We start from the raw sequence: 57,671 nt of genomic DNA on the forward strand, positions 1-57,671 counted from the left end.
GGCGAGGAGGGTGCGCGCGGCCCCCTTGGGGGCGGGCAGGGTGTCGTGGGCGAGCGCGTCGGGGGCGAGGTCCGCGGGCTCCGGGGGCTCCGGGGCGGGCCGTGGCCGGGGGCCGGGGCGGTCCTCGGGGTTGTCGGACGGGCGGCCGGTCGTGGTGGTGGTCATCGGGCGCCCTCTCCGTCGCCGGACATCAGCGTGGCGTACTCGGGGTGGTCCCTGAGCAGTGCGTGGTGGGTGCCGACGGCGGTGATCCGGCCGCCGGAGAGCAGGGCCACCCGGTCGGCGAGCAGGACCGTGGACGGTCGGTGGGCGACGACGAGGGCCGTGGTGGTCGCCAGGACCTGCCGCAGGGCCGCCTCCACCAGCGCCTCGGTGTGCACATCGAGGGCGGACAGCGGATCGTCGAGGATCAGGAAGCGCGGCCGGCCGACCACGGCACGGGCCAGGGCGAGCCGTTGCCGCTGCCCACCGGACAGGCTCAGGCCCTGCTCACCGACCTGGGTGGCCGCGCCCTCGGGGAGGGCATCGACGAAGCCATCGGCCTGCGCCACCTCCAACGCCCGCCGGAGATCGCTCCCCTGGGCGCCCTCCCCACCCATCAGGACGTTCTCCGCGGCGGTCGCCGAGAAGAGCGTCGGCTCCTCGAAGGCCATCGCGACCAGCGCACGGACCTCGTCCCGGCCGAGGGTCGCCAGATCGCGCCCGTCGAGGCTGATCCGGCCCGCTGTGGGGTCGTACAGCCGCGGCACCAGCGCCGTGAGCGTGGTCTTTCCGCTGCCGGTCGCCCCGACCAGCGCCATCGTCTCGCCGGGGTGGATGTGCAGGGTGATGTCCTTGAGCAGCGGCGGGGAGTCGGGCGGCGCGTCCGGGTAGCGGAACTGCACGCCGGAGAAGACCAGGCCACCGGTGCCGACGGGCTCCGAGGCGTGCCGTACCGGTGCGTCCGCAGCCGGTGCGTCCCGTGCCGGTGCGTCCCGGGCCGACGCATCGCCGGCCGCTGCGCCCCCTGCCGCTTCGTCCACCGCCGGCACGTCCAGCACCTCGAAGTACCGGTCGGTGGCCGCCGCCGCCTCGTTGCTCATGGCCAGCAGGAAGCCGATCGACTCCACCGGCCAGCGCAGCGCCAGGGCGGTGGACAGGAAGGCGACGAGGGTGCCCGCGGACAGGACGCCGTCGGCCACCTGGAGGGTGCCGAGCACCAGCGCCCCGCCGATCGCGATCTCCGGCAGGGTGGTGTTGCACCCCCAGATCCACGCCAGCAGCCGCGCCTTGCGGAGCTCGGACGTACGGAGCGCACGGGTCAGCTTCCGGAAGGCCTCGGTCTGGCTGCGATGGCGCCCGAAGCCCTTGATGATGCGGATGCCGAGCACCGACTCCTCGACCACCGTGGTCAGATCGCCGAGCTGGTCCTGGGTCCGGCGTGCCGCGCGACCGTACTTCGCCTCGAAGACCGAGCACAGCACCATCAGCGGCAGCACCGGCCCCAGCAGCACCAGCCCCAGCGACCACCGCTGGGCCAGCAGAAGCACCGCGCCCACCAGGATGGTGACGCCGTTGACCAGCAGAAAGGTCAGCGGGAAGGCGAGGAACAACCGCAGCGTCTGGAGATCGGTCGTGCCGCGTGACAACAACTGGCCCGAGGACCAGCGGTCGTGGAAGGCGACCGGAAGGCGCTGGAGATGTCGGTAGAGCGCCTCGCGCATCGCCGCCTCGACCCCGGCCAGCGGACGCGCCACCAGCCAGCGCCGCAGCCCGAACAGCAGCGCCTCCGCGAGCCCGAGCAGCAGCAGGATGCCGCCGCCGAGCCATGTCCCGCCGGGATCGCGCTCCGCCACCGGCCCGTCCACCAGCCACTTGAGCACCAGCGGAATGACCAGGCTGACGCAGGAGGCGAGCACCGCCACGAAGGCGGCCGTGAACAGCCGCGCCCGCACGGGCCGGGCGAACGGCCACAGCCGCACCAGCGAGCGCACGGCGGAGCGCCGGGGTAAGTCGGTCGGATCGGTCCGGTTCGTCGTCTGCGCGGTATCAGCCATCCTCGCGAGCGTAAGGCGCGGCACTGACAACGCTCACCCGGATTTCGGCCGACGGTCCGCCCCGCGCCGCCGCGCCGTATGCCTCAGTCCGGCACCGCCCGGAACAACAGCACCGACCGCCCGGCGAGCGTGATCGGCGCGCCCGCCGCGTACGGCGCCTCCGCCGCCCCCGGCTGGTCCTCCCGTGCGGTGTCGACGAGGAGTTCGTAACGGCCGGCCCAGGGCGGCCCGGGGAGGGTGAACGGGCGCGGCCGGTCACCGGCGTGCAGCACGGCGAGGAAGCTGTCGTCGACGATCCGGAGGCCCCGGTCGTCGCGCTGGGAGATGTCGTTCCCGGAGAGGTACATGCCGAGCGTGGCGCCCGGGGTGTACCAGTCCTGTTCGGTCATCTCCGTCCCGTCCGCGGTGAACCAGGCGAGGTCGCGCAGACCCCCCTGCTGATGCGGCCGGCCGGAGAAGAACGCCCGGCGGCGCAGGACGGGATGGGCGCGCCGCAGGGCGATGAGCCGGGCGACGAGACCGGCCAGCGGGCGCCACTCCGGGTCCGCCGGCAGCGACCAGTCGAGCCAACTGGTCGTGTTGTCCTGGCAGTAGGCGTTGTTGTTGCCGTGCTGGGTGCGGCCCATCTCGTCACCGGCGACCAGCATCGGCACGCCCGTCGACAGCAGGAGCGTGGTCAGGAGGTTGCGCAGCTGGCGGCGGCGGAGCGCGCGGACCTCTTGGTCGTCGGTCTCGCCCTCGGCGCCGCAGTTCCAGGAGCGGTTGTCGTGGGTGCCGTCGCGGTTGCCCTCGCCGTTGTCCGCGTTGCGCTTGTGCTCGTAGCTGACCAGGTCGCGCAGGGTGAAGCCGTCGTGTGCGGTGATGAAGTTGACCGAGGCGTACGGGCGGCGGCCGCCCCAGGCGTAGAGGTCGCTCGATCCGGAGAGCCGGTACCCCAGATCGCGGACATCGTGCTGGGCGCCGCGCCAGAAGTCCCGGACGGTGTCGCGGTAGCGGTCGTTCCACTCCGTCCACAACGGCGGGAAGGCGCCCACCTGATAGCCGCCGTTTCCCACGTCCCAGGGCTCGGCGATCAGCTTGACCCGGCGCAGCACCGGGTCCTGGGCGATCACGGCGAGGAACGGGGAGAGCATGTCGACGTCGTGCATGGAGCGGGCCAGCGCGGCCGCCAGATCGAAGCGGAAGCCGTCCACACCCATTTCGGTGACCCAGTAGCGCAGCGAATCGGTGATCAGCCGCAGTACCTGGGGCTGGACGACATGCAGGGTGTTGCCGCAGCCGGTGTAGTCGGCGTAGCGGCGGGCGTCGCCCGCCAGACGGTAGTAGCCGCGGTTGTCGATGCCCCGGAGGGAGAGCGTCGGGCCCAGTTCACCGGCCTCCGCGGTGTGGTTGTAGACGACGTCGAGGATCACCTCGATACCGGCGTCGTGCAGCGCCCGCACCATCCGCTTGAACTCGCCGACCTGCTGCCCCCGGGTACCGGTGGCGGCGTATCCGGCGTGTGGCGCGAAGTAGCCGATGGAGTTGTAGCCCCAGTAGTTGCGCAGCCCCCGGCGCACCAGGTGGTCCTCGTGCGCGAACTGGTGCACCGGCAGCAGTTCGACGGCGGTGACCCCGAGCCGGACCAGGTGCTCCAGCGCCGCGGGGTGCGCCAGCCCGGCGTAGGTGCCGCGCAGCCGCTCCGGGATACCGGGGTGACGCATCGTGAAACCGCGCACATGCAGTTCGTAGAGCACCGAATCCGGCCAGGGCGTCTTGGGCCGGCGGTCGTCCCGCCATTCGTCGGCACCGCCCTCGCCCCCGGTGTCGTCGCCGACCACGACGCCCTTGGGGACGTACGGCGCCGAGTCCCGGTCGTCGCGTACGGTGTCGGCGACCTGCTGCTGCGGCCAGTCGCGGACATGCCCGTACAGCTGCGCGGGCAGCGCGGCCCCCGTGCCGGACCCTTCCGTACGGGTGCCGAAGTCGCCGTCCACGGCTCTGGCGTACGGGTCGAGCAGCAGCTTCGCCGGATTCCAGCGGGCGCCGGACCAGGGGTCCCAGCGGCCGTGCACCCGGTAGCCGTAGCGCTGCCCGGGGCGGACACCGGGCAGGAAGCCGTGCCAGATCTCATGGGTGAGTTCGGTCAGCGCATGGCGGGTCTCGCGCTCCGCGTCGTCGAAGAGACACAGCTCGACCGCCTCGGCGCCGCCCGCCCACAGGGCGAAGTTGGTGCCGGCGATGCCATCGGGGCCGGTGCGGTACCGGGCCCCCAGGGGAGTGGGGCTGCCGGGACGGATGTCCGCGGGTGGGGCGAGTGGTTCGTCCGCCACTGCCTCCTGCTCGGGTGCGCTCGACACGTGCCCGCCTCCTGCGGCTCATGGCTCGGTCGGGCGGTGGGTCCCGGCATGGAGGTGGTGCCCACCAGCGTGCGCTGGGAGCCCCGGCCGTGCAGGTTTCCGCCCTCCCCGTTGTTCTTCCCGCAACCGGGCGTTGCCTCACGCTTCCCGTGGGAGGCTCGTCGCGCCGCTCCGTTCTGCCGATGACATCCCGTTACGCGGCATACGTACCAACCCAGGCATCATCCAGCACAATGCGGTATATGACCGCCCATCAGCAGGACCGCGCAGGGGACCGAGCGAAGCGCCGCGGCGGCGCCCGGGTGCGGGACCGGCTGCCGGACCGGGCGGGGCGCCGGGCGGCCGGTGGCGCGGCGGTGCGGGCGGCCCGCCGCACCCGTCTCGCCCTCGTCGTCCTGGCCGGGCTCACCGGGGCCGCCGCCCTGGCCGGCTGCGGGGACCCGGAGGTCTTCACCGGCGGCAAACCGCCCTCCCCGGAGGGCACGATCACGGTCGTCCCGCACAACGGTGCGCACGGTGTACGGGCCGACGGGCGGTTCGAGGTCCGGGTGCCGGCCGGGCGGCTGGAGCGGGTGGCGGTCAGCCGGACCGGTGACGCCGGCCGACGGCCCGTCACCGGGCGGATCTCGCCGGACGGCCTGACCTGGCGGCCCGCCCCCGGGCGCCTGCGGCTCGGCGCGAAGTACACCGTCGACGCGGTGGCGCTGGACGGTGCGGGCCACCGCATCGCCCGCCACACCAGCTTCACCACCGCCGCCCCCGTCCGCCGCTTCGTCGGCCACTTCTCACCCCAGCGCGATGCCACCGTAGGCACCGGCCTGATCTTCTCGATGGTCTTCAGCCGGCCGATCGCCGACCGCGCGGCCGTCGAACGCGCCGTCCGGGTCAGCGCCCGGCCCGGCGTCGAGATCGCCGCCCACTGGTTCGGCCGCCGGCGGCTGGACTTCCGGCCCCGCGACCGCTGGCGCCCGGGCACCGAGATCACCGTGCAACTGCGGCTGCGCGGGGTGAAGGCCGCCCCGGGCGCCTACGGGACCCAGCGCCGCACCGTCCGCTACCGGGTGGGCCGGGACCAGGTCAGCGCCATCGACGCCGCCCGGCACACCATGACCGTGCGGCAGGACGGCCGGGTCGTGGCGGTGCTGCCGGTCACCGCGGGCGACGACGAGAACCCCACGTACAACGGGCGGATGGTGATCCTGGAGCGCCATTCGATGACGCGGATGGACGGTGACACCGTCGGCTTCGGCGGCGAGTACGACATCCCGGACGTGCCGCACGCCATGCGCCTCACCAGGTCGGGGACCTTCCTGCACGGCAACTACTGGGCGCCGCCCGAGGTCTTCGGCGGCGTCAACACCAGCCATGGCTGCGTCGGGCTGAAGGACATCAAGGGCGGCGGCCCGAACACCCCGGCCGGCTGGTTCTTCGGCCACTCGATCGTCGGCGACACCGTGGAGGTGCACAACTCCCCGGAGCGCACGGTCGCGCCGGACAACGGCCTCGGTGGCTGGAACATGCCGTGGGAGTTGTGGCGGGCCGGATCCGCGCTGCACTGAACGGGAGTCGGTCCGCCGGGACAAGTCCCCCGCACCACCCCCGCACTTGGGACTAAACAGTGACATTCACGGGGAGTTCACTGTCACCGCGGTGTGGTTATCTAACGGCAAGCACGCGGCTGTCCGCATCCGCGTGCGGGGGACCGCGGGCCGTGCGAGGGGAAAAGGGGCCAGTCGTGAACGTCCAGCCGAATTCGGGGGTGCCGGCTCGCCGGCGTCGGTGGCCAGACAAGGGCGGGGGCCCGCTCGCCGTGCTGCTCGCCGCCGTGCTGCTGCTCGTGGCGGGGTGTGGTGGCGATGACGGTGACGGCAAGAAGGCCGGCAAGGCGGGCGGGGAGAAGGACGCCTCGCAGGCCGCCGTGACGATAGCGCCCAAGGACGGCGCGGACGACGTCGCCACCAGCGGCGCGCTGAAGGTGACCGCCCAGAAGGGCCGGCTCAAGTCCGTCAAGGTCAAGGACGGCAAGGGCAATGAGGTCGACGGGAAGATATCGGGCGACGGCGCCGTGTGGAAGCCGAGCGGCCACCTGGGCGCCTCGACGAAGTACACCGTCGACGCGATAGCGGTGGACGGCCGGGGCCGGGAGGCCGCCGAGCACTCCGGCTTCACCACCCTCGTCCCCAAGAACACCTTCATCGGCCAGTACAGCCCCGAGAACGGCCAGCGGGTCGGTGTCGGGATGCCGGTCTCGATCCGCTTCACCCGCGGCATCACGGACCCCGGGGCCGTCGAGGACGCCATCAAGGTCAGCGCCAAGCCGTCGGTCCCGATCGAGGGCCACTGGTTCGGCAACGACCGGCTCGACTTCCGCCCCGAGAAGTACTGGGCGCCCGGCACCAAGGTCACCCTCAAGCTCAACCTCAACGGCGTCGAGGGCCGGCCCGGTGTCTACGGAACCCAGGCCAAGGAGGTCTCGTTCACCGTCGGCCGCAGCCAGGTCAGCACGGTCGACGCCAAGTCGAAGCAGATGACCGTGGTCCGCGACGGTAAGACCGTCAAGACCATCCCGATCACCTCGGGCGCGCCGGGAACCGAGACGTACAACGGCAAGATGGTGATCAGCGAGAAGCACCTCGTGACGCGGATGAACGGGGACACCGTCGGCTTCGGCGGGGAGTACGACATCAAGGACGTACCGCACGCGATGCGGCTGAGCACGTCCGGCACCTTCATCCACGGCAACTACTGGTCGGGCCGCGCGGCGTTCGGCACCCGCAACGCCAGCCACGGCTGTGTGGGCCTGTTCGACCAGCGCGGCGGCGGTGACGGTTCCACCCCGGCGGCGTGGTTCTTCCGCAACTCCGTCATCGGCGATGTGGTCGTCGTCAAGAACTCGCACGATGAAACGATCCAGCCGGACAACGGCTTCAGCGACTGGAACCTCTCCTGGGAGAAGTGGAAGGCCGAGCAGTAGGGGAGTAGGGGACACCTCCAGGACGGCCGGAAGGCGACCGGGCCCGCTGCACTGTGACCGAGTGCACCGGGCCCGGCGTCGTTAACGCGTACTAACCTTCCGGCATGACTGTGAATCTTGAGGTCGCCGACGGCGTCGGCACCATCCGCCTGGACCGTCCGCCGATGAACGCACTCGACATCGCCACCCAGGACCGGCTGCGCGAGCTGGCCGAGGAGGCCACCCGCCGCGACGATGTCCGCGCGGTCGTCATCTGGGGCGGGGAGAAGGTGTTCGCGGCCGGCGCGGACATCAAGGAAATGCAGGTCATGGATCACGCGGCGATGGTCGTGCGGTCCAAGGCGCTACAGGACTCCTTCACCGCCGTGGCCCGGATCCCCAAGCCGGTGGTCGCCGCGATCACCGGCTATGCGCTGGGTGGCGGCTGTGAGCTGGCGCTCTGTGCCGACGTCCGGATCGCGGCCGACAACGCCAAGCTGGGCCAGCCGGAGATCCTGCTGGGGCTCATCCCGGGCGCCGGCGGCACCCAGCGGCTGGCGCGGCTGGTGGGCCCGTCCAAGGCCAAGGACCTGATCTTCACCGGCCGTCAGGTGAAGGCCGACGAGGCGCTCACCCTCGGGCTGGTCGACCGGGTGGTGCCGGCCGCCGAGGTCTACGAGCAGGCGCACGCCTGGGCCGCGCGGCTGGCGGCCGGCCCCGCGCTGGCGCTGCGGGCCGCGAAGGAGTCCGTCGACGCGGGCCTGGAGACCGACATCGACACCGGCCTCACCATTGAACGCAACTGGTTCGCGGGGCTGTTCGCGACCGAGGACCGGGAGACCGGCATGCGCAGCTTCGTCGAGGAAGGTCCGGGCAAGGCCAAGTTCCGCTGAAACAGCTGGTGTTGACGGGACATCTGAGGTTTGGCCGGGACGTGATGCCCCTTGTGGGGGAATGATGCAAAACTTAATTGCGCCTTAAGCCAACCTTGTTGAGGCTTTCCGCCCGCCCTCTGGATGCCGAGTGTCATCGCAGGTCAGCTGGTGCGACCCGGAACCTTAACTGCCTTTGGCATATGTCTCGGCGAGGGGATGGAACCGGCGATTCCGGACAGCGGATTCCGTCGGTTCCATCCCCGTGACCGTCAAGTAACGGCCATGATGGGGGGCATGGCGGGCCTCGAAGGAATGGAGCAGCCGCGGCCGCGGAGCGATCCGGCCGCCGCAGGATGGGGCATCCCCGGCGCGGACCGGGACCGGACCCCGGCTCCCCGCAGACCGGCGTCCGCGGCACCCGAACCGGCCGGCGATCCGACGCTCGGCGAGGTCCGGCTCCCCTCCCGTCCTCAGTCCGCGGGAATCGCCCGCCGGCTCACCGCCGCCGTCCTCCTCAAGCAGTGGTCCCTGACGCCCCAGCTCACCGAGCACGCCGTGCTGCTGGTCTCCGAGCTCGTCGGAAACGCCGTACGGCACACCGGCGCCCGCACCTTCGGGCTGCGGATGCTGCGCCGTCGTGGCTGGATCCGCATCGAGGTACGCGACCCGTCCCGCGGCCTGCCGTGTCTCATGCCGGTCCAGGAGATGGACCTCAGCGGCCGCGGTCTCTTCCTCGTCGACAAGCTCTCCGAACGCTGGGGCGTGGATCTGCTGCCCCGCGGCAAGACCACCTGGTTCGAGATGCGGATCGCCGACCGCTGAACGCCGGTTCCCCGGCCCCGGTCCGGCCGGACGGCCCGCGACAGGCGCCGGGGTCCGGCGGTGCTCCGCTCGTGCGGCGACGGTCCGTAGGATGGTTGTTCATGCTCGCGCGAGGTACGGAGAGGGAGGGACATGCGCCCTGTGCGCCGGTCGGCCGCGCTGACGCTGCTGCTCCTCCTCACCGTCACCTTCGGGCCGCTGCTGTGCCGGATCGGCGGCGACCAGGCCTGGCTGGCGGGCCGGGCGGCGACGGCCGCGGCGGACTGGCGGGCGGGTGACGCGACGCCCGCGGCCGCCCTGGACGCCACGGGCCCCGCGGACGGGACCGCCGCCGCGCGACCGGCCACCGAGCGACCGGCCACTGAGCGACCGGCCACTGAGCGACCGGCCGCCGCGCACCACGGCCCGCGGCTCGACCCCGCCGCCCCCCTCGCCGTCACCCAGGCGCCCAAGAGGTGCTCGGACCGGCATGCGCCGGGGCCCGAGGAGACCGCCCCGCTGCCCGCACCGCACCGCGGTGAGCCCCTCGCCCCCGCCACCATCGGCCCGGGGCCGCTCGCCGTGGATCTGCCCGTGCAGTGCGCGCTCGCCCGGCCACCGACGGGCAGCGCATCCGTCATCGACCACACCGCGCTCCTCCCCGTACTGCGGATATAGGCCGCCGCCCCGACGCACACGGCCCGAATTCCCCCTCCGTACGTCTGGAGCTTCCGCATGCCCGTTTCCGCCTATCCCACCCGCAAACTGGCCGCCGTCGGCGCGGTCGTCGCCCTCGTCGTCGCCCTGATCGCCATCGCCATCGCGGTCGGCTCGTCCGTCGAGGGCGACCGCGACACCGGCCGCGGCGACGCACCCGAGGCCGCCGCCTCCACCGATCCCCAGGAGGACCCCGCCCAGCAGAAGATGTTCGACGACCTCGCCGAGCGGACCAGCCGGCGCGCGGACGGCGACCCGCTGGCCATCGGCAAGAAGGACGCCCCGGTGGTCCTCGTCGAATACGCCGACTACCAGTGCTCGTTCTGCGGCCGCTTCACCCGGGAAACCCAGCCCGGCCTGATCAAGAAGTTCGTCGACAAGGGCACCCTGCGCATCGAATTCCGCAACTTCACCGTCTTCGGCGCGCACTCCGAGCGGGCCGCCCGTGCCTCCTGGGCCGCCGGGCAGCAGGGCAAGTTCTGGCAGCTGCACGACGAGCTGTACGCCAAGACCCGTAAGGGCGCGGCGCTCGCCGAGGACAAGCTCGTCGACCTGGCCCGTAAGAGCGGCGTGGACGACCTCGACAAGTTCCGTACGGACATGAACAGCGCGGAGGCCGAGCGGGCGCTGAAGAAGGATCAGGACGAGGGCTACCAGCTCGGGGTGCAGTCCACGCCGTCCTTCCTGGTCAACGGCCGGCCGGTGGCCGGGGCCCAGCCCCAGGAGGTCTTCGCCCAGGCCATCGAGGAGGCGGCGGCCCGGGCGAAGCACGGTGCGGCGGCCAAGGGAGCCGGCAAATGACCGACATCGGCTATCTCGCGGCGTTCCTGGGCGGTGCGCTCGCCCTGCTCAGCCCGTGCAGCGCACTGCTGCTGCCGGCGTTCTTCGCGTACTCCCTGTCCACGCCCGGCCGGCTGGTCGCCCGTACCGGCGTGTTCTATCTGGGACTGGCCACCACACTGGTGCCGCTCGGCGCGGCCAGTACGGCGGCCAGCCGGCTCTTCAACGGCCACCGTGATCTGCTGATCGCCGTCGGCGGCTGGGTCGTCATCGCGATGGGCCTCGCCCAGATCCTCGGCCTGGGCTTCGCCTCCCGGCGCGCCCAGGCCGCCGCCGCGCGGATCACCCCGCGGTCGGCCGTCTCCACCTTCCTGCTCGGCTGTGTCTACGGCCTGGCCGGATTCTGCGCGGGGCCGATCCTCGGCGCGGTGCTGACGGTGACGGCGGTCAGCGGCTCACCGGTGTACGGCGCCTCCATGCTCGCCGTCTACGCGCTGGGCATGGCGCTGCCGCTGTTCGTACTGGCGCTGCTGTGGGACCGCTGCAAGCTCGGCACCCGGGGCTGGCTGCGGGGCCGTGAATTCACCCTCGGCAGGCTGCGGTTGCACACCACCTCGCTGCTGTCCGGGGTGTTCTTCATCGGTATCGGTGTGCTGTTCCTGTGCTTCAACGGGACCAGCGCGCTGCCCGGCATCCTCGACGCGGACAGCGAATTCCGGGCCGAGGAGTGGGCGACGCGGATCGGGAACGGCGTCCCGGACGCCGTGCTGATCGCGGTCGCCGCGCTGGTCGTCGCCGGGGTGCTCGGCCGGTTCGCGCTACGGCCGGAGAAGAAGCGGGACGGCGGCGAGTAGCCGGGGCGGAGCGGGCCGTCGGGGGACGGGCCATTGGGGCACGGGCCGGCGAGGCCCGGCATACGGGAGGGCGGGGCAGCGCACGCCCCGCCCTCCCGCCCGTTGGTCCCGGCTCCTCGCCTCCCCGGCCTCCGGACGGTTCACCGGCCTCAAAGCCACACGTTGTCGTTGACCGAGCCCAGGCCCGTGCCGGACAGCCGCCGGTGGAGGGCCAGTGCCTGATCCTCGGTCAGCGAGGCGACATGGTCCGCGGCGGCCCGCAGCCGGTCGCCGTGCAGCGCCAGCTCCTCGGCGCGGTCCGGCGGCAGCAGCTCGGGCGCGTCATGGCTCCAGCGCAGCAGCTCGCTCACCACCCGCCGCTTGCCGTGCTGCTGGGTGGCCAGCGCCGGCCGGTCGATGACGTAGCACCACACCAGCTCCTTGAGCAGATCGCAGGCGGCCCGCCGGTCCGCCGGGATCACCAGCTGCGCCCCGTAGCGGATCGCCGCCGCGCCGCCCACCTCCAGCTCGATGCCCCGGGTGAAGTACGAGATCAGATCCGCGGTGCGGCGGTTGACCGCCACCGCGTCCTCGTGGCTGCCGCTGTACGGGGCGGGCACCGCCAGCCGCTTGCCGATGTCCTCCATCATCACCAGCGCGGCCGCCCGGTCGAAGTCCTCGCCCGCCCGCGCCCGTTTGGCCTGCACATAGTCCAGGAAGCGGCGGGTCTCCCGCTCGGTGTCGCTGCCCGCGGCGCCGTCCGGCGGGAACAGCGCGGCCAGCGGGATCAGGCCCGTGCGGTAGAAGTCCTCGACGTCATGGCAGGCGTAGGTGACATCGTCCGCCCAGTCCATGACCTGTTCCTCGACCGGTACGGCGGTGTCCGTACGGCCGGCCCGCACCCAGGAGAACGCCTCCCGGTCGGCGACGTACACGCCCCACTTCACATGCCGTGCCGGGTCCTGGTCGACGGGCGCCCGCTCCCACGGGTATTTCGTGGCGGCGTCCAGACAGGCGCGGGTCAGATGCAGCCCGCGGTGGCCCGGGTATTTGTGGGCGGCGAGGAAGGTCAGTACCCGCAGGGTCTGTGCATTGCCCTCGAAGCTGTCGAGGACACCGTCCGCGAAGTGCAGTTCGTCCATCGTGGCCCGCAGCGCCAGCTCACCCGCGTGCCCGAAGGGCGGATGGCCGATGTCATGCGCCATGCACGCCGCCTCGACGAGCGCCGGATTCGGCCCGCCGTACTGCCGCTCCAGCCGCTCCGCCATCCGCCGGCCGAGCTGTGCCACCTTCATCGAGTGCGTCAGCCGGGTGTGGTACGCGCCCAGCTCGGCGCTCGCCACCACCTGGCTCTTGCCGGCCAGCGCCCGCCACTGCGTCGAGTACAGGATCCGGTCGACGTCATGCTCGAACCCGGACCGCTGCCCGTCGTCGGGCACCCGTCGCCGGAGGGAGTGCTGCTCTAGATCCTCATCGCTGTATGTGGCAGGTCGCATGCGCGGATGGTAGTCCTGCCCCGCCCACCGGGGCCCCTTCCGGGCCCACAGCATCCACCGGCTCTAGGCGCTGAGGCGCCGCCGCCAGCGAGGATGCGGTCGGGCGTACGGGCGGGTGTGCGGAGGGTGGGCGTCCGCCCGGCGCCGGCGGTCGTTGCAGAGCAGGCACTTCCCGTAGCCCGGCGGAAGGGGATCTTCCGGGTCGCCGTACAACGGGTCGACCGCACCGTGCGGATGCAGGGCGCAGCCGGTCGGGCCGGTCTCGGCACCCAGCGAGCTGGCGGCGGTCAGTGCTTGGCGGAGGACGTCGACGAGCTGGTCCGCGTCACGCCGGGTGGGCGCGGACTGCAAGGCCGAGGCAAGGTCGGAGGCGGTGGTCAGCGCGGTCTGGAGTTCGCGCAGGTTTGCGTAACCCATGTCCCGGAGCGTAGGCGGCCCCACTGACAGTTGATCTTCCGATCGCACTTCGCGGCTTCCCATGGCCGGATGCATGCCCGCTCACACCCACGATTTAGCACCGGGATGATGACGGTCCCCTAGCCGGGCCATGACATGCGGGGGCGGGGATGGGTTCGGGGCGGGGCGGGGGCGGGGTGGGACAGGGCCGGACAAGGCCGGACAGGGCGGGCCGGTGAGGTGCCGCTGCCGCGGCTCTGCTCCCCCCCCACCCCCGAACCCACCCCCCGCCCCCTCCCCCGAAGGGGGAGAGGGGGAGGGGGCGGGGGAGAGCTCCGGGCCCCGCGCGGAGCGGGTTTCCGCGGCCGTGCGAGCGGGACCTCCGAGGCCGTGCGGGCGAGGCCTCCGGCGCCGCGCGGACCTCCGCGGCCGCGCAAGCGGGGCCTCCGACGCCGCGCCCAAGCAGCTCCACGAGCCCGCCGACCCCGCCCGCCCCCGCCCCCCCCCCGGGAAGCGACCCCTCAAGGCGCGATCGGCAGCGCCCGCTTGTGCTCTGTGAGGTGGTAGCGGCGGACGATCGCCTGGGCGGCTGCGTCGTCGACCGGCTTGCCCTCCAGGAAGTCGTCGATCTGGTCGTAGCTCACGCCGAGCGCGTCCTCGTCCGGCTTGCCCGGGTCGAGGGTCTCCAGGTCGGCCGTGGGCACCTTCTGGACCAGCTCCTTCGGGGCGCCCAGTGCCGCCGATACGGCGCGCACCCGGCGCTTGGTGAGCCCGGTGAGCGGTACGACATCGGCCGCGCCGTCGCCGAACTTGGTGAAGAAGCCGGAGACCGCCTCGGCCGCGTGGTCGGTGCCGACGACCAGGCCGTCGTGCGCACCGGCGACCGCGTACTGCGCGATCATGCGCTGCCGGGCCTTGATGTTGCCCTGGACGAAGTCCTGGTGGTGGGCGTCGCGGAAGGTGAGCCCGCCGTCCAGCGCGGCCTGGAGCGCCGCATCGCTCGCCGGGCGGATGTCGACGGTCAGCTCCCGGTCGGCGCGGATGAACTCCAGCGCCCGCTGGGCGTCCTTCTCGTCCGCCTGGACGCCGTACGGCAGCCGCATCGCGTAGAACGTCGCCTCGTGCCCGGCGGCGCGGGCCCGCTCGACAGCGAGCTGGCAGAGCCGGCCCGTGGTCGTGGAGTCGACGCCGCCGCTGATGCCCAGGACCAGCGAGCGCAGGCCCGTGGAGGTCAGCCGCTCCGTGAGGAAGGTCACCCGGCGCTCGATTTCCTGCTCGGCGTCGAAGGACGCGGTCACCTGGAGATCCCGGGCGATCTCCTGTTGCAGGGCCTTGGACGCCGGGTCGGTCACGGGCTGCTCCTCTTGTCTCGTGCTGCGTCGCGCGGTGGTCGTGACGCGCTGTTCCTGTGGCCCGTACGCAGCGTTTATCCGCCGCCCGCGTGCGGTGCCTGGCGACGCGAATCAGCGTGCCGGTAGGAAACCTTATGCCGGGTGCGCCCACTTCTTGAGGGCGGCCTTGGTGGAGAAGTCCGCGACGTCCTTGTCCAGCGGGTGGTCGGTGTACTGATGGATGCGCCACTTCGCCTTGATCCGCGGGTGCCCGGCGGTGACGTAGTCGGCGATCCACAGGCCGTCGGCCGCGTAGGACGTGGTGTCGTGGTGGAGCCAGAAGTCGCGGTTGCAGTAGAGCATCACCCGGTGCGTGGGCCGCAGCCTTTTCACCTCGCGCAGGAACTGGTCCTTCTGTGCATTGCTCGCATAGGTCCCCTCGCCGGTGCGTTCCCAGTCGCAGGCCAGAATGTCGCCCTGGACCGAGACACACTTCTCGACGAAGTATTTCGCCTGGGCGGCGATATTTCCCGGCCACAGAAAGTGGTAGAAACCGACCACACAGCCCGCTTTACGGGCCTTTGACGCCTGCGCCGACTGGTGCGGGTTGATGTAGGAGCGGCCTTCTGTGGCCTTGACGAAAACGAAATCCAGCCCCGCGGTGGAATACGAGGTGTTGTAGGAGCTGACATCGACACCATGCAGCATGAGCGGCCTCCTGCCCTCGGACCTGCGGATTCGAAGCGTCAACTGCTCGAAGCGCCAACTGCGTTGCCGTGTTCCGGGCGTTCCGTGATCGGCAATTCGGTGATCCGGTGGTGATCCGGTGCTGTGATCCAGCGATTCTGCGTTCCGTGCGATTTCCGTTTCGTTTCCAGCAGTTCAGCATGTTCGCTACCGGGGACGCCAGGCAAGAGGCGGGAAGTTCCTTGTGGCGCGGTCAAGTTGAGGCGGGGCCGGTCCCGCCGACCGGACCGGCCCCGCCGTCCGTGGGCGGCCGGTTCAGCGCCGCAGGGCGCGTCGCAAAAGCCGTCGTGCGCGGGCGCGGATCCGCGCCATGGCCCGCTCCCGGGCCCGCCGGCCACGCGTCGCCCGCAGTTCCTCGAAGAGGAGTTGATAGCGCTCGGCGATCGGCTCCGGGTCGTAGCGGTGCGAGCTCTCCCGCGCGTTCCCGGCCATCGTGCGCCGCCGCTCGGGGTCCTCGATGAGGGTGAGCAGGGCATCGGTCAGCGCCGGGCCGTCGCCGCGCGGCACCAGCAGCCCGTTCGTGCCGTCGTGAATGATCTCGGCCGGGCCCAGCGGGCAGTCGGTGCTGACGACGGGCACCCCGCAGCGCATCGCCTCCACGAGGGTCATGCCGAACGATTCGGCGTCCGAGGCCGAGGCGACGATCGACGCCTTGGCGAACTCCGCCTCGATCGGTGAGCGCGGCCCGGTCAGCTCCGCCTGCCCGCCCAGCCCGAGCCCGTCGATCAGGCCCTGGAGCTGCGTCCGCTCGGCGCCGCCGCCGTGTATCCGCAGCCGCCAGTCGGGGTGCTTGGCGGCGACCCCGGAGAACGCCTCTATCAGCAGGTCGAAGCGCTTGCCGCGGACCAGCCGGCCGGCCGCAGCGATCACCTTCGAGGTGCCCTCCGACGGCGGACCGGCCGGCGCGGGCACGATGTTCGGCACCGCCAGCACCCGTACGCCGGGCAGCGGCATCCGCGCGCGGTAGACGGCGGCATCCGCCTCGGTGGTGGTGACCACGGCGTCCAACGTCCGGTAATGGCGGGCGAGTTCGGCGCGCAGCCGCTTGCTGTGCGCGTCGTGCCGGAGGTGCTCCTGGGCGATCCGCAGCGCCCGGCGGGGGCCGAACAGGGCCAGGTAGACATTGATGCCGGGCCGGGTGCCGATCAGTACGTCCGCGTCGGTGGTCCGCAGCAGCTCCGCGGCGCGGACATCGACCAGCCGGCTGTACTGGTGGTGCCGTTTCTCGGTGAGCGGGAAGTCCCGCGCGGGCTCACCGAACAGCGGGTCGGCCATGTCCTCGCTGCCGACCCGGGTGTCCACCAGCGGGATCAGCCGCACCCGGGGGTCCACGGTGAACCGCGGGACCTCGCGGTGCCGCAGCATCGAGACGATCTCGACCTCGTGCCGGTCGGCCAGCGCGGCGGCGAGGTTGAGGGTGGTGCGGACCGTGCCGCCGATGGCATAGGCGTTGTGCAACAGGAGGGTGATCTTCATGCGGTGTGGTGTCTTCCCCGAGGTGTGCCGAATCATTCCGACCGGCCGGTACCTGCGCGGCGGGCCGCCGCGACCGGCCCGTCCGGCACGTGGTCACCGTGTCGCCACGGGGTAAGCCGATGGCGTGGCCGGGGTGAGAGCCCGGTAAGAACCAGGGGTGAGAGCCGGGTAAGAAAGCCGCCTCCCCACCGGCCGCCTGTCTTCGCACCGCCGGGCCCTTGGCAGACTTGCCGGGTGACCCATTCCGTACTGCTCGCCGAGGACGACCGCCCCATCCGGACCGCGCTGGAGCGTGCGCTGACCCTGGAGGGATACCAGGTCACCGCCGTCGCCGACGGCATCCAGGCGCTGGCCGCAGCCCACCGCGAGCGCCCGGACGTGATCCTGCTGGACGTGATGATGCCGGGCATCGACGGGCTTCAGGTGTGCCAGGTGCTGCGGGCCGAGCAGGACCGCACCCCGATCCTGATGCTGACCGCCCGGGTCGAGACCGCGGACCGGATCGCCGGCCTGGACGCCGGGGCGGACGACTATGTGGTCAAGCCGTTCGAGGTCGAGGAGGTCTTCGCCCGGCTGCGGGCGCTGCTGCGGCGCACGACGGCCGGCGCTGCCGGGGCGGAGGACGGCGAGGGGCCGGGGACCGGTCCGGACGCTGCCGAGGAGCCCGGCGAGACGGGCGGGGGCGCGGAATCGGGCGGAGCGTACGAGGCCCGGGTGGCGGACAGCGGTGTCGTCGAGGCCGCGGACCTGCGGATCGACGGCCCCTCGCGCCGTGCCTGGCGCGGCGAGCGGGAGCTGGAACTGACCCGGACCGAGTTCGAGCTGCTGGAGCTGCTGGCCCGCAACGCCGGGATCGTGCTGGACCATTCGACGATCTACGACCGGATCTGGGGCTACGACTTCGGGCCGGGCTCGAAGAACCTCGCGGTGTACGTGGGCTACCTGCGGCGCAAGGTCGATGTCCCGGGCAGCCGCCCGCTGATCCACACGGTGCGTGGCGTCGGTTACGTGCTGCGGGAGGACTGAGATGTCCGGGCCCCGTGACCGCACCGGGAGCGGTACCCGCGCCGGCCGCCGCCGGCTGTGGGTCCGGCTGTGCGCACGGCTGCGGTCCTGGCGGCGCGGCGGATCGGCGGCCTGGGTGCGCACCCGCCGGCCCGCCAGTCTGCGCACCGCCTTCGCGGTGGCGTTCGCCGCCGGGGCCGCGGCGGTGACCGTCCTCGTCGGATTCCTCAGCTACGACGCGGCGGCCCGGCTGGTACGGGTCGATGAGAAGTCGGTGTTCTCGCAGGTCGTACGGGATCTGCGGACCCAGGTCCAGGAGAAGCCGTTCTGGCCCGCCGACTACGCGACCGCCGACCCCGACCACGACGGGCCGCGCGACGACCTCACCCGGCCCAGCCGGACCGAGGTGCAGATCCTGGGCGCCGGCGGCCAGATCGTGGAGCGGGGGCGCCCGGCGCTTCCGGCCGGTGCCGCGGAGCGCCGGATCGCCGTCGACGACCGGGCGGGCCTGCACGCGGAGCGGGAGGCGGACATCGGCGACGAGGAGTACCACGTCGCGACCGTCGCGCTCGGCGGCGGCCGCGGGGCGGTCCAGGTCGCCCAGAAGTTCAGCGAGACCGAGGATCTGCTCTCCGCGCTCCAGCAGCGCACCGCCCTGCTGGCCGCCGCGGTCATCACGCTGGCCGGAGCGGGCGGCTGGTGGCTGGCGCGGCGGATCACCGGCCGGCTGGTGCGGCTGACCGCGGTCGCCGAGAGCGTGGCGGAGCACGGCCGGCTGGACGTCCCGGTCCCGGTGGCCGGGCGCGACGAGGTCGCCCGGCTCGGCCGGGCCTTCGACGACATGCTCGGCCGGCTGGCCAGCGCCGTACAGGACCAGCAGCGCCTCGTCCAGGACGCCGGCCATGAGCTGCGCACCCCGCTGACCTCGCTCCGTACCAACATCTCGCTGCTGAAGCGGTTCGAGGAACTGCCGCCGGACGCCCGCGAGGAGCTGCTGGCCGACCTCGCGGGGGAGGCCAGGGAACTCAGCGATCTGGTCAATGAGCTGGTGGATCTGGCCGCCGGACAGCGGGATGACGACCCGCTCGCCGAGGTGAGTCTGGCCGAGGTCGCGGAGAAGGCGGCCGCCTCGGCCCGCCGCCGCACCGGCCGCGAGATCACCGTACGGACCGTGCGCCCGGCGGTGGTCGAGGGCCGGCCCGCCGCGCTGCACCGTGCGCTCACCAACCTGCTGGAGAACGCCGCCAAGTTCGATGCGGGCGGCACCGCGCCGATCGAGGTCGTGGTGACGGGCGCCCGCGCAGAGGTCCTCGACCGCGGTCCCGGGATCGAGGACGCCGACCTCACCCGGGTCTTCGACCGCTTCTACCGCGCCGCGGCCGCCCGCGGCCTGCCCGGCTCCGGCCTCGGCCTCGCCATCGTCCGCGAGATCGCCACCGCCCATGGCGGCCACGCCTTCGCCACCCACCGCCCGGGAGGGGGCGCCACCCTGGGCTTCACGGTCGGCACGGGGACGGGGACGGGGACGGGGTCCGGCGGCGGAGCCCATGCGGAGACCGGGGGGACGGGTTCCTAGTGTCCTGCGTCGGAGATTCGTCGTCGGTTCGGTAGGAGTCGTCCAGGTCCGAAGATTCCGCCGTTGTCGCCGGCCGGTGCCCAACGGGCTGTACGGGACGGCCGGTTGTGTCGTCGTGCGACCGCCCAGGCCCTGGCTCAGCGGTCGCGGATCGTGCTGGAGTGCGCCGAGGGGCGCCCTGGTGGCATGGAAGAAGATCGCCCACTTGCGCGCACAGCAGGGCCCGTACCGTTCCCGGATCGCGCCGCGCGAGCCCCCCATCCGCACCCGACGCTTCTGCCGCCGCCGGCTGCCGGTGCCGCCCGAGGCGCTGGTGCAGGGGCCGCCCCCACTGCCGCCGGCTTTCCGCAACTGATGCGTGCAGTCCCGGGGGAGGGTTGTCACCACCGGCCGCTACGGTGGCCCGCATGACCGATACCAAGTACTGGACTTCTGCCCCGGACCGGATAGTTCGCGGCTCGATGGGCCTGTGTCATCTCACCGTGGCTCAGCCGCCGTTCACCATCGACGCTCGCAGCCTCCCGGCCAACGACTCCGATCAGGCCCGCCTGTTCGTCGAGTCGTTCGGCGGCATCGAGGAGGTCCTGGAGGATCTCGGTCCGCGCTCCGTGCAGACGCCGCTGCCCTCGTCGGTGCGTTCCGATCTGGACATCGTTCATGCCGCCGTGTGGGGCGGCATGCGGGCCATTTCGACCCCTGCCTTCGCCGACGACGGCAACGGGAACCCGCTGTTGGCCGAAGCCGAACGGATGCGGGAGCGCTTCCCCGCAGCGCGGATCGTGGGCCACGTCACCTACTACGGCGGAATGGAGCACACCGAAACCGTCGTGATACTCCCCGACGGCGCCATGTTCCATGCCTCCGGCTGGCCCGACGACGAACCGTTCGTCGTCCTGGGCGACCCCCACGCCGTCACCGCCAGCCTCGGCCTGAGCAGTTGGATGCTCACCGCCGCCGATATCGACCTGGACCAGCCCCACCACGAGATCGAATGGGCCTCCCTGGCCGGCCTGGCACTGGGGCACTCGGACCCCTGGGGATGGGAGGAGATGCAGACCACCGCCTTCCGAGTACAACACAGCGATCTGTCCGTCTGCTCGATGGAGGGCCTGTACTTCATCTGAGGCGCAAGGAAGCGGCGCCCGCTGTCTGGAGGGGCCGCGGATAGCCATGTCGACACTCCATTAACTCGGCTTTATCTGGGTGCAGTTGGGGCTATGGTGTCCGGGCGGCGCGTACACGTCACGGGGGCCCACGTGCCGCCCACGACCCCTCAGGCCCCACCCGAGGGAAAGACGAGCTCTTGAACAAACTGCTCCGCATACCGTCCCGGTGGCGGTTAGCGGCCCGTTTCACGGCCGCCTTCGGCCTGACTGCGGCCGTCACCGTGACCGGGCTGCCGGCCGTGCACGCCGCGCCGCCGAAGCTGCCGCCGGTCTCGGCGAAGATGAAACCCGGCTCCGGCCAGCGCTGCGACGTCCGCAACAAGCTCCCGGCCGCCGCGAAGACCCCAGCGAACTCCGGGTTCCCCAACGACCTGACCGGGAACCTCTACAAGGACACCGCCCTCCCGCGGAAGTTTGAGTACGACCTTCCCGGCCAGGCGTACGACGGCCTGAAGACGCCGACGGCCGACGAGAAGACGCGGGCGCTGTCGAAGGTCCCCGGCGACCTGGAGAAGAACGTGGCGGCCTGGAAGAAGGCCGCCGACATCTCCAAGAAGCCCGAGGACCGGGCCATGGAGATCTACGCCCGGTACTTCGCGAACAAGGAGGGCCTCGGGTTCAAGCACTGGTTCGACAAGCGGTACATCCGCAACCAGATCAACAACCACAAGGGCTCCGGCTTCGAGCGGCAGCTCGTCAAGGACTACCGCCTGGTCGGCCCGGACTGGCTGTGTGAGGTCACCGTCGAGCTGTTCGACAAGAACGGCGACAAGGTCGGCGAGCGCCGCTACGACGCCTACAACCAGAAGACCAAAGAGTTCAACGAGTTCAAATCCAACAGCAAGCTGACCGCCAAGCAGCTCGCGAAAGACCGGGTCGTCGCCAAGTCGATGCCCAAGCACACCTTCCGCTTCATCGGCGCGAAGAAGTTCACCAAGGGCCAGGTCAAGCACATCAACGACCTGGAACGCGACGTCCGCGCCATGCGAAACGGCAAGACTGGGCAGGTCCGCGGTAACCAGCGGTTCTACAACCCGGTGCCCAAGACCACTCCGATCCGCGGATTCTCCGACCACCAGCGGTGGTTCGCCCCCGCCTGCCAGACCGGCGGCGGTACGCGGACGCAGCTCCTGGCGGCCGGCGCCAACAACTGCGGCACCCGCGGCCCCGCCAACCAGCGAGCCATCTCCTCCGGGAAGACCCTGGAAGAGGCCAAGCGCTTCCAGAGGGATGCCAACCGCCTCGACCCCAGGGGCACCCTCCCCAGGGGCGGCCCTGGCGGCGTCGACTTCACCACCATGGAGCTCCGCTACGTCGGTGGCCTCGGCAAGGGCAAGGGCATGCAGTACTCCATGCGTGCCGACCAGATGCCCGACCCGGACAACAACCCCGGCTTCGGCGGCGAGAAGCGGATGCAGCTTTCCTCTGACGCCCTGTTCACCTGGCTCGCGCTGACCCCTGAGAAGTTCTGGGTCAACTTGAACCCGGACCAGCCGGCCAAGGTCATGGACGCGAAATTCGGTAAGACCGACGCCGGCCGTGTCCTCCTCGACGCGGATCTGCTCATGAAGTACGACTTCTCCGAGGCGCTGAACCCGAACAAGCACGTGGAGGGTAAGCGCTACTGGGACTCCGCGCCGCGCCGCAACGGCATGCCGTGCTTCCCCGGTACCCGGTTCTGGATCGAGCCCGACGAGGCGAAGGTCCGTGAGCAGGACGGCGGGATCTACATCCTCGACTCGCCGATGGATGTCTCCGCCGAGTGGCTGGACGTCGACTACACCGTCCCCGGCTCCACCGAGTGCACTGACCTCTCGGACGCCGAAAAGAAGCGGATCGAGGCGTCGGTCAACGCCAACATCGTCCCGATCATCCAGGAACGGGTGAACAAGGACCCCAAGTACGCCGAGCTGCGCGCCGTCTACAACGCTCGCGTCGCCGCCGAGTACATCCGCCAGACCGACGCCAAGTCCCCGACGGACTTCCACCAGATCATCAACTCCAATGATGTGTCCGCATGGCCGATCCGAGCCCCGCACCAGGACTGGACCCGCGAGAAGGTCTGGGACAAGTACATGAAGTCGTACAAGGAAGGCATCGAGTGGTTCGAGCTGGAGTACGGCGGCAAGATCTACAAGCAGGGCGTCGGCGGTGTCGACTTCTCCAGGCAGCCCAAGCGCAACATCAGTAAGACGCGCTTCAACCTGGAGAACCGGGACTTGGACAACACCACCCGCAACTCCCGCGAATCCGATGACACCTCCTACCGGGACACCGACACCCTCTACCTCGGCGCCGGACCCAGCGGCGACGAAAGCGGCGAGGACCCGGGCGGCGACCCCACCCCCACCCCGACACCCACCCCGTCGCACACCGGCAAGCCGACCCCGTCAGGCCAACCCTCCACGCCGGGCACGCCGGATCCGACGCACAGCAGCGGCGGACAGCCCCCGGCCGCATCGGACCCAGGCGACCCTGACGGCGATCTTGCCGACACCGGCAGCAACACCCCCATCGGCCTGATCGCAGGCATCGCTGCGGTGCTCGCGGCGGCCGGCGGTGGCCTCATGTGGTGGATGCGCCGACACCGCACCGCCCAGGAGTAGCCCGGCCGGGCAGTACACCTCACAGGAAGGGTTCCACCCGCGACCCGGGTGGAACCCTTCCCTTTCCCACCAGGGGGCGAAGCTCTGGTCATGGGGTGCGGACCGTGTCCGGGGTGATCCGCAGCCGACGGGAGACCTCCATGATCGAGCGCCCGTCGGCGCACTCCAGAGGGCCCGCGCCGGACGGCACCCCCTACGGGCCTGGATCAGGAAGCGTCGTCCCCGGCACCGGGCTGCGGCCCCCGGGGCGCCCCGCCCCCCGCCCCTCCGAGCAGATTCCGCAGCAACTCCTCGTCCTCGCTGGGCAGTTGGGAGACGAAGCGGGCGAGCGCGGCGCCGCGGTCGGGCTGCTTGTCGAGTTCCTTGCGCATCCGCCGGGCGGTCAGCCCCGCGGAGTCCTGGAGGGGCGAGTACGTGAAGCCCCGGCCGACCCGTGAGCGGGACACCGCCCCCTTGTCATGCAGCCGGGTGAGGATCGTGGTGACGGTGGTGCGCGCGAGCCGTCCGCCCAGGGCGCTCTGCACCTCGGCGGGGCTCAGCGGGCCCTCGGCCGCCCAGAGCGCCGCGAGCACGCCCGCCTCCAGCTCGCCGGGCGGGCGCCGCCGCACAGGTGGTGTCTCCGCCATGGCACGCCCTCCACCTGTTCGTCGTCTACAGTGCCGTGGACCGTCTACGTGACGGTAGTCGGTCGGGCCGGTCGCACGGCAGGCCCGCAACCCATTATCGGAGGGGCCGCCGACATGGCCGTAGCCGCCGCCTTTCCGCGGGTGAGAAGGGCTGCCCAGGCCGTGAACGGGTGCGACGCCGGCTCCCTGCCCACGCGGTCCGGAGCGCTCGGCATCGCCGTCGCCTCGTATGCCGGGACCGTCCTCCGGGCCACCCGCCCGTACCCCCTGGCGGCCGCGCGGTGACCGCCTCGGGACCGGAGCCGGGACCGGCGGCGGAAGAGCCACGGCCGGCGCCGCCCCCGCGCCGCGATACCGCCGCCCTCCTCGCCGTCGCCGCGGCCTGCGCGGCGCTCTTCGCCGCCACGGCCGTGGCGGTGTCCGTACGGCACGGCGTCCCGCTCGCCGCCGAACAGGCCGCCGTCCGCTGGTCCGCCGCGCACCGCGGGGAGCCCGCGCGCTCCATGGCCGGCGCGCTGACCGCCACCGGCAGTGGCCCGGTCCCGTATCTGATGGCGGTGCTCGCCGGTCTGCTGGCCGGCCGGCGGGCGCGCGGCCGGCTGCGCGCGGTGTGCTGTGCCGTCGTCGTCCTCGCCGCCGGCCAGGCGATCCGCTACGGCCTGATGGAGCTGCTCGCCCGCCCCCGCCCGCCGGCCGCCGACTGGACCGGTCCCGCCTCCGGATACGCGTTCCCCTCCGGCCACGCCACCACCTCGGCGCTGGCGGCCGGAATCCTGGCCTGGGGCATCGCCCGGCGCGCCCGCCCCGCCGTGGCCCGCACCTGGTGCGCGGTGCTCGCCCTCTGGGCCGCCGGAGTCGGCCTCACCCGCGTCTACCTGGGCGTCCACTGGCCCGGCGATGTCCTCGGCGGCTGGTTCCTGGCGGCCGGACTGCTCGCCCTCGCGCTGCTTCTGGAGCCGTTCGCCCTCCGTCGGCCCGACCGCGCCTGACCGGCCCGGTACGCGCCGCCGCGCCTCCACGGCCCGGCGTCGGCCGCCCCACGGCACCCATTCCCATGAACAGCTGACGATCGGACCAGGTCTTCCCCAAGGCGGCATGGACGTGTCCCGCGCCGAGCAGCACTGTCCTGGGCGCCGGGACGGCGAAGCGATCCGGCCACGGCGCCGCTCACGGCACGTACCACCGCACCACCAGGGGGAACGCACCGATGAACCAGCCACTCGACACCCCGCCGCCGTGGCGCACCGCGTCCCACGGGCGCTGCCCGGCCGCCGCCGCCAAGGACCCCACGCCGTGCGAGGGACCGCGGGACGCGGCCACCATCGTCGACCGCCACGGCCGCGAGTCCGCCGGCTGTGTCCACCACTGCGCCCGCCTGCTGGCCGGCCTCGAAGGCGCCCGGGTCCACCCCTTCGTCCCCGCGCCACAGGCCCTGGACGTCTACTCCCGGGCCCGCGAACTCCCGCCCTTCGCCTGGGAGATCGGCAGATAGCCCCCGGTCACCGCCCTGGCCGCCGCCGGCCCCGGCCACCCCCGCTCCCGGTCAAGTCCCACGCCTCGGGGCGCCGTGTCCGCATCCGCACGGCGCCCCGATCCCGAGTGCCGGGCCACGACGCGGTCATCGACGACGCGCGGCCGGGCCCGGCACCCCCTCAGCACTCGATGATGTTGACGGCCAGCCCGCCCCGCGCCGTCTCCTTGTACTTGACGCTCATGTCGGCGCCGGTGTCCTTCATGGTCTTGATGACCTTGTCGAGGGACACGTGGTGGCGGCCGTCGCCGCGCAGCGCCATCCGGGCGGCGGTGACGGCCTTGACGGCGGCCATGCCGTTGCGCTCGATGCACGGGATCTGGACCAGGCCGCCGACGGGGTCGCAGGTCAGGCCGAGGTTGTGCTCCATGCCGATCTCGGCGGCGTTCTCGACCTGTTCGGGAGATCCGCCGAGGACCTCGGCGAGGCCGCCGGCGGCCATCGAGCAGGCCGAGCCGACCTCGCCCTGGCAGCCGACCTCGGCGCCGGAGATGGAGGCGTTCTCCTTGAAGAGCATGCCGATGGCGCCGGCCGCGAGCAGGAAGCGGACGACACCGTCCTCGTCGGCGCCGGGCACGAAGTTGATGTAGTAGTGCAGGACGGCGGGGATGATGCCGGCCGCGCCGTTGGTGGGGGCGGTCACGACCCGGCCGCCGGCCGCGTTCTCCTCGTTCACGGCCATCGCGTAGAGCGTGGTCCACTCCATCGCGCGGGCGGTGGGGTCGCCTTCCGAGCGCAGCTGGCGGGCGGAGTGGGCGGCGCGGCGTCGGACCTTCAGCCCGCCGGGCAGGATGCCCTCGCGGCTCGTACCGCGGGTCACACAGGCCTGCATGACCTGCCAGATCTCCAGCAGCCCGGCGCGGATCTCGTCCTCGGTGCGCCAGGCCTTCTCGTTCTCCAGCATGAGGGCGGAGATCGACAGACCGGTGTCCTGGGCCAGCCGCAGCAGCTCGTCGCCGGTGCGGAAGGGGTGGGTCAGGACGGTGTCGTCGGGCACGATCGGGTTCTCACCGGCGACGGCGTCCTCGTCGACGACGAAGCCGCCACCCACCGAGTAGTACGTCTTCTCCAGCAGGGGGGCGTCCGCCGCGTCGTAGGCGAAGAGCGTCATGCCGTTCGCGTGGTACGGCAGCGCGCGGCGGCGGTGCAGGATCAGCTCGGCCGATTCATCGAAGTCGATTTCGTGGGCGCTGCCTATTTCGGCGCCCAGCAGCCGCAGCCGCTTGGTGGTGCGGATGCGCTCGACCTCGGCGTCGGCGGATTCGACATCGACGGTGCGGGGGGAGTGGCCTTCGAGGCCGAGGAGGACGGCCTTGGGGGTGCCGTGGCCGTGGCCGGTGGCGCCGAGCGAGCCGAAGAGCTCGGCGCGGACGCGGACCGTCTGGGAGAGCAGGCCGTCCTTCTTGAGGCGTCCGACGAACATCCGGGCGGCGCGCATCGGGCCGACGGTGTGGGAGCTGGAGGGGCCGATGCCGATGGAGAAAAGGTCGAAGACGGAGATGGCCACGGGGGCGGACTCCCTTGTCTGCTCGTGGTGGACGGTGGAGCAATGGGGCAGGAGGGGGTGTTTCTGCGCCGTTTGTCGAGCGTAACGCGGACGCGGTGCAGCGCCGTCGGACGGAAACCCGCGGGCGCCCGTCGTCAGGGGTAACAGTTGGTGTCGGGGTGGATACGGAACCGGAAGCCGGCCGTGTGGGGGCCGGGCCGTCGAGGGCCCGGTGGCCGCGTGGGCGGGGCCCGGCGTACGGAATCGAGTGCGGGCCGGGGCCCGCTGGACCGGTCCTGTGACGGGGCTGTCGCCGTCCGCCGTGCCGGCACGGTGTGCCGCAGGTCTCACGGGAAACCGCCGGGACCTGCGGGAGGGGAGGAGCAGGGCCGGTGGCCGTGAGCCCGGGGCGGTCGGCCCCGGGCTCACGCTCCGTGGCCCGTCGCCCGCCGGATGGCGGCGGGGCGGGGGTTCAGCGGAGGTGACGCGTCACAGCGACGGGTAGAGCGGGAACTTGTCCGCGAGCGCGGTGACCCGGGCCTTGAGGGCGTCGGCGTCGTAGCTGGGCTTGAGGGCCTCGGCGATGATGTCGGCGACCTCGCGGAAGTCCTCGGCCTGGAAGCCACGGGTGGCCAGGGCCGGGGTGCCGATGCGCAGGCCGGAGGTGACCATCGGCGGGCGGGGGTCGTTCGGGATGGCGTTGCGGTTGACCGTGATGCCGACCTCGTGGAGGCGGTCCTCGGCCTGCTGGCCGTCCAGCTCGGAGTCGCGCAGGTCGACCAGGACGAGGTGGACGTCGGTGCCGCCGGACAGGACCGAGACGCCGTGCTGCTTGACGTCGTCCTGTACCAGGCGCTCGGCCAGGATGCGGGCGCCGTCCAGGGTGCGCTGCTGGCGCTCCTTGAAGTCGTCGGAGGCGGCGACCTTGAAGGAGACGGCCTTGGCGGCGATCACGTGCTCCAGGGGCCCGCCCTGCTGGCCCGGGAAGACCGCGGAGTTGATCTTCTTGGCGAGCTCCTGGGTGGAGAGGATCACACCGCCGCGGGGGCCGCCGAGGGTCTTGTGGGTGGTGGTGGTGACCACGTGGGCGTGCGGCACGGGGGAGGGGTGCAGGCCCGCCGCCACCAGACCGGCGAAGTGCGCCATGTCGACCATCAGGTAGGCGCCGACCTCGTCCGCGATCCGGCGGAAGGCGGCGAAGTCGAGCTGGCGGGGGTAGGCGGACCAGCCGGCGACGATCAGCTTGGGGCGGTGCTCCTTGGCGAGGCGCTCGACCTCCTCCATGTCGACCAGGTTGGTCTTCTCGTCGACGTGGTAGGGCACCACGTTGTAGAGCTTGCCGCTGAAGTTGATCTTCATGCCGTGGGTCAGGTGCCCGCCGTGGGCGAGGTTCAGACCCAGGATGGTGTCGCCCGGCTTGATCAGCGCGAACATGGCCGCGGCGTTGGCCTGGGCGCCGGAGTGCGGCTGGACGTTGGCGGCCTCGGCACCGAAGAGCGCCTTGATGCGGTCGATGGCGATCTGCTCGACCACGTCGACGTGCTCACAGCCGCCGTAGTAGCGGCGGCCGGGGTAGCCCTCGGCGTACTTGTTGGTGAGGACGGAGCCCTGGGCCTCCATGACGGCGACCGGAGCGAAGTTCTCCGACGCGATCATTTCGAGGGTGGACTGCTGGCGGTGGAGCTCGGCGTCGACGGCGGCGGCGACGTCGGGGTCGAGCTCATGGAGGGAGCTGTTGAGAAGCGACATGAGTTTTCCTGGGGAGTCAGGGGCGCGAGGGGCCTCTCCGGACGGGTCCGGGGGAGCTTCCGCGCGGGCGGTGGCGGTCGGGGCTCCCGTCCGGGCGGGCCCGGGAGCGGGGGAGAGCCGGGGCTCAGCTCTGGATGAAGGCGGCGTACTCGTCGGCCGAGAGCAGGTCGCCCGGCTCGCCGCTGATCTTCACCTTGAACAGCCAACCACCCTCGAACGGGGCGGAGTTCACCAGCGAGGGGTCGTTGACGACATCCTCGTTGATCTCGGCGATCTCACCGTCGACGGGCGAGTAGAGGTCGCTGACCGACTTGGTCGACTCCAGCTCACCGCAGGTCTCGCCCGCCGCGACCGTGGAGCCGACCTCAGGGAGCTGTACGTAGACGACGTCGCCGAGCGCGTTGGCCGCGTGCTCGGTGATGCCGACCGTCGAGACGCCGTCCTCGGCGCCCGACAGCCACTCGTGCTCCTTGCTGTAGCGCAGCTGCTGGGGGTTGCTCATGGCTCGATTCTCCTGTACGCGAGGGTGTGATCGTGAAGGGGGGCACCTCCGGACGAAGTCCGGGGGCACGTCTTGCGCAGTGAGACGCGCGGGCGCGCGCCGCCGCCTGCCGTGGATGAACGGTTACTTCTGCCGCTTGTAGAACGGCAGCGCAGTGACCTCGTACGGCTCATGGCTTCCACGAATGTCCACGCAGACACCCTCCGTGCCCGCCGTGGCGTAGGCCGCGTCGACATAGGCGATGGCGATCGGCTTGCCGAGCGTGGGGGACGGGGCCCCGGAGGTGACCTCGCCGATGACCGTGCCGTCGGCCGTGACGACCGGGTATCCGGCCCGCGGCACCCGGCGGCCCTGGGCGATCAGCCCGACCAGCTTGCGCGGCGGCCGGGTCTCGGCGCGCTCGGCGGCCTCGGCCAGGGCGTCGCGGCCCACGAAGTCCCCGCCGTTGGTGGTCTTCTCGAATTTCACGACCCGGCCCAGGCCCGCGTCGAACGGCGTCGTCGCGGTGGTCAGCTCATGCCCGTAGAGCGGCATGCCCGCCTCCAGGCGCAGGGTGTCCCGGCAGGACAGCCCGCAGGGCACCAGACCGGCGTCCTTGCCCGCCTCGGTCAGCGCCTCCCAGAGGGCGACCGCGTCGGCCGGCCGGACGAACAGCTCGAAGCCGTCCTCACCGGTGTAGCCGGTACGGGCGATCAGCGCCTGCACCCCGGCGACCGTGCCGGGCAGCCCCGCGTAGTACTTCAGACCGTCCAGATCGGCGTCCGTCAGCTTCTTGAGGATGCCGGGGGACTCCGGGCCCTGCACCGCGAGCAGTGCGTAGGCGTCCCGGTCGTCGCGGATCGCGGCGTCGAAGCCGCCCGCCCGAGCGGTCAGCGCGTCCAGCACCACCTGGGCGTTGGAGGCGTTGGCGACGACCATGTACTCCTGGTCGGCGAGGCGGTAGACGATCAGGTCGTCGAGGATGCCGCCCTTTTCCTCACAGATCATGGTGTAGCGGGCGCGGCCCGTCTTGACGCCGCCGATGTTGCCGACCAGCGCGTAGTCGAGCAGGTCGGCGGCCTGCGGCCCGGTGACGGTGATCTCACCCATGTGGGAGAGGTCGAAGAGTCCGGCGCGGGTACGGACGGCGACATGCTCGTCCCGCTCGCTGCTGTAGCGCAGCGGCATGTCCCAGCCGGCGAAGTCGGTCATGGTCGCGCCGAGCGCGCGATGGGTGGCATCCAGCGCGGTACGGCGGGGGGCATCAGTCATGGTTCTGGGCTCCCAGGCAGGGGTGACAAGACGTTCTCCCCATCTGTCATCGGAACCTGAGAGGTTCACCGGTATCCCGCGAAAGGACCCGGTTTGCACCTTGGGTGGAGCCGCCCCGTCAGCCGGGCGGCGGCTCGCTTTTCAGATCTGCCTCGCCCGTGCGGTATAGGGGCCTGAGAGATTCAAGGGAGGACTTGCTCCTTCGGCGCCCCGCCGTGGCGGCCGGGGACTCTCCCGCGCGGGTTCAAGCGGCCGGTATGCAGTTGGCGGTGCACGGGTGAGCTGTGATGTGCACGTGGCGGCCACATCATTGCACGGGAACGCCGGATAAAGGAGCCCCCGCCGCCGCCCCGCCCACGACGTGGGCAGATCGGACAATCGCCTTGATGGGCATTACCTTTTCTTGACACTCTGCGGGTAGGGGACGGACTCGAACCGGACCAGAACGGGCGGGGAGGGCGATCACGGTGCACAGCGAAGCGGCATTCGGGGCGACTTCAGGGGTCGTGCCCCCGGACGCCGTGCCGACGGCGCCGTCCGCCGCCATGTCGCGGCCCGGCCGTGCGCGGCGGGCCGTCATCCGGCCCGGACGCCGCACCGCGGTCGTGGACCTGCGGGGCGAGCGGCGCCCGCCCGGCGCCACCGAGCTGCGGTTCCCGGCCGGCGACCTGGTGGTGGTCTCCGGGCTGCCGGGCAGCGGCAAGAGCACCCTGATGCACCGGGTCGTGCCGTCGCTGGACGGGCACGGCGCCGTCGTGCACCGCATCGATTCCCAGGACGTCCGCGAGCGCTGGGAGCACGGCAGGCTGCGCCGGCTGCCGTACGGGCTCTACCGCCCGCTGGTCCGGGCCGCCCACTATCTGACCCTGGGCCGTGCGCTGCGCTCCGGCGCCAGTGTGGTGGTGCACGACTGCGGGACGCTGGCGTGGGTGCGCCGCTGGATCGCGCGCGCGGCGCGGCGCGGCGGCCGCGGGGCGCATCTGGTGCTGCTCGATGTGGCGCCCGAGGTGGCGCTTTCCGGCCAGGAGTCACGGGGTCGCGGGGTGTCGGGGTACGCCTTCGCCCGGCACCGCGGGGCGGTGGGCCGGCTGGTCGGCGCCGCGGAATCGGCCCGGCTGCCGAAGGGCTTCTGCTCTGCCGTCCTCCTCGACCGGCGGGCGGCGAGCGCCCTGGAGACCGTCACCTTCCACTGAGTCGCCGGACGCGCCCCCGCACACCACACCGCGCGCCTTCTCGTCTAGGGTCTTTGGCCAGATGGCGCGGTTTGGAACGGGTGGGACGAATGACATTTCCGGAGCAGGGGATACCGCAGCTGGCATGGCCGGCGAACGAGCTCGAAGAGGTGCTGTCCGCGTCCGTCGGACACCCGGGCGCCGGTGGCCGGATCGTCGAGGTCCTGGGCCGTAGCCGGCTGTGGGTGCCGCTGCCCGAAGGCGGCGGCCCGGAGAGCGCGGGTCCCGGCGCCCGCGGCCTCGATCTGCCCACCGTCGAGCTCGACGGTGCGCACTACGTCCCGGTCTACAGCTCCGAGCAGGAATTCCTGCGGGTGATCGGCTCGCATATGTCCTTCACCGTCGCCCCGGCCCGGGAGTTCGCCCGCGGCCTGCCGCCGCAGATCGGCATCGCGGTCAACCCCGACGGCACGGTCGGCGTCCCGCTGCCGCCGCCCGCGGTGGCCGAACTGTGCCGGGACCGGGGGCTGGGGCAGCCGGAGTTCGAGGGGCTGCCGAGCGGCGGCCGGGTACGGCTCTTCGAGCCGGACTGGCAGGACGAGCCGGTGGACTTCCTGGCCTCGGCCGGGCTGGAGTTCTCGGGCGCCGGAATTGTCCTGACTGCCCGGCGTGCCCTGGCAAGCGTCGAGGGCGACACGCCCGCGCTGTTCGTCGGTGTTCAGGTCGCGGCGGATGCCACCGCGCTGCACGACGGCACGGCCCGCGAGGCGGTACTGTCAGCCCTCGGACGTGCGCTCGGCGCGGTACCGCTGCCCTGGCCCGTACAACTCGTCATGCTCGACCTCGCCCAGGGTGACCCGGTCGCCGACTGGATACTGGAGCGCGTGCGGCCCTTCTACAGTCGTGACCACTCGTAAGGGCTTGCCCGATGGGCCGGGGCCGGGCCCGCGACGGAGCGAGCGCGGCGAGTGCAGTGCACCGGACACCGCGGCCTTCCGGCCCTGGCCCATCGGCAAGCCCTAAGCTGGTTGGATGACAGGCGGGCGCACCCTCACGTGCCCTGCTGAGAGAAGGGACGGACCACGTGAGCGCGGGTGCGCATCAGGGGCCGGCGGCGGCCGGACAGCTGGAGCAGCTGCTCCAGCAGGTCTCGCCCGGCCGTTACGACGCCTATGAGGCACTGCTGCACGCGCTCGCCGCGGGCCAGGTCTGGATGCTGCTCTGGCAGGGCCGGGCCGGTACGCCCGATGCGCAGTACGGAAACATGGAGGTCGAGGGCCTCGGCTATGCGCCGTGTGTGACCTCGGCACCCGAACTCGCCGCCTCCGGCTGGAACCGTGACCACGAGGTGGTCACCGGTACCGAAATCGCCGCCGCGCTCTTCCCCGACCGCTGGGGCCTGTGGCTGAATCCGCATGCTCCCGGTGGCGGCGTCGGCATCCCCTGGCTGGATCTGCGCCGTATCTCCGGCGGCCTCGACCGGCTGCCCGCCGGTCCGCTGCGGATCTCGGAGCCGGTCATCGACATCCCGCAGTTCTACGCGCTCCTGGCCCAGAACGCGCACCGGACGCCCGCCGTCCGGTCGCTGCGCCGGGCGTGGGTGCAGCCCGCGCTGGGTGCCCCGTATCTGGCGATCGGTCTGGATCTGTACGACACCGGCCAACCAGCGGTGGATTCGGTGCGGTTGATGATCCAGCAGTCGATCGGCGCGGTTCCGGACGGTCTGCCCGTCTCCACGGTCGCGATGAACGACGAGTACGACCCGGTCGGCATGTGGATGCGGGCCTCCACACGCCCCTTCTTCGACCGTGACGGCTACGTCCAGCCGCAGGCCCCCGCGCCCTCCTACGGCTACGGCTACCCGCGTCCGTACTGACGTCCGGCGCGCCCGCCCCGGCGCCGGGCTTGGGCTGAATTCACCCCAAGCGCCCCGCAGTTGAGCCCCCTTCTCACGGGTATACACACCGCTCAGCCCGAACTTTTGTCCGTATAACGGAATGCCGCGGACCACATCACAGTTACGCATCCTTTCCTCTTCAGGGCTGGTGACTGATCGCGAATCGGATGAAGACTCCGGCAGCAGAGGGCCATCGGTCCTTTGTACGAGCGTCATCCGAGAACGGCGTCGCGCACCTTTTGAATTTCCATAAAACGCGAACTTCCGCGATGCCTGCATGACTTGCACCAGTGATGTGAAGAAGGCCGCTACCGCGGCGGGGCAGGGGCCGGCCATTGTCGGCCGAGAGGGGTCAAGGGCACCGTGACCGCACCGATCGAGACCACCGGAGCAGCTGCTGAGGCGCAGCCGGAAGCGGTGCTGAAAGGCGTGGAAGGAAAGCGGATCGAGGGGCGCTCGCTCGGTCAGATCGCCTGGCTGCGCTTTCGGCGGGACAAGGTCGCGGTGGCCGGTGCCATCGTTGTCATCCTGCTCATCGCCATCGCCGCGCTCTCCCGCCCGATCCAGTCGCTGCTGGGGCTGGACCCCAACAACCCCAACCAGTCGCTGATCGACCCCAACACCACGCTCCCCAAGGGCGACTTCGGCGGGATGAGCGGGGACCACCCCCTGGGTGTGGACCCGAAGTTCGGCCGCGATCTGCTCGCCCGGATCCTGGAGGGCTCCTGGGTGTCGCTGATCGTGGCGTTCGGCGCGACCCTGCTGTCGGTCGCCATCGGCACCGTTCTCGGTGTGGTCGCGGGCTTCTACCGCGGGCGGGTGGATGCCTTCATCAGCCGGATGATGGACGTCTTCCTGGCCTTCCCGCTGCTGCTGTTCGCCATCGCGATCTCCGCCTCGCTCCAGGGCGGCGCCTTCGGTCTGGAGGGCCTGCCGCTGCACATCTCGGTGCTGATCTTCGTGATCGGCTTCTTCAACTGGCCGTACATGGGGCGGATCGTGCGCGCGCAGACGCTGTCGCTGCGCGAGCGGGAGTTCGTGGACGCCGCCCGCGGCATGGGGGCACGCGGTCCGTTCATCCTCTTCCGGGAGCTGCTGCCCAACCTGGTGGGTCCGATCATCGTCTACTCGACGCTGCTGATCCCCTCCAACATCCTCTTCGAGGCGGCGCTGAGCTTCCTGGGCGTCGGTATCCAACCGCCCCAGGCGTCCTGGGGCGGCATGCTCAACCAGGCGGTCAAGTACTACGAGGTCGACCCTCAGTACATGATCGTCCCCGGCCTCGCGATCTTCGTCACCGTGCTGGCGTTCAACCTGCTCGGTGACGGTCTGAGGGACGCGCTGGATCCGCGCAGCCGCTGATGGCCGCGCCTGGCACCCGCTCAGAAGTCTCACCAGCGTTTTTCGCAGTTCTGCAGTTCTGACGTACCGAGGTACCGGCGTACCGACGTACGGACGTTTCTCGACGAACGAAGGGGACACCGACCAATGCGAAGGTCAGTTCCGGTCGCGGCTGTCGCGGCCATCACCAGTGCGGGCCTTTTGCTGGCCGGCTGCAGCGGGGGCAAGGGCTCCTCGGAGGACTCGGGCGAGGCGAACGCCGCCACCAAGGGCATCGTCAACGCCTCGGACGCGAAGGGCGGCACGGTCACCTACGCGATCAGCGACGCCCCCGAGTCGTTCGACCCGGGCAACACGTACTACGCCTTCATCTACAACTTCAGCCGGCTCTACGCGCGCCCGCTCACCACCTTCAAGCCGGGCCCCGGCCCCAAGGGCAACGAGCTGGTCCCGGACCTCGCCGAGTCGATGGGCAAGCCCAGCGACGGCGGCAAGACCTGGACGTACAAGATCCGCAAGGGCGTCAAGTACGACGACGGCTCCACGGTGACCGCGCAGGACGTCAAGTACGCCGTCGAGCGCAGCAACTTCGCGCGTGACACCCTCTCGCTGGGCCCGAACTACTTCCAGCAGTTCCTCAAGGACAACGACGGCGGCTACAAGGGTCCCTACAAGGACAAGAGCGAGGCCGGTCTGAAGTCCATCGAGACACCGGACGAGCAGACGGTCGTCTTCCACCTGAAGAAGCCGTTCGCCGAGTTCGACTACCTGGTGAGCGCCCCGCAGACCGCTCCGGTCCCGCGGGCCAAGGACAAGGGCGCCGACTACACCAAGTCCGTGCTGTCCACCGGCTCGTACAAGTTCGAGAGCTACGAAGAGGGCAAGAAGCTCACCCTGGTCCGCAACCCGCACTGGTCCGCGAAGACCGACCCGCTGCGCAAGCAGCTGCCGGACAAGATCGTCCTGAATCTGAAGGTCGCCCAGTCGACGATCGACAAGGACCTCAAGTCCGGTAACACCCTGGTGGACCTGGCCGGCCGCGGTGTCGACGGGCAGACGCAGGCCCAGCTCCTGACCGACCCCAAGGAGAAGGCCAACACCGACAACACGCTCGGTCAGCGGCTCGTCTACACGGCGCTCAACACCAAGGTGAAGCCGTTCGACAACATCGAGTGCCGCAAGGCCGTCCAGTACGCCATCGACAAGAAGGCCGTACAGACCTCGCTCGGCGGTCCGATACGCGGTGAGCTGGCCTCCACGGTCCTGCCGACCGACATCGACGGCTACCAGAAGTACGACCTGTACCCGCAGAAGTACGCCGGCGACAAGCTGGATCTGACCGAGGCCAAGAAGCACTGGGAGAAGTGCGGCGCCGGTAAGACCACGACCACGATCCTGGCCCGCAACGACCGCCAGGACGAGGTCGACGCGGCCACCACCGTCATCGACTCGCTCAAGAAGATCGGTGTCACCGCCAAGATCCAGTCCTACCCGACCAGCAAGTACTTCTCGGACTACGCCGGTGTGCCGAAGTTCAACAAGAAGAACAACGTCGGCCTGATCATGATGCAGTGGGGCTCGGACTTCCCGACCGGCTACGGCTACCTCCAGCAGATCCTCAACGGCAAGGCGATCAGCCAGTCCGGTAACACCAACCTGTCGGAGCTGGACGACCCGGAGATCAACAAGCTGCTGGACAGCGCCATCGCCAACACCGACAAGGCGGCCCGCGAGAAGGCGTACGCCGAGATCGACAAGAAGACGATGGAGCAGGCGGCGATCGTTCCGCTCACCTACTTCAAGGTCCTGATGTACCGCTCGCCCAAGGCCACCAACCTGGTGTCCACCTCGGCCTTCAGCGGTCAGTACGACTACCTCAACATCGGCGTCAAGAAGTAGCAGCCCTGGAAGGCAGGTGAAGGCATTGGTGTCCGCGGGCCGGCTCCGGCCGGCCCGCGGCGCCGACGCCGCATCCCCGTGTTCTCGTACATCATCCGCAGGTTGATCAGCGCAGTGGTGCTGCTGCTGATCGTCAGCGCGGTCACCTTCGGCATCTTCTTCCTGCTGCCGAAGCTGGCCGGGCAGAGCACCGACCAGCTTGCCCAGCAGTACATCGGAAAGGCCCCCACGCCCGCGGACATCGCCGCGGTGAAGAAGAATCTCGGCCTGGACAAGCCCGTGTACGAGCAGTACTGGGACTTCCTCAAGGGCATTTTCGTCGGCGTCGACTACAAATTCGGTCCGGAAGCGGCCAAGTGCCATGTGCCGTGCTTCGGTTACTCCTTCAAAACGCATATCGAGGTCTGGCCGGAGATCCAGTCCCGGCTTCCGGTGACCCTCTCGCTGGCCGCCGGCGCGGCCGTGCTGTGGGTCGTCTCCGGTGTCGCCACCGGTGTGCTCTCCGCGCTGCGCCCCGGCTCGCTCTTCGACCGGATGGCGATGGGCGTCGCACTGGCCGGTGTCTCCCTCCCGATGTTCTTCACGGGAGCCCTGGCCCTGGCCCTGTTCACCTACCAGTGGCCGATCTTCGAACGCAGCGACTACGTACCGCTGATGGAGGACCCGTTCCTCTGGGCCCGGACGCTGGTCCTGCCCTGGGTCACCCTGGCCTTCCTCTACTCCGCCCTCTACGCCCGGCTCACCCGGGCCGGCATGCTGGAGACGCTGAGCGAGGACTACATCCGTACGGCCCGCGCCAAGGGCCTGCGGGAGCGCAAGGTGGTCGTCCGGCACGGTCTGCGGGCCGCGCTCACGCCGATCATCACGGTCTTCGGCATGGACCTGGGCCTGCTGCTCGGCGGTGCGCTGATCACCGAACAGGTCTTCTCGCTCAAGGGAGTCGGCGCCTTCGCCGTCGAGGCGATCAACGCCAACGACCTGCCGAACATTCTCGGCGTCACCTTGCTCGCCGCGTTCTTCATCGTCATGTGCAATCTGGTGGTGGACGTTCTGTACGCCGCCGTCGACCCGCGGGTGAGGCTCTCGTGACCGACTCCTCCCAGGACAAGACCGAGACCGCGGCGGCCGGGTCCGCCGCGGCCACCACCACCGAGAAGGCACCGGCGCCGTTCCTCCAGGTGCGGGACCTCAAGGTGCACTTCCGCACCGACGACGGGCTGGTGAAGTCCGTCGACGGCCTGAACTTCAGCCTGGAGAAGGGCAAGACGCTCGGCATCGTCGGCGAGTCCGGCTCCGGCAAGTCCGTCACCTCGCTCGCCGTGATGGGCCTGCACCGCGCCTCCCGCCAGCAGCGCAGCAAGGTGGACATGTCCGGCGAGATCTGGCTGGACGGCAAGGAGCTGGTCTCCGCCGATCCGGACGAGGTGCGCCGGCTGCGCGGCCGCGAGATGGCGATGATCTTCCAGGATCCGCTGTCCGCGCTGCACCCCTTCTACTCGGTCGGCAACCAGATCATGGAGGCCTACCGCGTCCACCACGACGTGGACAAGAAGACCGCGCGCAAGCGGGCCGTCGAGATGCTCGACCGGGTCGGCATCCCGCAGCCCGACAAGCGGGTCGACGACCATCCGCACCAGTTCTCCGGCGGTATGCGCCAGCGCGCCATGATCGCGATGGCGCTGGTGAACAACCCCGAGCTGCTGATCGCGGACGAGCCGACCACCGCACTGGACGTCACCGTTCAGGCGCAGATCCTGGACCTGATCCGCGATCTCCAGAAGGAGTTCGGCTCGGCGGTCATCATCATCACCCACGACCTCGGCGTGGTCGCCGAGCTCGCCGACGATCTGCTGGTGATGTACGGCGGACGGTGCGTCGAGCGCGGCCCGGCCGAGAAGGTCTTCTACGAGCCCCAGCACCCCTACACCTGGGGACTGCTCGGGTCCATGCCGCGCATCGACCGTGACCAGACGGACCGGCTGATCCCGGTCAAGGGCTCGCCGCCCAGCCTGATCAACGTCCCGTCCGGCTGTGCCTTCAACCCCCGCTGCCCGTATGCGGATGTGCCGAAGGACAACCTCACCCGTACGGTCCGCCCCGAGCTGCGCGAGGCCGGCGGCGGGCACTCCTCCGCCTGCCATATGTCGCAGGAGGAGCGGGAGCGTATCTGGACCGAAGAGATTGCGCCGAAGCTGTGACCGAGACGACTGACGACCAGAACAAGAAGATCCCGCTCCAGAAGGGGACCTCCACAAAGGCCCCCGCCGACACCGCGCCGCTGCTGAAGGTCCGCGGTCTGGTCCGGCATTTCCCGATCACCAAGGGCCTGCTCAAGCGGCAGGTCGGCGCGGTGCAGGCGGTCGACGGCATCGACTTCGACGTACGGCCCGGGGAGACCCTCGGTGTCGTCGGCGAGTCCGGCTGCGGCAAGTCGACGATGGGCCGGCTGATCACCCGGCTCGACGAACCGACCGGCGGCTCCATCGAGTTCCAGGGCCAGGACATCACCCATCTGTCCCCGGGCCGGCTGCGGCCGATGCGCCGGGACGTGCAGATGATCTTCCAGGATCCGTACGGTTCGCTGAACCCGCGGCACACCATCGGCGGGATCGTCTCCACCCCCTTCCGTCTCCAGGGCGTCGAGCCCGAGGGCGGGGTGAAGAAGGAGGTGCAGCGGCTGCTGGAGCTGGTGGGCCTGAGCCCGGAGCACTACAACCGCTATCCGCACGAGTTCTCCGGCGGCCAGCGGCAGCGCATCGGCATCGCCCGGGCGCTGGCGCTCAAGCCCAAGCTGGTGGTCGCCGACGAGCCGGTCTCCGCGCTGGACGTGTCGATCCAGGCCCAGGTCGTCAACCTCATGGACGACCTCCAGGAGGAGCTGGGCCTGACGTACGTGATCATCGCCCACGACCTCTCGGTCATCCGGCATGTGTCGGACCGGATCGCGGTGATGTACCTCGGCAAGATCGTGGAACTGGCCGACCGCAAGGCGCTGTACGAGTCGCCGATGCACCCGTACACCAAGGCGCTGCTGTCCGCCGTCCCGGTGCCCGATCCCAAGCGGCGCACCCAGCGCGACCGGATCCTGCTCAAGGGCGATGTGCCGTCGCCGATCAACCCGCCGTCCGGCTGCCGGTTCCGTACCCGCTGCTGGAAGGCGACCGAGGTGTGTGCCACCACCGAGCCGCCGCTGGTCGCGCTGCGGACCGGTCACCAGGTGGCCTGCCACCACCCCGAGAACGCGCCCGACCCGGCACCGGCGGCCGGTGCGTCCGGCGGGGCCGGCCAGGAGCCAACCGGTAAGTAACACCGAGGAATTGGCAAAGTCCCGGGCAAAGCGGCACGGGAGGGTGCAGAGTCAGCGCGGTTGTTCTCCATCCGCCCGTGTGTCCGAAAGGACGGCTCATGGCACTCTCCCGTTCTGCGCGTCGCACCTCCCGCTGGCTCGCCCTGGCCACCGCCGTGGCCTCGGCAGCCTCCATCGCCGCCGCTCCCGGCGCGTCCCCCGGCGCCCCCGGCGTCGGTGACCCGTACTTCCCCACCCTGGGCAACGGCGGTTTCGACGCCCTGCACTACGACCTCGGGGTCAGCTACCAGCCCGGCAGCGGCCGGCTCGACGGCCGGACGACGCTCACCGCCCGTGCCACCAAGAACCTCTCCGCCTTCGACCTCGATCTCCAGAAGCTGACGGTCGACAGTGTCCGGGTGAACGGCCGTCGGGCCCACTTCGGCAGATCCGGCGACGAGATAACCGTCCGCCCCGATTTCCCGCTGCGCCACGGCACGAAGTTCACCGTCACCGTCGCCTACCACGGCGTCCCCAAGCCGCTGAGCGGCCCGATCGTCTTCGGCTCCGACTACGGCTGGATGAAGACCAAGGACGGGGTCTTCGTCGCCTGCGAGCCGAACGCCGCCTCGACCTGGTTCCCCTCCAGCGACCACCCGGGCGACAAGGCGACCTACGACATCCGCATCGACGCCCCCAAGGGGCTGACCGGTGTCTCCAACGGGCGGCTGGTCGCCACCCGGGAGGCGCACGGCCGCTCGTACGCCCACTGGCGCGAGACCCGGCCGATGGCCACCTACCTCGCCACCGCCACCATCGGGAAGTTCGATGTCCGTACGGGCACCACGCCCGGCGGCACGCCCATCTACGTCGCCATCGACCCCACCCTGCCCACCGGCAAGGTCGACGTCTACGGCATCACCGCGGAGGCCACCGACTACTGGTCCCAGGTCTTCGGCCGTTACCCCTTCGAGGTGACCGGGGCGATCGTCGACGACATGCCGCAGGCCGGCTTCTCCCTGGAGGTGCAGTCCAAGCCGGTCTACTCGGCGGTGCGCAGCGAGTCGACCATCGTCCATGAGCTGGCGCACCAGTGGTTCGGCGACTCGGTCTCGGTGAAGAAGTGGCAGAACATCTGGCTCAACGAGGGCTTCGCCACGTACGCCCAGTGGCTGTGGAGCGAGCACCGCGGCACCCGCAGCGCCCATGACACGCTCCGCGCGCAGTACGCCGACATCCCGGCCGACAGCGACTTCTGGAAGGTGAAGGTCGCCGATCCGCAGCGGGACACCATGTTCGCGGGCGCGGTCTACGCCCGGGGCGCGATGACGCTCCAGGTGCTGCGGGAGCGGATCGGTGACAAGGCGTTCTTCAAGCTGCTGCCGGCCTGGACCGCCCGCCACCGCTACGGCAACGCGGAGACCTCCCAGTTCATCGCGCTCGCCGAGAAGATCTCCGGGCAGCAGCTGGACGACCTCTTCGACGCCTGGCTGAACACGGACAGCAAGCCGGCGCTGCCCGAGTAGGCCCGCCCGGGGCCTGCGGTCAGCCGGCGTCCGGCCCGCCGCCCCGGGGGCGCAGCTGCTGCGGCCGCGGCAGATGCAGCCCGAGGTAGACCGCCCCCATCCGCAGTCCGAAGACCACCCCCGCCGAGATCGCGGCGGCGGGGGTGGCTCCGGTGCCGAGGTGGTCCAGCAGCAGGTAGCAGCAGGCGCCGGCCAGTGCGGCGATCGCGTAGACGTCCTCCCGCAGCAGCAGCGGCGGGAACTCCCCGCACAGCACATCGCGGACGACCTCACCGGTGACCCCGGTCAGCACCGCCAGGATGATCACGGCGAGCGGGGTGGCGCCCGCGCCGATCGCGGCGCGCGCCCCGATCACCGTGACCACGGACAGTCCGATCGCGTCGACCACCAGCAGCGACTTGTGCGGCAGCTGCCAGAAGCGCAGATAGATCATGGTGCCCACGCCGACACAGATGATCACGGTCAGCAGTACCCAGTCGTGCGTCCAGTACAGCGGCCGCCGGTCCAGGATGAGATCGCGCAGCGTGCCGCCGGAGATGGACGCGGCGAAGGCGAGCACCAGCCCGCCGAAGGGGTCCATGTTGGCGCGATAGGCGGCCAGCACCCCACTCGCCGCGAAGGCCGCGACACCCGCCAGGTAGAGGACGTGAAGCATGGCGCACATCATCGCAGGCGCGGAAGGAGTGGTTCCGCCCGAGGCGGTAAAAACTGACACTACCGGTCGGTAACCATCCCGTGTAGCGTGCAGCCCATGGCTCTGGCGACCCACCGCACCAGCGAGTTCGACCGCGATACGGCGGTCACCCGCCGCGCACCCGGCGTCTATGACGCCCACCTCTCCGCCGGCTGGACGATCATCCAGGCGGTCAACGGCGGCTACCTCCTCGCCCTCATGGGCCGCGCCCTGGGCGACGCCCTCCCGCACCCCGACCCGATGTCGGTCACCGCGCACTACCTCACGGCCTCGGTCCCGGGCCCCGCGGTGATCCGCACCGAAGTGGTCCGCACCGGCCGCACGATGTCGACCGGCACCGCCACCCTCGTCCAGTTCGCGGAGGACGGCAGCGAGGTCGAGCGGCTGCGGGTGCTCGCCGCGTACGGCGACCTCGGCGCGCTGCCCGACGACGTCCGCACCACCGCCAAACCCCCGGCCATCCCGCCGTACGAGCACTGCCTGGGCACGGACAGCGCCCCCGGCGGCCGCCCCGCGATCCCCGGCAGCACCGCCATCGCCGAGCGGCTCGCCCTCCGGCTGGACCCGGCGACCGCGGGCTGGGCCGTCGGCGCCCCCTCCGGCAAGGGCGAGATGCGCGCCTGGTTCGGCCTCGCCGACGGCCGCGAACCCGACCCTCTCTCCCTCCTGCTGACCGTCGACGCGCTGCCGCCCACCGCCTTCGAGATGGGCCTGTCCGGCTGGGTTCCCACCGTCGAACTGACCGCCCACATCCGCCGCCGCCCGGCCCCCGGCCCGCTGCGGGTCGCCATCACCACCCGCAACCTCGCCGGCGGCTTCCTGGAGGAGGACGCCGAGGTCTGGGATTCCGAGGACCGACTCGTCGCCCAGTCCCGGCAGTTGGCGCGCGCGGTGCTCCAGGGCTAGCGCACCGATGTCGCTTCCGTGCCCTTTTCGCAGGTGACTGCGGGTGTCGAAGCGGAAAAAGGGTGGGAAAGTGCGGGCGGTGGCCCCGCGGCTCATGTCAGACTGACCGGCATGGGGGATGTGGCTCTCAGAATCGATGAGGCGACCGTCGTGTGGCTGCGGGCCGAGGAGCCGGCCGCCACCGGCCGTCCGGGCACGCACGAACACTCCGGCACACAACCGCCGTCCGGCGGCGGACGGCAGCAGTCCGGCGCAGACGGCGAGTTGGAGCTGCCCGAGGAGTTCGGCTCCGCCCAGCCGGTCAGCGTGGAGAGCCGGATGAGCCGGGCACTGACCCGCGGCGGAGAGGCCCTCGAAGAGGCCCTGCGGCCGCTCGGCGGCGTCCTCGGCCAGATCCACCGCTCGATCGCCGCCGGCAGCCACCGGCCCGACGAGGTCACCGTGGAGTTCGGTGTCACCCTCGGCTCCGATCTGAGCCTCGGGGTGTTCGCCGGCAAGGGAGACGCGAGCTTCAAGGTCTCGGCCACCTGGAATCTCGGCCAGAGCGCGGGGGAACCCGGCGGGACGGCCCCGTGATCGCAGGCGCAGGCCCCGACACCCCGCTCCAGCAGTCCTTCGCCTCCGTACGCCACGGCGACCACGCCATCGGCGCGGGGGTGCTGGTCGCCGAACGGCTCGTGCTGACCTGCGCCCATGTCGTCAACAGCGCGCTGGGCAGGGACCGTTTCGCCCAGGAGACCCCCGGCCCCGGCGACACCGTCACCCTCCGGCTGCCCCATGTCGCGGCGGGCCACGACCTCACCGCCCGGGTCTTACGGGAGATGTGGGTGCCGCCGCGGGCCTCGGCGGCCGGGAGCGCGCCCGTCGAGCCCGGCCGGGTGCCGTACCACGGCGATCTCGCCGTCCTGGAGCTGACCGGCGCCGCACCCGAGGGCGCCGAACCGGCCCCGTTCCTCCAGCACCATTACGCCAACGAGACCATCGCCTTATGGGCCAGCGGCAATCCGCTGCCCACGGTGCGCGCCGTGCCCCGGGTCTCCGCGCCGCCCTGGATCGCGCTGGACGTGCTCGGCGGCGCGCAGGTCACCGAGGGCTTCAGCGGCGGGCCGCTGTGGGACCGCGAGCGGCAGGCGGTCGTCGGCCTGGTCGCGGCCGTGCACCGCGCCCCGGAAGGGGCCGCCCCCGGGGCCCGGCCGACGACGATGTACGCCATCAGCGTCCCCGCCATCGAGGCCGAACTCCCCACTCTGCCGCCCTCGGCCGTGCCCACCGCCCGGCGCGGGGTCCAGCAGCTGCTCACCGCGCTGGAGCGGGTACTGAAGGGCCGAGAGGCGGTGCTCGCCTGTGAGGAGCGGCTCGCCGCCCGGCTCGGCCGGCCCTCCGCCGGCCCGGCCGCCGACCTGGAACGGCTGGTCGGCCTGGCGGTCAGCGTCCGCCGCGGCATCCCCGAACTCCTCGACCTGGTACGGGACCACGAGCCGCCGGTCGCCGACCCGTATGACCCGCACGCCCGGCCCGGCCTCTACGGTGCCCGCGAGGACTGGGAGCGCCTGCGCCGCGCCGCCCGTACGGTCCGCCCCGCCGAATACCTGACCACCCGCCAACGCCGCGACCTCTCCGGCCTGTTGGCGCACTGCACCCGTACGGACCCCCGCAACCTCCTGGAACGCGTCCTGCCACACGCCCCCGAGCTGCCCGCCGTCACCGGCCTCGCCGATGCGATGGACGCCCTGGAGGGCTTCAGCTCCACCACCGGGGCTCCGGTGCCGCCGCTGCTTCAGGGCGTGGTGCGGATCAGCGTCGACGAACGCGCGGCCGGGGCGTACCCGGCCGAGGACCTCGACGCGTGGGTCGAGCGCGTCGCCGCCCGGTCCGGGGTCGACGAAGCGGCGGTCTGCCAGTTCCGCGCCGATGTCACGGCCGCCGCGGCCCCGGTCCGCGCCCCGGTCCCCGTCCGGCCGGCCACCGGCACCCCGGCGGCCCTGGCCCCCCGCGTCCAGGTGGAGCTGCTGCCCACCGCGACCGGACGCCGCTTCACGTACCAGATCTGGACCTTCGCCGACCGCCAGCCGCACCGGCTCGCGCTGGTCCGCGATGCCGAGGCGGGCAGTGAGCAGGTGGTCGACGACATCCGCCGGGTGCTGCGCACCGAGGTCCGGGAGGACCCGGAGACCGCCCTGGTGGAGTACTTCCTGCCGTCCGCCTGGCTCGGTCTGGACGTCGACTCCTGGGAATCGCCCGACAGCGACGAGGACGGGCCGTTCGCGCCCGGGATCACCCGGCGGGTGGTGGTGCGCACCACGGAGCGCTCCCGGGAGAGCTACGCCGGCTGGAAACAGCGCACCGCCGCCCTGCCGCACGCCAAACGCCTGGTCCTCGACCACCGGCACACCGACCGCAAGGTCGCCCGCGCACAACTGGAAGTACACCGCGACGCCGGTACGGTCATCGTGTGCTGCGAACCGCACCACCACGGCACGCTGTTGCGGCAGTGCGTCCAGGCGGGCGTGCACACCGTGCTGTGGCACCGCGCCGAACACGGCGAGCACATCGCCCAGGACCTGCTGGCCCTGGTCGACGGCACCGACCACGCCGAAGTCCCCGAAGCGGTGCGCCTGGAACGGGCCAGGGCGATGGCCGAGCCGGAACGCGACACCCACCACGGCCGCCGGCTGTCCCTGCTCTACGACGCGCCCGACCATCGGCCCCCACAACTCGCCCCGGACGCCTGGGTGCTGACGCAGCCCTGAGTGCCGGAGCGTGGATGCAGCAATGAACGAGGAGAAGGTGCGGTGACCGGACAGAGCGCAGCAGGCCCACACGACGACCCGGGGGCGGCGCCGGAGGACTGGTGGGTGTTCCGCGGCCCCGCCGAGCTGCCGGCCCCGCCGCCCTGGCGCCACCTTCCCGCCGGCCGCGGGGAGGCGCCCCGGGCGCCGTATCTCCTGGAGCGCAACGAGATCTCCGTCATCAACGCCGCCCTGCATCTGCACCGTCCGCTGCTGGTCACCGGCCGCCCCGGCGCCGGCAAGAGCTCGCTGGCCCGCGCGGTCGCCGAGGAACTCGGGCTCGGTGACGTCCTGCGCTGGTCGGTCAACAGCCGCTCCACGCTCCAGGACGCCCTCTACCGCTACGACGCCGTGGGCCGCCTCCGGGAGACCTCGCTGCGCCGGGAGCGCGAGGCCGCGCACGGCTCGGCACGCCGCCCCCGGGTCCGGCGCGCCACCGGGGCCGGCGACATCGGCCAGTATCTGCGCCTCGGCCCGCTCGGCAGCGCCCTGGCGGCCGGCCGCCCCCGGGTCCTGCTCGTCGACGAACTCGACAAGGCCGATATCGACCTGCCCAACGACCTGCTGGTCGTGCTGGAGGAGGGCGAGTTCGAGATCCCGGAGCTGGCCCGGCTGCCCGAGCACCAACAGGAGGTCCAGGTCCTGCTGAGCGGAAGCCGGGAGCGGGTCGCGGTCCACCGCGGCGTGGTCCGCTGCACCCACTTCCCGATCGTCGTCATGACCAGCAACGGCGAACGGGACTTCCCGCCCGCTTTCCTGCGCCGCTGCGTACGGCTGGATCTGCCGGAGCCGACCGGCGACCGGCTGCGGAAGATCATCGAACACAACCTGGGGGAGCGGGCGGTCGCCGCCGCGGAGGACCTCATCGAGGTCTTTCACCAGCGCGCGAAGACCCAGACCCTGGCCACCGATCAGCTGCTGGCCGCCGTCCATCTGCGCATCAGCGGCGCCGACCTCACCAAGGAAGAGCTCCTCGCTGCCGTGCTGCACCGCCTCGACGAGTCCATGTCGCCATGATCGACCGACTGCGACAGGCGATGTCGGCGGCCGGCTACGACCTCGGAGCCACGGAACTCCTCGATGTGCTGTGGCTGTCGCGGGCGATGGAGGGGCGTACGGCGGCCGGAACGCCGGGGGATACGGGGGAGTCGGGGGACTCGGTGGAGCGTGTGGGCGGGACGGGCAGCGCGAGCGGGGGCGGGGCCGAGGAGGCTGACGGGGGCGGTGAGGCCGACGCGATCCGCGGGGACGGGGTGTGGGGCGCGTCCGATGCGGCCGAGGCCCCCGATGAGCCCGACGCGGCCCACGCATCCGACGGAGCCGATGCGTGCGCAGCTGCCGCTGCACCCGCAGTTCCCGCCGACTCGGCCGCCCCCGCCACCGAGCCCACCGACCGCACCGATCACGCCGACCCCACCGACCCTCTGAACCCAGCGCTCCCGCCCCGGCGCGCGCTGTACGCCATGGGCAGCCAGGGCGGTGAGCCGGGCGCGGACCGGGCCCGCACCGCGCGCGTCCCCGGCGGGCGGGCGCTGCCCGACGCCCAGCAACTGGGCCGGGCACTGCGGCCGTTGCGCCGGTCCCGGGACCACCCGCACCGCACCGTCACCGATATCGAGGCCACCGTCCGTCTCGCCGCCGAGACCGGTTTCCTCGATGTCGTCTCCCGCCCGGACCAGGAGCGGTGCTGGTCGGCCGTGCTGCTGGTGGACTGCTCGCCCTCCATGCAGGTGTGGGGCCCGCTCGCGGCCGAGCTGCGCGCGCTCCTCGCCCGGAGCACGGTCTTCCGTTCCGTCCACATCCTGCCCGTCGATCCCCAGGATCTGAGCGGCCCGGCGGGGCGTCGGCGGTCCGCGGGCGCGGCGGTGACCTTCCTGCTGACCGACGGGACGAGCCCGGGATGGCGCAGCCCGCAGGCCGTACGCGCCCTCGCCGCATGGGGCCGCCGCGGCCCGCTGGCCGTACTGAACCCGCTGCCCCGGCGGCTGTGGCGGGGCACCGCCCTGGACGCCCGCCCCCGGCTCCTGGCCGCACCGGGCGAGTTCGACCCCCTCGGCCGGCTCATCGTCTGCGATGCGCTGAGCGGCGAGCGCGATCCGGAGGCGGACGGCCTCCTCGCGCTGCCCGTATTGCACCCGACCGCCTCCGCGCTGGAGCAGTGGGCCGGGCTGCTCACCCGCCCCGGAGTGCCCCATCTGATCGAAACGGTGCTGCTGGACGAGGCGCCCCCGGCGTCCGCCCGGCCCGCCGTACCCGAGGGCACGGCCGAGGAGTTGCTGTCCCATTTCAGGGGGGCGTTCTCGCCCGAGGCGTACCGTCTCGCCGTCCGCCTTTCGGCCATCCGTCCCCTGACCACACCGCTGATGCAGCTGGTGCGCGCCGCCACGATGCGGGACGCCGGGCCCACCCATGTCGCGGAGATCCTGCTCGGCGGCCTCCTGGAGCGCACCGACCAGGCCCGGGACGCGGCCGCCGCCCACACCCTGGACCGTGCCCTGGGCGTACCGCCATCGAGCCAACTCGTCGACTCCGTCTACGACTTCCGCCCCGGCGTACGGGAGCTGCTGTTCAGCGGGCTCGGCGCCGAACAGGCCGTGGAGGTCGTCGAGGCGGTCGGCCGGTCGCTGGAGCCGTACATGGGGCGGCTGCCGGACTTCCCGGTCCTGATGGGGGACGAGGAGGGGGAGTTGCGGCTACAGGCGTCGGCGCGGGCCTTCGCGGTGCTGGCCAGTCCGGTGCTGGAGCGGATGGGGGGTGTGGTGCCCGAGCTGACCGACCACCCGGTGCCCGCCCAGCGCCGCGCCGTGCCCCCGCCCCCGCCGCCACCGCGCTTCGGCGTCCTCGGCCCCGTCCGCGCCTGGCGCGGCGCGACGCCGCTCGCGCTGGGCGGCCCGGAGGAGCGGGCGCTGCTGGCCGCCCTGTTGCTGCGTCCGGGGCACTCCGCCGCCGCGACCGAGCTGATTGCCGACCTCTGGGGCACCCGGCCGCCACATCACGCCCTCGCGTCGCTGTACGCCTGCGCCGGCCGGCTGACCGCGGCGCTCGGCGCCGACGGCGGGGCGGGTACCGGCACGGATCCCGGCGTGCATCCCGGCGTGGATCTCCTGGTCAGGGAGCAGGACGGGGGCTATGCCCTGCGCCGCCCCGACGGCAGCGCACCCGTCCTCGACCTCGATCTCGACCGGGCCGAGCAACTGATCGACCGGGCCCGCCGTGTCGGGGACCCGGCCGCGGCCCGCCAACTGCGCGACGAGGCACTGGCGTTGTGGACCGGCGAATCACTCGCCGGGCTGCCGGGACCGTTCGCCGCGGCCCAGCGGGCCCGGCTGGAGCGCTGGCGCAGCGACCTCACGAACGGGCACCACCGCCCCCTCGCCGAGGAGCCCGCACCCGATCCGGCCGGTCCACGGGCCGACGCGGTGGCCCTGCCGCCCGCACCGGAGCCGTTCGCCGGGCGCACCGAGCAGCTCTCCCGGCTGGCCGCCGGACTGACGCAGGGCACGGGTGACGCCCCGCCCTGCCGCTTCCTCCACGGACCGGCCGCGGCGGGCAAGACGGCGCTCGCGCTGCGCGTCGCCCACGAGGTGGCGGAGCACTTCCCGGACGGACAGCTGTTCCTGGATCTGCGCGGCAGCGCCGAGGCGGCAGAGGAGCGGGTCACGCCGACCGGCGCCCTCGAAGCGCTGCTGCGCGCGCTGGGCGTGCCGGACGACCGCATCCCCCCGTGGCGCGACGGGCGGGCGGCCCTCTACCGCTCACTGCTGGCCGAACGCCGCGTGCTCATCGTGCTGGACGACGCACCTGACGCCGACGGGACAACGGGGGCCGACGCGGCCGCCTCCCTGGACCCCCTGCTCCCCGGCCGCACCGGCGAGCCCGGAGGCCGGGGCGGCGCCGTCCTGGTCACCGGCCGCGGGCGCCCCTCGCTGCCCCCACTCGCCGAGGCCCTCGAACTGACCGCACTGACCCCCGCCGAGGCGCAGGAGCTGTTCACCGACCCCGGCCCCGCGGCGCTCCGGTGGCTCGACGCGCGGCTCTCCCCGGCGGCGCGGCGAGCCTTCCGCCTCCTCGCCGTGGCGGACACCGCCGGAGCCTCGTCCGCCGGCCTCTCGTCCGGCGCCGCGGCCGCCCTGCTCGGTGCCTCGCCAGAGCGGAGCAACTCCCTCCTGGAAGAGCTACGTTCGGCCGGCGCGCTCCACAAGGCGGGCACCGGCCGCTACCGCTATACGGGCCAACTGCGGCGCCTCGCCTGCCGGTCCGCCGATCAGGAGCTGACGGAGGCGGCCCGCGACGAGGCCCTGGTCCGGCTGCTGACCTGGTATCTGGCCCTGGGCCGGCAGATGCACGCCCTCCGCTGCCCGAGCGACCGGTTGCTGAACGACCTCGCCCGCGTCCCCTCCGACGGCCCCGCGCCCGCCGAGAAGGACCGGGCCCGGGCCCTGACCATCTGGGCCGAGGAGACCCCCGGGCTGCTCGCCCTCCTCCGCCGCGCCGCGCTCCGCACCCCGGGCATCATCCGCCAGGCCGCCGATCTCCTGCTGCTCGCCCAGGTGACGGCGGACTCCGGGGCGCTCTCCGCCGCGTACGAGCCCGCCGCCCGGACGGTGGCGGCGCGGGCGGCCAGAAACGGCGACGCACGGGCGGAAGGCCGGGCCCGGCTGGCGCTCGCCGAGGCGTACCTCGCGCTGGGCAAGTGCGCCGAGGCCGAGCCCGAAGCGCGACGCGCGGAGCAACTGGCCGACCGCTCCGGCGACCCCCTCACGCGGTTCCGCGCCCCGTATACGCGCGGCCTCATCGCCCTCCACCAGGGGCAGCACGACACCGCGGAGCGGCAGCTCACGGCGGCCTGGGAACAGTGCCGCCGCCGCAACGACCAGCTGGGCGAGGCCGATGCGCTCGCCGCGCTGGCCCGGCTCTGGGCGGCGACCGGCAACAGCGGCGACGCCGTCCTGTTCGCCGAGCGGAGCGTGGGCGTCCACCGCCGGCTCGCCGACGGCTCCGCACGCCTCGCCCACGGCCGCTACGCACTCTCCGAAGCGCTGTCGGCGGCCGGCCGGCACGCCGACGCACTCCGCGAACTCTTCCAGGCACTGCCCCTCTTCGAGCAGGACCACCAGCGTCTGTGGGCGGGACGGACCCGCTGCCGGACGGCCGAGGCGATGGTCGCCCTGATCCGCCCCGGCGAAGCGGTGACCGCCGCCGAGGACGCGGCGAAACGGCTGCTGGTGCCGGGCGGCGAACGGTGGCGCGCCGACGCCCTGACCGCCCTGGGCCACGCCGAGACCGCCCTGGGCCGCAAACAGAGCGCCCAGACACACTGGCGCGAAGCCCTCGCCATCCACGAGGACTTCGGCGCCCCCGGGGCCCACACCCTCCGCGCGCTGCTACGCGACAAGCAGGACGCACCCACGCCCGGCCCCCGCAGACCCGCCCCCTCCCGCACCGCCGACCTCGCACGCACCGGCACAACCCTCCGCGACCTGACCGCCGCCCTCCGCACCCTGACCGACGAACTACGCCTCCAGACCCCTGCCGACAAACCGGACGAGCACCTGTCCGGTTCGGCCGCCCCCCTTGACGCCCTCGAATCCCTCGACACCGAACTCACCACCACCCTCACCGACTTCACCCACACCCCCCGCACACCACGCACCGACCTCCGCCGCCTCCGCACCACCCTGGAATCCCTGACCGCCCCCGAGGCCCTGCCGACCCCGTCGGCCGCCGTAGCCGAGGCGGCGGCGGTGGTCCGCGAGCTGGGACGGCGGATGGCTCCGTAGGCAGCAGGGGCCGACGGAAATCTCACCGCTGGTGTGCCCTCTGCTCGCCTTGCTCCCGCGCCGTCAGCCTCGAAGAGCGCCGGACGTAAGACGCTCGGCGAGCGCGACGACGAGGTCGCGCAGTTCATCGGGGCGTTCGATGACGAACGGCCGGTCGATCGAGGCGAGTGCCGGAGGCAGCCAGTCGAGTCGCTCTGCCCGTAGCTCGAGGCGTAGCCAGCGCTCGGGAGTCGGGGCCGTTGCTGCCGTCGGCTCGTACTCCTCCAGGCTCGCGACGGCGGCGGGAAGGTGGGCGCGGATCTGCTCCACCGTACCGTGGATCCGCAAGGTCACCTCGTGCCGGTACTTCGCCGTGGCGAACCCCGACAGCACGCGCTGGGCCGGACTGGGGCCCTCGGGCACCTCGAACGAGCCGGGCAGGGTCCGCGCGTCTGTGAGGCGATCGAGCCGGAAGGTGCGGTCCTCGTCGATGCCGGCGTCCGTGCCCGTGACGTACCACCGGCCCGCATGCGCGACGATCCCGTACGCGTGCAGGGTGCGTTCGCTGTGCCGGCCGTTGCCATCGGTGTATCTGAGGGAGACCGGTCGGCGGTGGCGTACCGCATCGGCGAGGGTGAGCAGGATCGCCGCGTCCGGGGCGGCGAACTCGCCGGGCTGGTCCGTGAAGGCGAGGGACTCCAGGAGCGTGTCGAGCCGGCGGGCGAGGTGCTTGGGCAACACCCGCCGGATCTTGGCCGTTGCCGTCTCGCTCGCCGTGCGCTCCGTCGTCCGCAACCCTGCCCGGCGGCCGGCGATCAGGCCGAGCAGTACGGCCAGCGCCTCGTCGTCGCTGAGCATCAGAGGAGGCAAGCGGTACCCGGGGGCGAGTCGGTACCCGCCGTACCGGCCGCGCACCGACTCCACGGGTACGTCCAGGTCGATCAGTTGGTTCACGTACCGCCGCACGGTGCGTCCCTCGACGCCGAGCCGGTCGGCGAGTTCGGCCACGGTCCGGGTGCCGCCCGACTGAAGCAGCTCCAGGAGTGTCAGCACGCGGCCGGTGGGTCGAGGCATGGCCACAGGTTACGGCGAATACCGGACCGGTTCTGTCCACTATTCCTCCTAGCCTGCGAAGTCCCGTCACTCCGGCAGCCAAGGAGATCACCATGGACTTCGTCTCGATCCGCATCATCACCGGCGATGTCGCGCGCCTCGTCGAGTTCTACGAGCGCGCCACCGGCGTGCAGGCGAGGTGGGCCACCGAGGACTTCGCCGAACTCAGGACCCCGCACGCCACCCTCGCGATCGCCGGCACCCGTACCGTCCCGCTGTTCGCTCCGGGCTCCGCCCGCCCGGCGGAGAACCGCAGTGTGATCACCGAGTTCCTCGTCGACGACGTGGACCACGTGCACCAGAACCTGTCCGGGTTCGTCACCGACTTCGTCACCGAACCCACCACAATGCCCTGGGGCAACCGGTCACTGCTGTTCCGCGACCCCGACGGCAACCTCGTCAACTTCTTCACCCCCGTCACCGCGGCGGCCATCGAGAAGTTCGGGGCACAGGCGTCCTGAGGCGCCACATCCAAAGGGGCGACGCCCCCGGCCTCACCCAGTGCCCGCCAGGAACTCCCCCAGTACTGCCGCGAGTTCGGCCGGTGCGTCCTCCTGGACCAGATGGCCCGCGCCTTCGATGAGGCGCAGGCGGGCGCCGGGGATACGGGAGGCCAGGTCGTGGCCCTTCGTGGGCGGGATCCAGGTGTCCTCGGTGCCCCAGCAGATCAGCGTCGGGAGGGCGAGTTCGCCGTAGCGCTCCTGGATCTCGTCCGTGAAGCGCTGGTCGTTCTGTGCGATCTGGCGGTAGAAGGCCGGACGGCCCGCGTCCGTGCACCAGGGCTCGACCAGCCGGTCGAGGACGGCCGGGTGCAGGCCGGGGTGGCTGGCGGAGGAGACGTACTCCCGTACCAGCGCGCGGTGGAGGTCCGGCGGCAGCTGGGCGAACACATCGGGGTGGGCGCCCAGCAGCCGGTACGTGGGCGAGCCCCAGGGAGCGAGCGCCACCGGGTCGACGAGTGCCAGCCGTGCGTAGCGCGCACCATGCAGCAGATGCGCCCGCAGTGCTACGCAGCCGCCGAAGTCGTGTGCCACCACGGCCGGGCGGGCTGCCTCCGTGGCCAGGCCCCAGTGGGCGAGCAGCTCGGCGAAGACACGGGCCTGGGCGGCGAGCGAGACATCCTGGTCGGCCCGCTGCTCCGAGGTGCCGTAGCCCGGCATGTCCCAGACGAAGACCCGGTGCCGTGCGGCCAGGGCCCGTGCCACACCCCGCCAGACGTACGACGAGAAGGGCGTCCCGTGCAGCAGGACCACCGCCGGGGCGTCCGGCTGCCCTTCGCCGAGCGCGGCCCAGCGCACCTCGTCGCCCGACGCGGTGCGGAACGTCCGGTCCAGAAGCCACTGTGTCATGACCGTCAGGCTAGTGACTCCTTACCGGGGTGTCGAGGGCGCGGGAGGGCCGGCCCATGTGCCGCCCGAGCGAGGCGGGCGGCGGGCCGCCCCGGCATTCCGGCGTACGGCGCACCAGCGCGCTGCGCATGCGCCCCCGGAGCCCACCGCGGCGGCTCGTAGAATCGTGCGCACCATGGTTTACCTCGACCACGCCGCCACCACCCCGATGCTCCCGGAGGCGGTGCAGGCGATGACCGCCCAGCTGACCGTCACCGGCAACGCGTCCTCGCTGCACGCCGCCGGCCGGCGGGCCCGGCGTACCGTCGAGGAGGCGCGCGAATCCCTCGCCGTCTCCCTCGGCGCCCGCCCGAGCGAGATCGTCTTCACCGCGGGCGGCACCGAGGCCGACAACCTCGCGGTCAAGGGCCTGTACTGGGCCCGCCGGGCCGCCGACCCGGCCCGTACCCGCCTTCTCGCCAGTCCCGTGGAGCACCATGCGGTGCTCGACGCCGTGGAGTGGCTCGCCGAGCAGGAAGGCGCCCGCGTCGAGTGGCTGCCGGTCGACAGCTACGGACGGGTGCACGCCGAGGCGCTGCGTACGGCCATCGCCCGCAACCCCGCCGATGTCGCGCTCGCCACCGTCATGTGGGCCAACAACGAGATCGGCACCGTCCAGCCGGTGCGCGAACTGGCCGAGGTCGCCGCGGAGTTCGACATTCCGCTGCATGCCGACGCGGTGCAGGCCGTCGGTCAGCTGGAGGTCGACTTCGCCGCCTCCGGGCTCGCCGCGATGACCGTCTCCAGCCACAAGATCGGCGGACCGTACGGCATCGGCGCGCTGCTGCTGGGCCGTGAGTACGCCCCGGTGCCCGTGCTGCACGGCGGCGGCCAGGAACGGCAGGTCCGCTCCGGCACCCTCGACACCCCGGCCATCGCCGCCTTCGCCGCCGCCGGCCGGTACGCCGTCGCCCACCGCGAGGACTTCGCCCGCGACATCGGCGCACTCCGCGACGATCTGGTCAAGGCCGTCCGGGCCGCCGCGCCGGACGCCGTCCTCGGCGGCGACCCGGACCCCGCCGGCCGCCTCCCCGCCAACGCGCACTTCTCCTTCCCCGGCTGCGAGGGCGATTCCCTCCTGCTCCTCCTGGACGCCCAGGGCATCGCCTGCTCCACGGGCTCCGCCTGCACCGCCGGCGTCGCCCAGCCCAGCCATGTCCTGCTGGCCACCGGCATGTCCCCGGACCTCGCCCGCGGCACCCTGCGGTTCTCCCTGGGGCACACCTCCACCGCGGAGGACGTGGCGGCACTGGCCGAGGCCATCGGCCCGGTCGTGGAGCGGGCGCGGAGCGCCGGGCTGAGCTAGGGGTGTCTCCCTAGGGCCCGTCCGGTGCGTCGGCGGGCCCGCGCCTCGGCCCCCGCGTCCGTCGCCCGGCGCGGCCTCAGGCCTTCCGTACGGGCGGGCTTTCCCGCGCACGGACGGGCTTGCGCAGCTCGGCCCGTACGCGCCGCAGATAGCGGTCCCAGTCCCAGTGCGGCCCCGGATCGGTGTGATCCGTCCCCGGCACCTCCACATGCCCGACGAGGTGCTCCCGGTCGGCGGGGAAGCCGTACCGCCGGCATATCCCGGCCGTCAGCCGGGCCGACGACGCGTACATGGCATCCGTGAACGACTCCGGCCGGTCCACGAACCCCTCGTGCTCGATCCCGATGCTCCGCTCGTTGTAGCCGCGGTTGCCCGCGTGGAAGGCCACGTCCAGCTCGCGGATCATCTGGGCGACATGCCCGTCCTTGCGGACGACGTAGTGCGCGCCGGCCTCGTGTTCCGGGTCCCGGAAGACGTCCAGGGCGGTGGCGTAGCTGCCCTGGACGACATGGATGACCACCCGGTCGATCACGTAATCCGCCGGCCGGTCGGCCCGCCGGTAGTTCGCCGGGGACGCCGCGACCCACTGCGCGCCCCGGTGGTCGACCGCGCCGGGCGTGCGCGGTTTGTCGTTCCCCGGCAGCCGCCACCACAAGTGGGCCAGCCCCTCGCGCCCGGCGATCGCCGCGGCCCCGGCGGCCACCACTCCGCCGCCCCCGACCCACAGGGCCCGTCGCCGCGTGATCCCGGCCGGCGCCGCCTGGCCGCCGTCCTTCTCCCCGTCCCTCTTCCCCATGCGCTGCATAACGCTTTCGGCCCTGTCGGCGGTTCCGTCTACTCTGGACTGGCTATGACTGATGACGCCCCCCGCCGCCTCCGTGTGCTCGCCGCCATGTCCGGCGGCGTCGACTCCGCCGTTGCCGCCGCCCGCGCCGCCGAGGCCGGCCATGACGTGACCGGCGTGCATCTCGCGCTGTCCGAGAACCCGAAGTCGTTCCGCACCGGCGCCCGTGGCTGCTGCACGATCGAGGATTCCCACGACGCCCGCCGGGCCGCCGACGTCATCGGTATCCCCTTCTACGTCTGGGACCTCGCCGAGCGCTTCCGTGCGGACGTCGTCGACGACTTCATCGCGGAGTACGAGGCCGGGCGCACCCCGAACCCCTGCCTGCGCTGCAACGAGAAGATCAAGTTCGCCGCGCTCCTGGACAAGGCGCTGGCCCTGGGCTTCGACGCCGTCTGCACCGGCCACTACGCCACGGTGGTGCTGCGCGAGGACGGCACCCGCGAGCTGCACCGCGCCTCCGACATGGCCAAGGACCAGTCGTACGTCCTCGGTGTCCTCGACGACCGCCAGCTCGCGCACGCCATGTTCCCGCTCGGCGACACCCTCACCACCAAGGCGGAGATCCGCGAAGAGGCCGCCCGCCGCGGTCTGTTCGTCGCCAAGAAGCCGGACAGCCACGACATCTGCTTCATCGCCGACGGCGACACCCAGGGCTTCCTGGCCAAGCGGCTCGGCACGGCCCCCGGCGACATCGTCGACGAGTCCGGCAACCGCCTCGGTACCCACGAGGGCGCGTACGGCTTCACCATCGGCCAGCGCAAGGGCCTGCGCATCGGCCACCCGGCCCCCGACGGCAAGCCGCGCTATGTCCTCGACATCTCCCCGGTCGACAACACCGTCACCGTCGGCCCCGCCGCCTCGCTCGATGTCATGGCGCTGACCGCGATCCGCCCCCGCTGGTGCGGCCGCCCCCCGACGGCCGGCCCCGCGACGTACACGGCCCAGCTCCGCGCCCACGGCGGCGAGACCGAGGTGACCGCCGAGCTGATCGGCGACGCCGAGCTCCAGGTGTCCTTCACCGAGCCGGTCCGCGGAGTGGCCCCCGGCCAGGCGATCGTGCTCTACGACGGCACCCGCGTGGTCGGTTCGGCCACCATTGCCACCACGGAGCGGGCGGCGCGCGCGGAGGCGTAGCCGCCCTCCCGGAGGTGCTCCGGTGACGCGCGGCGCACCATGGTGCGCCGCGCCGATCTGACAAATGTCATGGCGATCCCAGGACAGCTGAAACTGTTGCCGGCCACGGCTGTGCCCGAAGCTGAAGGCACCGCAGGAAAGCAGCAGTTCACCGCAACTTGGGGGAGTACGCCGTGCGCCGGAAGCAGTCCGTGGCCGAGTCCGCAGCCGAGGGGGAGCGCGGAAATCCGCTGGCGAGCTTTGTGCCGCTGATCGTGGACGCGGGGATCCCGATGGCCTCGTACTACCTCCTCAGCGACGGCTTCGGCTTCAGCACGGTGGCCGCACTGGGCTGGA

The 57,671-nt window shown here is 71.9% G+C and carries 49 protein-coding genes and 2 riboswitches (2 of these 51 only partly in view); of the genes, 32 read left to right on the forward strand and 17 right to left on the reverse strand.

The window, feature by feature from the left end; translation table 11 throughout:
* The 3 genes from TU31_RS04095 to glgX form a co-directional block, all read right to left on the reverse strand.
* Positions 1–165 carry the 5' portion of an ABC transporter ATP-binding protein gene (locus TU31_RS04095; protein ID WP_042148941.1) on the reverse strand. 1,728 nt of this gene lie to the left of the window's left edge, so 165 of the gene's 1,893 nt are visible here — the first part of the coding sequence; its start codon is at positions 163–165; its stop codon lies beyond the left edge, outside the window.
* On the reverse strand, positions 162–2,036 hold the full coding sequence (locus tag TU31_RS04100; protein WP_042148946.1) for an ABC transporter ATP-binding protein: 1,875 nt from the start codon (positions 2,034–2,036) through the stop codon (positions 162–164). The genes TU31_RS04095 and TU31_RS04100 overlap by 4 nt, the downstream gene beginning before the upstream one ends.
* Before the next feature lie 83 nt (positions 2,037–2,119).
* A complete protein-coding gene (gene glgX / locus TU31_RS04105) occupies positions 2,120–4,375 on the reverse strand; it encodes a glycogen debranching protein GlgX (RefSeq protein ID WP_042148949.1) in 2,256 nt (751 codons plus the stop codon).
* A 242-nt stretch (positions 4,376–4,617) separates the two neighbouring features.
* Here glgX and TU31_RS04110 point away from each other — a divergent pair, with 242 nt between their 5' ends.
* The 7 genes from TU31_RS04110 to TU31_RS04140 all read left to right on the forward strand — a co-directional run bounded on the left by TU31_RS04110 (position 4,618) and on the right by TU31_RS04140 (position 11,355).
* Positions 4,618–5,934: a L,D-transpeptidase gene (locus TU31_RS04110; protein WP_245698393.1), complete on the forward strand. Its 1,317-nt coding sequence runs from the start codon at positions 4,618–4,620 to the stop codon at positions 5,932–5,934.
* A 176-nt stretch (positions 5,935–6,110) separates the two neighbouring features.
* The gene (locus TU31_RS04115) at positions 6,111–7,349 is read left to right on the forward strand and encodes a L,D-transpeptidase (protein ID WP_245698394.1); all 1,239 of its coding nucleotides are present in this window, start codon (positions 6,111–6,113) and stop codon (positions 7,347–7,349) included.
* Between the two features lie 104 nt (positions 7,350–7,453).
* Positions 7,454–8,221 carry an enoyl-CoA hydratase/isomerase family protein gene (locus tag TU31_RS04120; protein WP_042148953.1) on the forward strand — a complete coding sequence of 256 codons (768 nt, stop codon included), beginning with the start codon at positions 7,454–7,456 and terminating at the stop codon, positions 8,219–8,221.
* Positions 8,222–8,497: 276 nt separating this feature from the next.
* Positions 8,498–9,025 (forward strand): ATP-binding protein, encoded by a 528-nt coding sequence (locus TU31_RS04125; protein WP_370682696.1) that lies wholly within the window; start codon positions 8,498–8,500, stop codon positions 9,023–9,025.
* Between the two features lie 132 nt (positions 9,026–9,157).
* Positions 9,158–9,682, forward strand: coding sequence for a hypothetical protein (locus TU31_RS38460; protein ID WP_158894238.1), 525 nt, complete (start codon positions 9,158–9,160; stop codon positions 9,680–9,682).
* 57 nt (positions 9,683–9,739) lie between these two features.
* Complete coding sequence (locus TU31_RS04135; RefSeq protein WP_042148961.1) at positions 9,740–10,522, forward strand: DsbA family protein; 783 nt, start codon at positions 9,740–9,742, stop codon at positions 10,520–10,522.
* On the forward strand, positions 10,519–11,355 hold the full coding sequence (locus tag TU31_RS04140; protein WP_042148964.1) for a cytochrome c biogenesis CcdA family protein: 837 nt from the start codon (positions 10,519–10,521) through the stop codon (positions 11,353–11,355). The genes TU31_RS04135 and TU31_RS04140 overlap by 4 nt, the downstream gene beginning before the upstream one ends.
* Positions 11,356–11,504: 149 nt before the next feature.
* Here TU31_RS04140 and dgt read toward each other — a convergent pair whose 3' ends face one another.
* The 5 genes from dgt to TU31_RS04165 all read right to left on the reverse strand — a co-directional run bounded on the left by dgt (position 11,505) and on the right by TU31_RS04165 (position 16,780).
* Positions 11,505–12,830, reverse strand: coding sequence for a dGTP triphosphohydrolase (gene dgt / locus TU31_RS04145; RefSeq protein ID WP_245698395.1), 1,326 nt, complete (start codon positions 12,828–12,830; stop codon positions 11,505–11,507).
* A 63-nt stretch (positions 12,831–12,893) separates the two neighbouring features.
* Complete coding sequence (locus tag TU31_RS04150; protein WP_042148970.1) at positions 12,894–13,247, reverse strand: hypothetical protein; 354 nt, start codon at positions 13,245–13,247, stop codon at positions 12,894–12,896.
* 500 nt (positions 13,248–13,747) lie between these two features.
* Positions 13,748–14,578: an NAD(+) synthase gene (gene nadE / locus TU31_RS04155; protein ID WP_042148973.1), complete on the reverse strand. Its 831-nt coding sequence runs from the start codon at positions 14,576–14,578 to the stop codon at positions 13,748–13,750.
* A gap of 132 nt (positions 14,579–14,710) precedes the next feature.
* Positions 14,711–15,265 (reverse strand): GH25 family lysozyme, encoded by a 555-nt coding sequence (locus TU31_RS04160; RefSeq protein WP_042148977.1) that lies wholly within the window; start codon positions 15,263–15,265, stop codon positions 14,711–14,713.
* Between the two features lie 294 nt (positions 15,266–15,559).
* Complete coding sequence (locus TU31_RS04165; protein ID WP_042148980.1) at positions 15,560–16,780, reverse strand: glycosyltransferase family 4 protein; 1,221 nt, start codon at positions 16,778–16,780, stop codon at positions 15,560–15,562.
* Between the two features lie 234 nt (positions 16,781–17,014).
* Between TU31_RS04165 and TU31_RS04170 the strand changes: the two genes are divergently transcribed.
* The 5 genes from TU31_RS04170 (at position 17,015) to TU31_RS35785 (ending at position 23,133) form a co-directional block, all read left to right on the forward strand.
* Entirely contained in the window at positions 17,015–17,806 is a 792-nt protein-coding gene (locus tag TU31_RS04170; RefSeq protein ID WP_042148983.1) for a response regulator transcription factor, read from the forward strand.
* A 1-nt stretch (position 17,807) separates the two neighbouring features.
* Complete coding sequence (locus tag TU31_RS04175; RefSeq protein ID WP_042148986.1) at positions 17,808–19,361, forward strand: sensor histidine kinase; 1,554 nt, start codon at positions 17,808–17,810, stop codon at positions 19,359–19,361.
* Between the two features lie 181 nt (positions 19,362–19,542).
* A complete protein-coding gene (locus TU31_RS38465) occupies positions 19,543–19,716 on the forward strand; it encodes a hypothetical protein (RefSeq protein WP_158894241.1) in 174 nt (57 codons plus the stop codon).
* 52 nt (positions 19,717–19,768) lie between these two features.
* Positions 19,769–20,485, forward strand: coding sequence for a DUF6333 family protein (locus TU31_RS04180; protein WP_219819182.1), 717 nt, complete (start codon positions 19,769–19,771; stop codon positions 20,483–20,485).
* Positions 20,486–20,664: 179 nt separating this feature from the next.
* Positions 20,665–23,133 carry an LAETG motif-containing sortase-dependent surface protein gene (locus TU31_RS35785; RefSeq protein WP_052718811.1) on the forward strand — a complete coding sequence of 823 codons (2,469 nt, stop codon included), beginning with the start codon at positions 20,665–20,667 and terminating at the stop codon, positions 23,131–23,133.
* A gap of 206 nt (positions 23,134–23,339) precedes the next feature.
* Here TU31_RS35785 and TU31_RS04190 read toward each other — a convergent pair whose 3' ends face one another.
* Entirely contained in the window at positions 23,340–23,759 is a 420-nt protein-coding gene (locus tag TU31_RS04190) for a BlaI/MecI/CopY family transcriptional regulator (protein ID WP_042148992.1), read from the reverse strand.
* Between the two features lie 281 nt (positions 23,760–24,040).
* Between TU31_RS04190 and TU31_RS04195 the strand changes: the two genes are divergently transcribed.
* Together TU31_RS04195 and TU31_RS04200 are read left to right on the forward strand one after the other, a co-directional pair.
* Positions 24,041–24,748: a phosphatase PAP2 family protein gene (locus tag TU31_RS04195; protein WP_042148997.1), complete on the forward strand. Its 708-nt coding sequence runs from the start codon at positions 24,041–24,043 to the stop codon at positions 24,746–24,748.
* A gap of 218 nt (positions 24,749–24,966) precedes the next feature.
* The gene (locus TU31_RS04200; protein ID WP_042149000.1) at positions 24,967–25,251 is read left to right on the forward strand and encodes a hypothetical protein; all 285 of its coding nucleotides are present in this window, start codon (positions 24,967–24,969) and stop codon (positions 25,249–25,251) included.
* 160 nt (positions 25,252–25,411) lie between these two features.
* On the opposite strand, the gene TU31_RS04205 is transcribed toward TU31_RS04200, so the two are convergent.
* The 4 genes from TU31_RS04205 to gcvT all read right to left on the reverse strand — a co-directional run bounded on the left by TU31_RS04205 (position 25,412) and on the right by gcvT (position 30,278).
* Positions 25,412–26,797: an L-serine ammonia-lyase gene (locus TU31_RS04205; protein WP_042149003.1), complete on the reverse strand. Its 1,386-nt coding sequence runs from the start codon at positions 26,795–26,797 to the stop codon at positions 25,412–25,414.
* Between the two features lie 468 nt (positions 26,798–27,265).
* Complete coding sequence (gene glyA / locus TU31_RS04210) at positions 27,266–28,525, reverse strand: serine hydroxymethyltransferase (RefSeq protein ID WP_042149005.1); 1,260 nt, start codon at positions 28,523–28,525, stop codon at positions 27,266–27,268.
* Between the two features lie 124 nt (positions 28,526–28,649).
* Complete coding sequence (gene gcvH / locus TU31_RS04215) at positions 28,650–29,027, reverse strand: glycine cleavage system protein GcvH (RefSeq protein WP_042149008.1); 378 nt, start codon at positions 29,025–29,027, stop codon at positions 28,650–28,652.
* A 123-nt stretch (positions 29,028–29,150) separates the two neighbouring features.
* Positions 29,151–30,278 carry a glycine cleavage system aminomethyltransferase GcvT gene (gcvT, locus tag TU31_RS04220; RefSeq protein ID WP_042149011.1) on the reverse strand — a complete coding sequence of 376 codons (1,128 nt, stop codon included), beginning with the start codon at positions 30,276–30,278 and terminating at the stop codon, positions 29,151–29,153.
* A gap of 33 nt (positions 30,279–30,311) precedes the next feature.
* A riboswitch (glycine riboswitch) is annotated at positions 30,312–30,429 on the reverse strand.
* A riboswitch (glycine riboswitch) is annotated at positions 30,430–30,525 on the reverse strand. It lies immediately after the preceding riboswitch.
* A gap of 298 nt (positions 30,526–30,823) precedes the next feature.
* On the opposite strand from gcvT, the gene TU31_RS04225 reads away from it, so the two are divergent.
* From TU31_RS04225 to TU31_RS04265, 9 genes are all read left to right on the forward strand, one after another.
* A complete protein-coding gene (locus TU31_RS04225) occupies positions 30,824–31,471 on the forward strand; it encodes an AAA family ATPase (RefSeq protein WP_042149972.1) in 648 nt (215 codons plus the stop codon).
* Positions 31,472–31,560: 89 nt separating this feature from the next.
* Positions 31,561–32,367, forward strand: a complete 807-nt coding sequence (locus TU31_RS04230; protein ID WP_042149014.1) for an enhanced serine sensitivity protein SseB — start codon at positions 31,561–31,563, stop codon at positions 32,365–32,367.
* Between the two features lie 167 nt (positions 32,368–32,534).
* A complete protein-coding gene (locus tag TU31_RS04235; protein ID WP_042149017.1) occupies positions 32,535–33,326 on the forward strand; it encodes an enhanced serine sensitivity protein SseB C-terminal domain-containing protein in 792 nt (263 codons plus the stop codon).
* A 384-nt stretch (positions 33,327–33,710) separates the two neighbouring features.
* Positions 33,711–34,709 carry an ABC transporter permease gene (locus tag TU31_RS04240; RefSeq protein ID WP_042149020.1) on the forward strand — a complete coding sequence of 333 codons (999 nt, stop codon included), beginning with the start codon at positions 33,711–33,713 and terminating at the stop codon, positions 34,707–34,709.
* Between the two features lie 126 nt (positions 34,710–34,835).
* The gene (locus TU31_RS04245; protein ID WP_042149023.1) at positions 34,836–36,587 is read left to right on the forward strand and encodes an ABC transporter substrate-binding protein; all 1,752 of its coding nucleotides are present in this window, start codon (positions 34,836–34,838) and stop codon (positions 36,585–36,587) included.
* A 78-nt stretch (positions 36,588–36,665) separates the two neighbouring features.
* Entirely contained in the window at positions 36,666–37,676 is a 1,011-nt protein-coding gene (locus TU31_RS04250) for an ABC transporter permease (RefSeq protein WP_042149025.1), read from the forward strand.
* Positions 37,673–38,785: an ABC transporter ATP-binding protein gene (locus TU31_RS04255; RefSeq protein WP_042149028.1), complete on the forward strand. Its 1,113-nt coding sequence runs from the start codon at positions 37,673–37,675 to the stop codon at positions 38,783–38,785. The genes TU31_RS04250 and TU31_RS04255 overlap by 4 nt, the downstream gene beginning before the upstream one ends.
* Entirely contained in the window at positions 38,782–39,894 is a 1,113-nt protein-coding gene (locus tag TU31_RS04260; RefSeq protein ID WP_107070608.1) for an ABC transporter ATP-binding protein, read from the forward strand. The genes TU31_RS04255 and TU31_RS04260 overlap by 4 nt, the downstream gene beginning before the upstream one ends.
* Before the next feature lie 98 nt (positions 39,895–39,992).
* Entirely contained in the window at positions 39,993–41,399 is a 1,407-nt protein-coding gene (locus TU31_RS04265; RefSeq protein ID WP_042149030.1) for a M1 family metallopeptidase, read from the forward strand.
* Positions 41,400–41,418: 19 nt separating this feature from the next.
* Here TU31_RS04265 and TU31_RS04270 read toward each other — a convergent pair whose 3' ends face one another.
* Positions 41,419–42,054 carry a trimeric intracellular cation channel family protein gene (locus tag TU31_RS04270; protein ID WP_052718812.1) on the reverse strand — a complete coding sequence of 212 codons (636 nt, stop codon included), beginning with the start codon at positions 42,052–42,054 and terminating at the stop codon, positions 41,419–41,421.
* A gap of 96 nt (positions 42,055–42,150) precedes the next feature.
* Here TU31_RS04270 and TU31_RS04275 point away from each other — a divergent pair, with 96 nt between their 5' ends.
* From TU31_RS04275 to TU31_RS04295, 5 genes are all read left to right on the forward strand, one after another.
* Positions 42,151–42,999 (forward strand): thioesterase family protein, encoded by an 849-nt coding sequence (locus tag TU31_RS04275; RefSeq protein ID WP_042149036.1) that lies wholly within the window; start codon positions 42,151–42,153, stop codon positions 42,997–42,999.
* Positions 43,000–43,110: 111 nt separating this feature from the next.
* A complete protein-coding gene (locus TU31_RS04280) occupies positions 43,111–43,575 on the forward strand; it encodes a CU044_2847 family protein (protein ID WP_042149039.1) in 465 nt (154 codons plus the stop codon).
* Entirely contained in the window at positions 43,572–45,749 is a 2,178-nt protein-coding gene (locus TU31_RS40190; RefSeq protein ID WP_042149042.1) for a VMAP-C domain-containing protein, read from the forward strand. Before TU31_RS04280 ends, TU31_RS40190 begins: the two co-directional genes overlap by 4 nt.
* 42 nt (positions 45,750–45,791) lie before the next feature.
* Positions 45,792–46,805, forward strand: coding sequence for an AAA family ATPase (locus TU31_RS04290; RefSeq protein WP_042149046.1), 1,014 nt, complete (start codon positions 45,792–45,794; stop codon positions 46,803–46,805).
* Positions 46,802–51,568 (forward strand): AfsR/SARP family transcriptional regulator, encoded by a 4,767-nt coding sequence (locus TU31_RS04295; RefSeq protein ID WP_042149049.1) that lies wholly within the window; start codon positions 46,802–46,804, stop codon positions 51,566–51,568. The genes TU31_RS04290 and TU31_RS04295 overlap by 4 nt, the downstream gene beginning before the upstream one ends.
* A 63-nt stretch (positions 51,569–51,631) precedes the next feature.
* Here TU31_RS04295 and TU31_RS04300 read toward each other — a convergent pair whose 3' ends face one another.
* Positions 51,632–52,621, reverse strand: a complete 990-nt coding sequence (locus tag TU31_RS04300) for a helix-turn-helix transcriptional regulator (RefSeq protein ID WP_042149052.1) — start codon at positions 52,619–52,621, stop codon at positions 51,632–51,634.
* A 92-nt stretch (positions 52,622–52,713) separates the two neighbouring features.
* Here TU31_RS04300 and TU31_RS04305 point away from each other — a divergent pair, with 92 nt between their 5' ends.
* Positions 52,714–53,121 carry a VOC family protein gene (locus TU31_RS04305; protein WP_042149055.1) on the forward strand — a complete coding sequence of 136 codons (408 nt, stop codon included), beginning with the start codon at positions 52,714–52,716 and terminating at the stop codon, positions 53,119–53,121.
* Positions 53,122–53,154: 33 nt separating this feature from the next.
* On the opposite strand, the gene TU31_RS04310 is transcribed toward TU31_RS04305, so the two are convergent.
* On the reverse strand, positions 53,155–54,009 hold the full coding sequence (locus tag TU31_RS04310; protein ID WP_042149058.1) for an alpha/beta fold hydrolase: 855 nt from the start codon (positions 54,007–54,009) through the stop codon (positions 53,155–53,157).
* A gap of 175 nt (positions 54,010–54,184) precedes the next feature.
* On the opposite strand from TU31_RS04310, the gene TU31_RS04315 reads away from it, so the two are divergent.
* Positions 54,185–55,354 carry a cysteine desulfurase family protein gene (locus TU31_RS04315; RefSeq protein WP_042149060.1) on the forward strand — a complete coding sequence of 390 codons (1,170 nt, stop codon included), beginning with the start codon at positions 54,185–54,187 and terminating at the stop codon, positions 55,352–55,354.
* Between the two features lie 76 nt (positions 55,355–55,430).
* Here the strand turns inward: TU31_RS04315 and TU31_RS04320 are convergent, their stop codons facing one another.
* On the reverse strand, positions 55,431–56,159 hold the full coding sequence (locus tag TU31_RS04320) for an N-acetylmuramoyl-L-alanine amidase (protein WP_078885534.1): 729 nt from the start codon (positions 56,157–56,159) through the stop codon (positions 55,431–55,433).
* A 45-nt stretch (positions 56,160–56,204) separates the two neighbouring features.
* On the opposite strand from TU31_RS04320, the gene mnmA reads away from it, so the two are divergent.
* Both mnmA and TU31_RS04330 read left to right on the forward strand, forming a co-directional pair.
* Positions 56,205–57,335 (forward strand): tRNA 2-thiouridine(34) synthase MnmA, encoded by a 1,131-nt coding sequence (gene mnmA, locus TU31_RS04325; RefSeq protein WP_042149066.1) that lies wholly within the window; start codon positions 56,205–56,207, stop codon positions 57,333–57,335.
* 272 nt (positions 57,336–57,607) lie between these two features.
* Positions 57,608–57,671, forward strand: partial view of a VC0807 family protein gene (locus tag TU31_RS04330; RefSeq protein ID WP_245698424.1) — the 5' end (the start) only. 608 nt of this gene lie beyond the right edge of the window; only the first 64 of its 672 coding nucleotides appear in the window; its start codon is at positions 57,608–57,610; its stop codon lies off the right edge, out of view.

Source organism: Streptomyces lydicamycinicus (genome assembly GCF_000829715.2).
GTDB lineage: Bacteria > Actinomycetota > Actinomycetes > Streptomycetales > Streptomycetaceae > Streptomyces > Streptomyces lydicamycinicus.

What these genes read in the sequence shown, in the direction of transcription:
- TU31_RS04100 (WP_042148946.1), bottom strand. Translation starts at nt 2,036, where the DNA reads ATGGCTGATACCGCGCAGACGACGAACCGGACCGATCCGACCGACTTA.
- TU31_RS04110 (WP_245698393.1), top strand. Translation starts at nt 4,618, where the DNA reads ATGACCGCCCATCAGCAGGACCGCGCAGGGGACCGAGCGAAGCGCCGC.
- TU31_RS04120 (WP_042148953.1), top strand. Translation starts at nt 7,454, where the DNA reads ATGACTGTGAATCTTGAGGTCGCCGACGGCGTCGGCACCATCCGCCTG.
- TU31_RS04125 (WP_370682696.1), top strand. Translation starts at nt 8,498, where the DNA reads ATGGCGGGCCTCGAAGGAATGGAGCAGCCGCGGCCGCGGAGCGATCCG.
- TU31_RS38460 (WP_158894238.1), top strand. Translation starts at nt 9,158, where the DNA reads ATGCGCCCTGTGCGCCGGTCGGCCGCGCTGACGCTGCTGCTCCTCCTC.
- TU31_RS04135 (WP_042148961.1), top strand. Translation starts at nt 9,740, where the DNA reads ATGCCCGTTTCCGCCTATCCCACCCGCAAACTGGCCGCCGTCGGCGCG.
- TU31_RS04140 (WP_042148964.1), top strand. Translation starts at nt 10,519, where the DNA reads ATGACCGACATCGGCTATCTCGCGGCGTTCCTGGGCGGTGCGCTCGCC.
- dgt (WP_245698395.1), bottom strand. Translation starts at nt 12,830, where the DNA reads ATGCGACCTGCCACATACAGCGATGAGGATCTAGAGCAGCACTCCCTC.
- TU31_RS04150 (WP_042148970.1), bottom strand. Translation starts at nt 13,247, where the DNA reads ATGGGTTACGCAAACCTGCGCGAACTCCAGACCGCGCTGACCACCGCC.
- TU31_RS04160 (WP_042148977.1), bottom strand. Translation starts at nt 15,265, where the DNA reads ATGCTGCATGGTGTCGATGTCAGCTCCTACAACACCTCGTATTCCACC.
- TU31_RS04165 (WP_042148980.1), bottom strand. Translation starts at nt 16,780, where the DNA reads ATGAAGATCACCCTCCTGTTGCACAACGCCTATGCCATCGGCGGCACG.
- TU31_RS04175 (WP_042148986.1), top strand. Translation starts at nt 17,808, where the DNA reads ATGTCCGGGCCCCGTGACCGCACCGGGAGCGGTACCCGCGCCGGCCGC.
- TU31_RS04180 (WP_219819182.1), top strand. Translation starts at nt 19,769, where the DNA reads ATGACCGATACCAAGTACTGGACTTCTGCCCCGGACCGGATAGTTCGC.
- TU31_RS04190 (WP_042148992.1), bottom strand. Translation starts at nt 23,759, where the DNA reads ATGGCGGAGACACCACCTGTGCGGCGGCGCCCGCCCGGCGAGCTGGAG.
- TU31_RS04200 (WP_042149000.1), top strand. Translation starts at nt 24,967, where the DNA reads ATGAACCAGCCACTCGACACCCCGCCGCCGTGGCGCACCGCGTCCCAC.
- glyA (WP_042149005.1), bottom strand. Translation starts at nt 28,525, where the DNA reads ATGTCGCTTCTCAACAGCTCCCTCCATGAGCTCGACCCCGACGTCGCC.
- gcvH (WP_042149008.1), bottom strand. Translation starts at nt 29,027, where the DNA reads ATGAGCAACCCCCAGCAGCTGCGCTACAGCAAGGAGCACGAGTGGCTG.
- gcvT (WP_042149011.1), bottom strand. Translation starts at nt 30,278, where the DNA reads ATGACTGATGCCCCCCGCCGTACCGCGCTGGATGCCACCCATCGCGCG.
- TU31_RS04225 (WP_042149972.1), top strand. Translation starts at nt 30,824, where the DNA reads ATGTCGCGGCCCGGCCGTGCGCGGCGGGCCGTCATCCGGCCCGGACGC.
- TU31_RS04230 (WP_042149014.1), top strand. Translation starts at nt 31,561, where the DNA reads ATGACATTTCCGGAGCAGGGGATACCGCAGCTGGCATGGCCGGCGAAC.
- TU31_RS04245 (WP_042149023.1), top strand. Translation starts at nt 34,836, where the DNA reads ATGCGAAGGTCAGTTCCGGTCGCGGCTGTCGCGGCCATCACCAGTGCG.
- TU31_RS04265 (WP_042149030.1), top strand. Translation starts at nt 39,993, where the DNA reads ATGGCACTCTCCCGTTCTGCGCGTCGCACCTCCCGCTGGCTCGCCCTG.
- TU31_RS04270 (WP_052718812.1), bottom strand. Translation starts at nt 42,054, where the DNA reads ATGCTTCACGTCCTCTACCTGGCGGGTGTCGCGGCCTTCGCGGCGAGT.
- TU31_RS04275 (WP_042149036.1), top strand. Translation starts at nt 42,151, where the DNA reads ATGGCTCTGGCGACCCACCGCACCAGCGAGTTCGACCGCGATACGGCG.
- TU31_RS04280 (WP_042149039.1), top strand. Translation starts at nt 43,111, where the DNA reads ATGGGGGATGTGGCTCTCAGAATCGATGAGGCGACCGTCGTGTGGCTG.
- TU31_RS04295 (WP_042149049.1), top strand. Translation starts at nt 46,802, where the DNA reads ATGATCGACCGACTGCGACAGGCGATGTCGGCGGCCGGCTACGACCTC.
- TU31_RS04300 (WP_042149052.1), bottom strand. Translation starts at nt 52,621, where the DNA reads ATGCCTCGACCCACCGGCCGCGTGCTGACACTCCTGGAGCTGCTTCAG.
- TU31_RS04305 (WP_042149055.1), top strand. Translation starts at nt 52,714, where the DNA reads ATGGACTTCGTCTCGATCCGCATCATCACCGGCGATGTCGCGCGCCTC.
- TU31_RS04310 (WP_042149058.1), bottom strand. Translation starts at nt 54,009, where the DNA reads ATGACACAGTGGCTTCTGGACCGGACGTTCCGCACCGCGTCGGGCGAC.
- TU31_RS04315 (WP_042149060.1), top strand. Translation starts at nt 54,185, where the DNA reads ATGGTTTACCTCGACCACGCCGCCACCACCCCGATGCTCCCGGAGGCG.
- TU31_RS04320 (WP_078885534.1), bottom strand. Translation starts at nt 56,159, where the DNA reads ATGCAGCGCATGGGGAAGAGGGACGGGGAGAAGGACGGCGGCCAGGCG.
- mnmA (WP_042149066.1), top strand. Translation starts at nt 56,205, where the DNA reads ATGACTGATGACGCCCCCCGCCGCCTCCGTGTGCTCGCCGCCATGTCC.